The sequence below is a fragment of the Streptomyces sp. NPDC047974 genome (genome assembly GCF_040653375.1).
Taxonomy (GTDB): Bacteria; Actinomycetota; Actinomycetes; order Streptomycetales; family Streptomycetaceae; genus Streptomyces.
In genome coordinates this window covers 1-55820 of the sequence record NZ_JBEZNU010000012.1, presented here as the reverse complement: position 1 = coordinate 55820, position 55820 = coordinate 1, and the positions used below count along the sequence as shown (strand labels likewise).

Annotated in this window: 52 protein-coding genes (1 of these 52 running past the window's edge); 20 read left to right on the top strand and 32 right to left on the bottom strand. The window is 73.9% G+C overall.

What is annotated here, in order from left to right:
* Nucleotides 1-644: the 3' portion of an enoyl-CoA hydratase-related protein gene (locus AB0E19_RS18675; RefSeq protein ID WP_362180855.1), read on the top strand. 145 nt of this gene lie to the left of the window's left edge; only the last 644 of its 789 coding nucleotides appear in the window; its start codon lies beyond the left edge, outside the window; its stop codon occupies nucleotides 642-644.
* 50 nt (nucleotides 645-694) lie between these two features.
* Nucleotides 695-1297, top strand: coding sequence for a flavin reductase family protein (locus AB0E19_RS18670; RefSeq protein WP_362180851.1), 603 nt, complete (start codon nucleotides 695-697; stop codon nucleotides 1295-1297).
* Between the two features lie 88 nt (nucleotides 1298-1385).
* On the opposite strand, the gene AB0E19_RS18665 is transcribed toward AB0E19_RS18670, so the two are convergent.
* Complete coding sequence (locus tag AB0E19_RS18665) at nucleotides 1386-2660, bottom strand: MFS transporter (protein WP_362180848.1); 1275 nt, start codon at nucleotides 2658-2660, stop codon at nucleotides 1386-1388.
* Nucleotides 2661-2751: 91 nt separating this feature from the next.
* A complete protein-coding gene (locus AB0E19_RS18660) occupies nucleotides 2752-4041 on the bottom strand; it encodes an MFS transporter (RefSeq protein ID WP_362180845.1) in 1290 nt (429 codons plus the stop codon).
* A gap of 23 nt (nucleotides 4042-4064) precedes the next feature.
* On the opposite strand from AB0E19_RS18660, the gene AB0E19_RS18655 reads away from it, so the two are divergent.
* Nucleotides 4065-5060 carry a helix-turn-helix domain-containing protein gene (locus AB0E19_RS18655; protein ID WP_362180842.1) on the top strand — a complete coding sequence of 332 codons (996 nt, stop codon included), beginning with the start codon at nucleotides 4065-4067 and terminating at the stop codon, nucleotides 5058-5060.
* On the opposite strand, the gene AB0E19_RS18650 is transcribed toward AB0E19_RS18655, so the two are convergent.
* From AB0E19_RS18650 to AB0E19_RS18635, 4 genes are all read right to left on the bottom strand, one after another.
* Nucleotides 5021-5644 carry a hypothetical protein gene (locus AB0E19_RS18650; RefSeq protein WP_362180839.1) on the bottom strand — a complete coding sequence of 208 codons (624 nt, stop codon included), beginning with the start codon at nucleotides 5642-5644 and terminating at the stop codon, nucleotides 5021-5023. The genes AB0E19_RS18655 and AB0E19_RS18650 overlap by 40 nt on opposite strands.
* 11 nt (nucleotides 5645-5655) lie before the next feature.
* Nucleotides 5656-6876, bottom strand: coding sequence for an MFS transporter (locus AB0E19_RS18645; protein ID WP_362180836.1), 1221 nt, complete (start codon nucleotides 6874-6876; stop codon nucleotides 5656-5658).
* 96 nt (nucleotides 6877-6972) lie between these two features.
* Nucleotides 6973-8022 carry a Zn-dependent alcohol dehydrogenase gene (locus AB0E19_RS18640; protein ID WP_362180833.1) on the bottom strand — a complete coding sequence of 350 codons (1050 nt, stop codon included), beginning with the start codon at nucleotides 8020-8022 and terminating at the stop codon, nucleotides 6973-6975.
* 30 nt (nucleotides 8023-8052) lie between these two features.
* A complete protein-coding gene (locus AB0E19_RS18635; RefSeq protein ID WP_362180830.1) occupies nucleotides 8053-8967 on the bottom strand; it encodes an SDR family oxidoreductase in 915 nt (304 codons plus the stop codon).
* 84 nt (nucleotides 8968-9051) lie between these two features.
* On the opposite strand from AB0E19_RS18635, the gene AB0E19_RS18630 reads away from it, so the two are divergent.
* Complete coding sequence (locus AB0E19_RS18630; RefSeq protein ID WP_362181266.1) at nucleotides 9052-9978, top strand: cyclase family protein; 927 nt, start codon at nucleotides 9052-9054, stop codon at nucleotides 9976-9978.
* 297 nt (nucleotides 9979-10275) lie between these two features.
* On the opposite strand, the gene AB0E19_RS18625 is transcribed toward AB0E19_RS18630, so the two are convergent.
* The 4 genes from AB0E19_RS18625 to AB0E19_RS18610 all read right to left on the bottom strand — a co-directional run bounded on the left by AB0E19_RS18625 (nucleotide 10276) and on the right by AB0E19_RS18610 (nucleotide 14264).
* Nucleotides 10276-10719 (bottom strand): ATP-binding protein, encoded by a 444-nt coding sequence (locus AB0E19_RS18625; protein WP_362180827.1) that lies wholly within the window; start codon nucleotides 10717-10719, stop codon nucleotides 10276-10278.
* 326 nt (nucleotides 10720-11045) lie between these two features.
* A complete protein-coding gene (locus AB0E19_RS18620) occupies nucleotides 11046-11933 on the bottom strand; it encodes an acyl-CoA dehydrogenase (RefSeq protein ID WP_362180824.1) in 888 nt (295 codons plus the stop codon).
* 7 nt (nucleotides 11934-11940) lie between these two features.
* The gene (locus AB0E19_RS18615; protein WP_360600926.1) at nucleotides 11941-13074 is read right to left on the bottom strand and encodes an acyl-CoA dehydrogenase family protein; all 1134 of its coding nucleotides are present in this window, start codon (nucleotides 13072-13074) and stop codon (nucleotides 11941-11943) included.
* Complete coding sequence (locus AB0E19_RS18610; RefSeq protein WP_362180819.1) at nucleotides 13074-14264, bottom strand: amidohydrolase family protein; 1191 nt, start codon at nucleotides 14262-14264, stop codon at nucleotides 13074-13076. Before AB0E19_RS18610 ends, AB0E19_RS18615 begins: the two co-directional genes overlap by 1 nt.
* Before the next feature lie 213 nt (nucleotides 14265-14477).
* Between AB0E19_RS18610 and AB0E19_RS18605 the strand changes: the two genes are divergently transcribed.
* Nucleotides 14478-16034: an AMP-binding protein gene (locus AB0E19_RS18605; protein ID WP_362180816.1), complete on the top strand. Its 1557-nt coding sequence runs from the start codon at nucleotides 14478-14480 to the stop codon at nucleotides 16032-16034.
* Here AB0E19_RS18605 and AB0E19_RS18600 read toward each other — a convergent pair.
* Entirely contained in the window at nucleotides 15988-16419 is a 432-nt protein-coding gene (locus AB0E19_RS18600) for an STAS domain-containing protein (protein ID WP_362180813.1), read from the bottom strand. The two genes, AB0E19_RS18605 and AB0E19_RS18600, sit on opposite strands and share 47 nt — an antisense overlap.
* 239 nt (nucleotides 16420-16658) lie before the next feature.
* On the opposite strand from AB0E19_RS18600, the gene AB0E19_RS18595 reads away from it, so the two are divergent.
* Nucleotides 16659-17237: a sigma-70 family RNA polymerase sigma factor gene (locus AB0E19_RS18595; RefSeq protein ID WP_362180809.1), complete on the top strand. Its 579-nt coding sequence runs from the start codon at nucleotides 16659-16661 to the stop codon at nucleotides 17235-17237.
* Entirely contained in the window at nucleotides 17234-18442 is a 1209-nt protein-coding gene (locus AB0E19_RS18590; RefSeq protein ID WP_362180806.1) for a maleylpyruvate isomerase N-terminal domain-containing protein, read from the top strand. The genes AB0E19_RS18595 and AB0E19_RS18590 overlap by 4 nt, the downstream gene beginning before the upstream one ends.
* Before the next feature lie 37 nt (nucleotides 18443-18479).
* On the opposite strand, the gene purU is transcribed toward AB0E19_RS18590, so the two are convergent.
* Nucleotides 18480-19331 (bottom strand): formyltetrahydrofolate deformylase, encoded by an 852-nt coding sequence (gene purU / locus AB0E19_RS18585; protein WP_362180804.1) that lies wholly within the window; start codon nucleotides 19329-19331, stop codon nucleotides 18480-18482.
* 73 nt (nucleotides 19332-19404) lie between these two features.
* A complete protein-coding gene (locus AB0E19_RS18580; RefSeq protein ID WP_362180801.1) occupies nucleotides 19405-19932 on the bottom strand; it encodes a hypothetical protein in 528 nt (175 codons plus the stop codon).
* Nucleotides 19933-20075: 143 nt separating this feature from the next.
* On the opposite strand from AB0E19_RS18580, the gene AB0E19_RS18575 reads away from it, so the two are divergent.
* On the top strand, nucleotides 20076-21386 hold the full coding sequence (locus AB0E19_RS18575; protein WP_362180798.1) for an ABC transporter substrate-binding protein: 1311 nt from the start codon (nucleotides 20076-20078) through the stop codon (nucleotides 21384-21386).
* 53 nt (nucleotides 21387-21439) lie between these two features.
* Here the strand turns inward: AB0E19_RS18575 and AB0E19_RS18570 are convergent, their stop codons facing one another.
* Entirely contained in the window at nucleotides 21440-22915 is a 1476-nt protein-coding gene (locus AB0E19_RS18570) for a hypothetical protein (protein ID WP_362180795.1), read from the bottom strand.
* A gap of 132 nt (nucleotides 22916-23047) precedes the next feature.
* Nucleotides 23048-24430, bottom strand: coding sequence for a transcriptional regulator (locus AB0E19_RS18565; RefSeq protein ID WP_362180791.1), 1383 nt, complete (start codon nucleotides 24428-24430; stop codon nucleotides 23048-23050).
* 291 nt (nucleotides 24431-24721) lie between these two features.
* On the opposite strand from AB0E19_RS18565, the gene AB0E19_RS18560 reads away from it, so the two are divergent.
* The 3 genes from AB0E19_RS18560 (at nucleotide 24722) to AB0E19_RS18550 (ending at nucleotide 27986) form a co-directional block, all read left to right on the top strand.
* Nucleotides 24722-25402, top strand: a complete 681-nt coding sequence (locus tag AB0E19_RS18560) for a bifunctional DNA primase/polymerase (RefSeq protein WP_362180788.1) — start codon at nucleotides 24722-24724, stop codon at nucleotides 25400-25402.
* Nucleotides 25403-25488: 86 nt separating this feature from the next.
* Complete coding sequence (locus tag AB0E19_RS18555) at nucleotides 25489-26343, top strand: ABC transporter ATP-binding protein (protein ID WP_362180785.1); 855 nt, start codon at nucleotides 25489-25491, stop codon at nucleotides 26341-26343.
* On the top strand, nucleotides 26340-27986 hold the full coding sequence (locus AB0E19_RS18550; RefSeq protein WP_362180782.1) for a transporter: 1647 nt from the start codon (nucleotides 26340-26342) through the stop codon (nucleotides 27984-27986). The genes AB0E19_RS18555 and AB0E19_RS18550 overlap by 4 nt, the downstream gene beginning before the upstream one ends.
* 166 nt (nucleotides 27987-28152) lie before the next feature.
* Here the strand turns inward: AB0E19_RS18550 and AB0E19_RS18545 are convergent, their stop codons facing one another.
* Nucleotides 28153-28527, bottom strand: coding sequence for a hypothetical protein (locus AB0E19_RS18545; protein ID WP_362180779.1), 375 nt, complete (start codon nucleotides 28525-28527; stop codon nucleotides 28153-28155).
* 222 nt (nucleotides 28528-28749) lie between these two features.
* Here AB0E19_RS18545 and AB0E19_RS18540 point away from each other — a divergent pair, with 222 nt between their 5' ends.
* Complete coding sequence (locus AB0E19_RS18540; RefSeq protein ID WP_362180776.1) at nucleotides 28750-30036, top strand: hypothetical protein; 1287 nt, start codon at nucleotides 28750-28752, stop codon at nucleotides 30034-30036.
* A 100-nt stretch (nucleotides 30037-30136) separates the two neighbouring features.
* Nucleotides 30137-30832 carry a hypothetical protein gene (locus AB0E19_RS18535; protein ID WP_362180773.1) on the top strand — a complete coding sequence of 232 codons (696 nt, stop codon included), beginning with the start codon at nucleotides 30137-30139 and terminating at the stop codon, nucleotides 30830-30832.
* A gap of 15 nt (nucleotides 30833-30847) precedes the next feature.
* Here AB0E19_RS18535 and AB0E19_RS18530 read toward each other — a convergent pair whose 3' ends face one another.
* The 4 genes from AB0E19_RS18530 to AB0E19_RS18515 all read right to left on the bottom strand — a co-directional run bounded on the left by AB0E19_RS18530 (nucleotide 30848) and on the right by AB0E19_RS18515 (nucleotide 35146).
* The gene (locus tag AB0E19_RS18530; protein ID WP_362180770.1) at nucleotides 30848-31324 is read right to left on the bottom strand and encodes a flavodoxin family protein; all 477 of its coding nucleotides are present in this window, start codon (nucleotides 31322-31324) and stop codon (nucleotides 30848-30850) included.
* Between the two features lie 154 nt (nucleotides 31325-31478).
* Nucleotides 31479-32699, bottom strand: a complete 1221-nt coding sequence (locus tag AB0E19_RS18525; RefSeq protein ID WP_362180767.1) for an FG-GAP-like repeat-containing protein — start codon at nucleotides 32697-32699, stop codon at nucleotides 31479-31481.
* 92 nt (nucleotides 32700-32791) lie between these two features.
* Nucleotides 32792-34012: an FG-GAP-like repeat-containing protein gene (locus tag AB0E19_RS18520; RefSeq protein ID WP_362180764.1), complete on the bottom strand. Its 1221-nt coding sequence runs from the start codon at nucleotides 34010-34012 to the stop codon at nucleotides 32792-32794.
* 156 nt (nucleotides 34013-34168) lie between these two features.
* Nucleotides 34169-35146: an alpha/beta hydrolase gene (locus tag AB0E19_RS18515; RefSeq protein ID WP_362180761.1), complete on the bottom strand. Its 978-nt coding sequence runs from the start codon at nucleotides 35144-35146 to the stop codon at nucleotides 34169-34171.
* Nucleotides 35147-35744: 598 nt separating this feature from the next.
* Here AB0E19_RS18515 and AB0E19_RS18510 point away from each other — a divergent pair.
* Nucleotides 35745-36518 carry a hypothetical protein gene (locus tag AB0E19_RS18510; protein ID WP_362180758.1) on the top strand — a complete coding sequence of 258 codons (774 nt, stop codon included), beginning with the start codon at nucleotides 35745-35747 and terminating at the stop codon, nucleotides 36516-36518.
* 52 nt (nucleotides 36519-36570) lie between these two features.
* Here the strand turns inward: AB0E19_RS18510 and AB0E19_RS18505 are convergent, their stop codons facing one another.
* On the bottom strand, nucleotides 36571-37260 hold the full coding sequence (locus AB0E19_RS18505; RefSeq protein ID WP_359528189.1) for a metal-dependent transcriptional regulator: 690 nt from the start codon (nucleotides 37258-37260) through the stop codon (nucleotides 36571-36573).
* Between the two features lie 184 nt (nucleotides 37261-37444).
* Between AB0E19_RS18505 and AB0E19_RS18500 the strand changes: the two genes are divergently transcribed.
* On the top strand, nucleotides 37445-38200 hold the full coding sequence (locus AB0E19_RS18500; RefSeq protein WP_189948579.1) for an SIS domain-containing protein: 756 nt from the start codon (nucleotides 37445-37447) through the stop codon (nucleotides 38198-38200).
* Nucleotides 38201-38305: 105 nt separating this feature from the next.
* On the opposite strand, the gene AB0E19_RS18495 is transcribed toward AB0E19_RS18500, so the two are convergent.
* The 3 genes from AB0E19_RS18495 to AB0E19_RS18485 form a co-directional block, all read right to left on the bottom strand.
* Nucleotides 38306-39649: a PAS domain-containing protein gene (locus AB0E19_RS18495; protein WP_362180754.1), complete on the bottom strand. Its 1344-nt coding sequence runs from the start codon at nucleotides 39647-39649 to the stop codon at nucleotides 38306-38308.
* Between the two features lie 140 nt (nucleotides 39650-39789).
* Entirely contained in the window at nucleotides 39790-40452 is a 663-nt protein-coding gene (locus AB0E19_RS18490) for a response regulator transcription factor (RefSeq protein ID WP_362180751.1), read from the bottom strand.
* 87 nt (nucleotides 40453-40539) lie between these two features.
* Nucleotides 40540-41757, bottom strand: a complete 1218-nt coding sequence (locus AB0E19_RS18485; RefSeq protein WP_362180748.1) for a histidine kinase — start codon at nucleotides 41755-41757, stop codon at nucleotides 40540-40542.
* A gap of 106 nt (nucleotides 41758-41863) precedes the next feature.
* On the opposite strand from AB0E19_RS18485, the gene AB0E19_RS18480 reads away from it, so the two are divergent.
* Both AB0E19_RS18480 and AB0E19_RS18475 read left to right on the top strand, forming a co-directional pair.
* Nucleotides 41864-42802, top strand: a complete 939-nt coding sequence (locus AB0E19_RS18480) for an ATP-binding cassette domain-containing protein (RefSeq protein WP_362180745.1) — start codon at nucleotides 41864-41866, stop codon at nucleotides 42800-42802.
* 1 nt (nucleotide 42803) lies between these two features.
* Nucleotides 42804-43550 (top strand): ABC transporter permease, encoded by a 747-nt coding sequence (locus AB0E19_RS18475; protein WP_362180741.1) that lies wholly within the window; start codon nucleotides 42804-42806, stop codon nucleotides 43548-43550.
* A gap of 282 nt (nucleotides 43551-43832) precedes the next feature.
* Here AB0E19_RS18475 and pdxH read toward each other — a convergent pair whose 3' ends face one another.
* Nucleotides 43833-44459, bottom strand: coding sequence for a pyridoxamine 5'-phosphate oxidase (pdxH, locus tag AB0E19_RS18470; RefSeq protein WP_362181263.1), 627 nt, complete (start codon nucleotides 44457-44459; stop codon nucleotides 43833-43835).
* 223 nt (nucleotides 44460-44682) lie between these two features.
* Here pdxH and AB0E19_RS18465 point away from each other — a divergent pair, with 223 nt between their 5' ends.
* The gene (locus AB0E19_RS18465; RefSeq protein ID WP_360600870.1) at nucleotides 44683-45783 is read left to right on the top strand and encodes a citrate synthase 2; all 1101 of its coding nucleotides are present in this window, start codon (nucleotides 44683-44685) and stop codon (nucleotides 45781-45783) included.
* A gap of 58 nt (nucleotides 45784-45841) precedes the next feature.
* Here AB0E19_RS18465 and AB0E19_RS18460 read toward each other — a convergent pair whose 3' ends face one another.
* Nucleotides 45842-46909 carry a 2-oxoglutarate and iron-dependent oxygenase domain-containing protein gene (locus AB0E19_RS18460; protein WP_362180736.1) on the bottom strand — a complete coding sequence of 356 codons (1068 nt, stop codon included), beginning with the start codon at nucleotides 46907-46909 and terminating at the stop codon, nucleotides 45842-45844.
* Between the two features lie 606 nt (nucleotides 46910-47515).
* Between AB0E19_RS18460 and AB0E19_RS18455 the strand changes: the two genes are divergently transcribed.
* The gene (locus AB0E19_RS18455) at nucleotides 47516-48559 is read left to right on the top strand and encodes a M4 family metallopeptidase (protein WP_362180733.1); all 1044 of its coding nucleotides are present in this window, start codon (nucleotides 47516-47518) and stop codon (nucleotides 48557-48559) included.
* Nucleotides 48560-48674: 115 nt separating this feature from the next.
* On the opposite strand, the gene AB0E19_RS18450 is transcribed toward AB0E19_RS18455, so the two are convergent.
* From AB0E19_RS18450 to AB0E19_RS18435, 4 genes are all read right to left on the bottom strand, one after another.
* The gene (locus AB0E19_RS18450) at nucleotides 48675-49262 is read right to left on the bottom strand and encodes a TetR/AcrR family transcriptional regulator (protein ID WP_362180730.1); all 588 of its coding nucleotides are present in this window, start codon (nucleotides 49260-49262) and stop codon (nucleotides 48675-48677) included.
* Nucleotides 49250-49978, bottom strand: coding sequence for an enoyl-CoA hydratase family protein (locus tag AB0E19_RS18445; RefSeq protein WP_362180727.1), 729 nt, complete (start codon nucleotides 49976-49978; stop codon nucleotides 49250-49252). Before AB0E19_RS18445 ends, AB0E19_RS18450 begins: the two co-directional genes overlap by 13 nt.
* A gap of 145 nt (nucleotides 49979-50123) precedes the next feature.
* A complete protein-coding gene (locus tag AB0E19_RS18440; RefSeq protein ID WP_362180724.1) occupies nucleotides 50124-51698 on the bottom strand; it encodes an AMP-binding protein in 1575 nt (524 codons plus the stop codon).
* A gap of 210 nt (nucleotides 51699-51908) precedes the next feature.
* Complete coding sequence (locus AB0E19_RS18435; protein WP_362180721.1) at nucleotides 51909-52964, bottom strand: AraC family transcriptional regulator; 1056 nt, start codon at nucleotides 52962-52964, stop codon at nucleotides 51909-51911.
* 114 nt (nucleotides 52965-53078) lie between these two features.
* On the opposite strand from AB0E19_RS18435, the gene AB0E19_RS18430 reads away from it, so the two are divergent.
* Complete coding sequence (locus tag AB0E19_RS18430; RefSeq protein ID WP_362180718.1) at nucleotides 53079-53930, top strand: NmrA family NAD(P)-binding protein; 852 nt, start codon at nucleotides 53079-53081, stop codon at nucleotides 53928-53930.
* 6 nt (nucleotides 53931-53936) lie between these two features.
* Here the strand turns inward: AB0E19_RS18430 and AB0E19_RS18425 are convergent, their stop codons facing one another.
* Nucleotides 53937-54605, bottom strand: a complete 669-nt coding sequence (locus tag AB0E19_RS18425) for an excalibur calcium-binding domain-containing protein (protein ID WP_362180715.1) — start codon at nucleotides 54603-54605, stop codon at nucleotides 53937-53939.
* 131 nt (nucleotides 54606-54736) lie between these two features.
* On the bottom strand, nucleotides 54737-55820 hold a 1084-nt coding region (locus tag AB0E19_RS18420), incomplete at its 5' end, for an acyl-CoA dehydrogenase (protein ID WP_362180712.1).

Genomic DNA, 55820 nt, shown 5'->3' with positions numbered 1-55820 from the left:
GGGCCGTGGTGATCACGGCGACGGGCCGCGGCTTCTGCGCGGGCGCGGACCTGCGGGGCGCCCCCGCCCTCGGGGACAAGGTCGCCGGAGACGTCTCCCGCATGATCCGCGCCGGTGCGCAGCGCTTCATCGCGGCCGTCATGGACTGCGAGAAGCCGGTGATCGCGGCGGTGAACGGCACGGCCGCGGGCATCGGCGCGCACCTGGCCTTCGCCTGCGACCTGGTGCTGGCCGCCGAGTCCGCCCGCTTCGTGGAGGTCTTCGTCCGCCGCGGCCTCGTCCCCGACGGCGGCGGCGCGTACCTGCTGCCCCGGCTGGTGGGCCCCCACCGCGCGAAGGAGCTGATGTTCTTCGGCGACGCGCTCCCGGCGACGGAGGCCCTCGCCTGGGGCCTGGTGAACCGGGTCGTCCCCGCGGACGAGCTGACGAAGACCGCCCGCGCCTGGGCCGAACGCCTCGCCCAAGGCCCCACCCGGGCCCTGGCCCTGACGAAGCAGCTGGTCGACGCCGCCCAGGACACCGACCGCGCGAGCGCCTTCGCGGCGGAGGCGATCGCCCAGGAGCTGAACATGACGACCCGCGACGCCCAGGAGGGCGTGACCAGCTTCGTGGAGCGGAGGGAGGCGCGGTACGAGGGCCGCTGACACCGCCCGGACCCTTCACATCTGACGCTCCGTCAGCTTCAATGCGGGACATGATGGGACACGCGGGGATGGCGGCCACCGCCGTCCGACACCTGAGAGCGGCCGGGGCGCCCACGGCCGTCGAACCCCTCCCCCGGCCCGCCCTGCGGGCCGTGCGGGAGGACGAGCGGGCGCCGGTGGACCCGGCGGAGTTCCGCCGCGTCCTGGGCCACTTCGCGAGCGGCGTCACCCTCGTGACGACCGTGGACGAGGACGGCCCGACGGGCTTCGCCTGCCAGTCCTTCGCCTCCCTCTCCCTGGACCCGCCCCTGGTCGCCTTCATGGTCGCCAGGACCTCGACGACCTGGCCCCGCATCGCCGCGGCCGGCACCTTCTGCGTCAACGTCCTCGGCGCCGACCAGGGCCCCCTGTGCCGGGCCTTCGCGGTCAGCGGCGCCGACAAGTTCGCGGGCGTGGCCTGGACCCCCACCCCGGTCACCGGCTCCCCCCGCCTCCCCGCCGTCCCCGCCTGGATCGACTGCACGATCACCACCGTCCACACCGGCGGCGACCACCTGATCGTCGTCGGCCGCGTGGAGTCCCTGGGCGCGGAGGCCGACGACGCGGAGCCCCTCCTCTTCCACCGGGGGCGGTTCGGGCGGTTCGCCCCCTGACGCGAACACCAGCCGCGCGGCGGGGTGAACGGGGCACCGTATCGGCGGCGGGTCGACCACCACGCTCGCCCTCTCCCCATGCCCCCCGTCATGCCGCGCGGCGGCGGATGACCAGGGCCATGAGGGCGGCGGCCGCGCACAGCGCGCCGGAGGCGTACCAGACGGGGTCGTAGGAGCCGAAGACGTCGCGGGCCACGCCGCCGGCGAAGGCGATGACGGCGGCGCCGATCTGGTGGGAGGCGAGGACCCAGCCGAAGACGATCGCGGAGTCCTCGCCGTAGTGCTCCCGGCAGAGGGCGATCGTCGGCGGGACCGTCGCCACCCAGTCCAGGCCGTAGAAGACGATGAAGAACAGCATCGGGGGGTGCACGGCGGGTGCCAGGAGCATGGGGAGGAAGAGGAGCGAGACGCCGCGCAGGGCGTAGTAGACGGCCAGCAGGCGGCGGGCCTCGAAGCGGTCGGTGAACCAGCCGGAGGCGATCGTGCCGACGACGTCGAAGACGCCGATGACGGCGAGGAGCCCGGCGGCGGCCGTGACGGGCATGCCGTGATCGTGGGCGGCCGGCACGAAGTGGGTCTTCACCAGGCCGTTCGTGGAGGCCCCGCAGATCGCGAAGGTGCCGGCGAGGAGCCAGAAGGGGCCGGTGCGGGCGGCCTTGAGCAGGACGGTGACCGCGCGGCGGGCCGCGCCCGCGACGGGGGCGGGCTTCTCGGCGTACGCGCCGCCGTACGGGGCCAGGCCGACGTCCGCCGGGTGGTCGCGGAGCAGGAGCCAGACGAAGGGGACCACCGCGAGCGCGGAGAGCGCCACCGTCACCGACGCCGGGCGCCAGCCGTGGTTCTCGACCAGCCAGGAGAGCAGCGGGAGGAAGACCAGCTGGCCGGAGGCGCCCGCGGCCGTCAGGATGCCGGTGACCAGGCCCCGGCGGGCGGTGAACCAGCGGTTCGTGACGGTCGCGGCGAAGGCCAGGGCCATCGAGCCGCTGCCCAGGCCCACGAGGATCCCCCAGTAGAGGACCAGCTGCCACGCCGCCGTCATCCACACCGTCAGGAGCGAGCCGAGCGCGATCACCGACAGGGCCACCGCCACGACCCGGCGGATGCCGAAGCGGTCCATGAGGGCGGCGGCGAAGGGCGCGGTGAGGCCGTAGAGCGCGAGGTTCACCGAGACCGCGAAGCCGATCGTGCCGCGCGACCAGTCGAACTCCTCGTGGAGCGGTTCGATGAGCAGGCCCGGCAGCGAGGCGAAGGCCGCCGCGCCGATGATCGTGACGAAGGTGACCGCGGCGACGGACCAGGCACGGTGGAAGCGGGGGGTACGGGAGGTGGGGAGGGAGGAGCGGTGCTCCGTTGTCTGGGCCATGCCATAGAGGATTCCGGCCGTCACCCGCCCCCACCACTGGCCCGACCGCCAGCTTTCCAACGGATCGGGCCAAGCCGCGGGCGGCCTCCGCCTACGACGCCCTCGGCAGGTTCCTGATCGGCCGCACCACCAGCAGCGCCGCCACCACGAGCACCGCGATCCCCGCCCCCGCGAGCAGCACCGCCTCCGCGCCGACCACCCCCGCGACCGGCCCGGACAGCGCCCGCCCGACGCCCATCATCAGCAGGGATCCGGCCACGTCGTAGGCGTGCATCCGGTTCAGGGCCTCCTGCGGGACGTGCGTCTGGACCGCCGTGGACCACATCACGAGCCAGTACGCGAACGCCGTGCCCGCCACGAACTGCCCGGCCGCCAGCGCCGCGACCGGCGCCCCGAGCCCGAGCAGCGCCAGGTTCACCGGCAGGCCCAGGAGCGCGACCGCCCCGGACGCGAGGGGCCGGCGCGGGCGGATGCGGAGCGCGAGCAGCCCCCCGAGCGCGCTGCCCGCGCCGTTGACCGCCATCAGCGCGCCGTACACCGCTGAGCCGTGCCCGCCGGTGACCAGGCTCGCGGTGAGCGGCACCATCGGGCCGGCGACGGTCAGTCCGTACACCGTCCAGATGGAGATGACCCCCCACAGCCAGCTCCGCGAGCGGAACTCCCGCCACCCGAGGGCGAGTTCGGAGCCGAAGGAGCCGCGGACCCGGCCGCCGGCCGCCATCGGCGGGATCCGCATCAGCAGGAAGCAGACGGCGCTGACGGCGAACGTGGCGGCGTTCGCGGCGAAGGCCGCGCCCGCGTTCCAGACGGCGACGAGGAGCCCCGCGAGCGCCGGGCCCGCCATCGTCATCAGCGCCTCCGCCACCCGCAGGACGGCGTTGGCGCGCTGCACGTCGGGCGCGATCCGCGGGATCGTCGAGGCGACCCCCGGCTGGAAGAGCGCGGCGCCGACGCCCGCGACGACGGAGAGGCCGTACACGGCCCACAGCGGCGGACTGCCGACCGCGAAGGCGACGGCGAGCAGCGCCGCCCCGGGCAGCCGCAGCAGATCCGCGGTGATCATCATGCGGCGGGCGGTGAAGCGGTCGGCGAGGACGCCGCCGAAGAGGACGAAGACGGCGAAGGCGGCCGTCCACAGGCCGAGCGCGTACCCGACGGAGGAGCCGGGCCGGCCGGCGCCGAGCAGTCCGGCGGCGAAGGCGACGGGGACCATCCCCTCGCCGAGGACGGCGGCGGCCCTGGCCGTGAAGAAGAGCCTGAAGTTACGGTTCCAGAGTGCGGGGGGCGCGACCGGCAGCGGAATCAGCGCGTCGGCCCCGGGCTTGTACGTGTTGTCCGTCACGGACAGCCAGTCGTACCACCGACTGGTCTGGACCACCATTGATTTAGCCGAGGGAGAGGCCCATGGGCGAGACCGCGCCGCACCGGCCGCACCGCGTCGCCGTCCTCGCCCTGCCCGGGCTCCTCCCCTTCGAGCTGGGCATCCCGCACCGGATCTTCGGCCGCGCCAGGGACGCCGAGGGGCGGCCGCTGTACGAGATCGTGACCTGCGCCGTGGCCGCCGGACCGGTGCGGACCGACGCCGACTTCGCGATCCACGTGGAGCACGGCCCGGAGGCGCTGGCCACCGCGGACACGGTCGTCGTCCCCGCCTCGTACGAACTGGGCCCGGTCTACGAGGAGGGCAGGCTCACCCCCGAACTGGCCGCCGCCCTCGCCCGCGTCCGGCCCGGCACCCGGCTCGTCGCGATCTGCACGGGCGGATACGTCCTCGCCGCCGCCGGGCACCTCGACGGGCGCCCCGCCACCACCCACTGGGCCTCGGCCGACCACTTCCAGCGGCTCTTCCCGACCGTGCGGGTCGACGCGGACGTCCTCTTCGTCGACGACGGCGACGTCCTGACCTCGGCGGGCGTCGCCGCCGGCCTCGACCTGTGCCTGCACATCGTCCGCCGCGACCACGGCGCGGCCGTCGCCAACGACGTGGCCCGCCGCACGGTCGTCCCCCCGCACCGGGACGGCGGCCAGGCCCAGTACATCGCCCGCCCCGTCCCCGACACCGGCACCCAGAGCACGACCGCCGCCCGCGCCTGGGCGCTCGCGCACCTCCACGAGCCGATCCAGCTCCGCGACCTCGCCGAACGGGAGGCGACGAGCGTCCGCACCTTCACCCGCCGCTTCCGCGACGAGGTCGGCGTCAGCCCCGGCCAGTGGCTCACCCAGCAGCGGATCGAGCGGGCCCGTCACCTCCTGGAGACCAGCGACCTGCCCGTCGACCGGGTGGCCCAGGACGCCGGCTTCGGCACCGCCCAGTCCCTGCGGGTCCACCTGATGACCGCCATCGGCGTCACCCCGACCGCCTACCGCCGCACCTTCCGCCCGGGCTTGCCGACCGGCTGATCGTCGTCGTCCTCGCCGACCGGGTCGGCCGAGTCGGCCGGGGGGACGGACCCGTCCGTGCCGTCCCCGGCGACGGCCGAGTCGATCCGCCAGGCGACCATGCCGGCCGCCCCGGCGGCCCCGGTGATCCCGACCGGCAGTTCCGCCGGGGCGCTGCCGACGCGGTGCCGCACCGGCACCCCGTCGCACGCCACGTCCAGGGGGGCCAGCTCCCCGACGGCGACCTTCACCGCCCCGGTCCCCACGCACGCCACCGAGAACCGGTACGGCTCCCCCCGCTCCAGCACGGCCCGGACGCGAGCGCCGTCCGCGACCCGTTCGAGCCCGGACTCGACGTAGTCCTCGTCGTCGTACAGGCCCAGGGCCTCCTGGGCCCGCTCGCCCTGTTCCGTCTCCTTCGCGTCCGTGTCCGCGTCCGTGTCCGCGTCCGTGTCGGCGACGGTCTCCTCCGGCGCGGGCTCCCCCGTGGGCGCGACCGGCGCCGGCGCGGCGTCCGGCGACCGCGGCGCCTCGGTGCACCCGGCCAGCAGCAGGGGGACGAGGGCCAGGGGCACGGCCACGGCCAAGGGCCTGCGGAGTCTCATCGGCGGGTCCTTCACTTCAGGGCGGGGTCTGCGGTTTCCTCCTTCGGACGTCGCACCCCACGCTCCCGGTTCCGTACGAGCCGCAGCTCGCCGAAGGCCGCGACCGCGACGAGCAGCAGGGTCAGGCCCACCCCGCAGAGGATCGCGGTCGACGGGGCGACCACCCGCAGCAGCCCGCCCGCGAGCGTGCCGCTCGCGGCGTATCCCGCGCCGACGGCCGCGTACATGATCGAGTACCCGGCGGCCAGCGCCGACGGCGGCAGCACCCGCCGCAGGGCCAGGTTCCGGGTGAGCATCGCCGGCGCCTGGAGCAGGCCGGCCGCCGCGAGGGCGACGCCGAGGGCGACGGCGCCCGGCAGCAGCGCCACCGCCGCCACCCCGGCGGTCACCCCGAGGACGAGCAGGAGCGACTGCAGAGGGAGCGGCCCGGGCCAGTCGGAGCGGAGCCCGTACAGGAAGGAACCGGCGACCGACCCGAGGGAGAAGCCGGCGAGCAGGGGGCCCGCCCACCCGATGCCGATGCCGCGCTGTTCGAGGAGGGCGGGCAGGATCAGTTCGGCGAGCGCGAGGAGGGTCAGCGAGGCCGCCCCGAGGACGTACACCGGCCAGGCCGCGAGCAGCGCCCGCCGCCTGCCCGGCCCGTCCTTCCCGGGCGCCTCCGCCGACCAGCCGGCGGGCAGCAGCCACAGCCCCGCGAGCCCGGCCGTCATCAGCGCGGCCTGGAGGAGCAGCGGTACGGCGGGGGCGGCGCCGAGTGCCAGGCCGGTCGTCAGCGCGGGCGCGGCCGACCAGATCCCGAAGGTCAGCATGGACTCCAGGCTCAGCGCCTGGGTGACGGATCGTTCCTGCACCATCCCCGTGAGCAGCGCCCGCAGCCCCGCCGACACGGCGACGGGCCCGGCCCCGGCCAGGAACGCCAGCACCCCCAGGACGACGGGGTGGGCGCCCGGCGCGAGCCCGAGCCCCGCGAAGCCGGCCGCGCCGACGGCGAGCCCGCCCGCCATCTGCGGCCTGGCCCGCTCGGCCCGCATCCGCAGGCCGAGCACCGGCGCGGCGAGGATCTCCCCGATCACGTACACGGCCGCGAGCACCGCCCCGAGGCTGTACCCGCCCGGCCTCTCCCGCACCAGGAACACCAGCGCCAGCGGCGCCATGGCGACGGGCATCCGGGCGGCCGCGGTGACGGCGCACCAGGTGAGGACGGGGCGGGTGAGGAGGGCGCGGTACGACATCCGGCGAACGTACCGCCGCCGGGCGAGGCGCCGCGAACGGGTTCCGCGAAGGCGGCTCCGCGAACGGGCTCCGCGAAGGGGCTCCGCGAACGGGTTCTAGAAGAGGAGCACGCCCCGGGCCACCTTCCCCGCCTCCGCGTCCTCCCGCGCCCGCCCGAACTCCTCCACCGGGTAGGAGGCGGTGACCAGTTCGTCGAGGAGGAGCGCGCCGGTGCGGTACAGCCGGGCGTAGAGCGGGATGTCCTTCTGCGGGCGGGAGGAGCCGTAGCGGCAGCCGAGGATCGACTTGTCGAGGAACATCGCGGCCGGCGGGAAGCTCGCCTCCGCCTTCGGCGCGGTCATCCCGAGCAGCACGGCCTGCCCGTGCCGGTCGAGCAGGTCGATCGCGGTGCGCACGAGACCGGTGTGCCCGACGCACTCGAAGACGTGGTCGGCGCCGGTCGGCAGCACGTCCCGCACGCCGTCGGCGGAGGGCAGGAAGTGCGTCGCCCCGAACCGCCGGGCCACGGCCTCCTTCTCCGGGTTCGTGTCGACGGCGACGATCGTGAGCGCGCCCGCGATCCGCGCGCCCTGGATGACGTTGAGCCCGATCCCGCCGGTGCCGATGACGACGACGGTGTCGCCGCGGGCCACCTTCGCGCGGTTCAGCACGGCTCCGACACCGGTGAGGACGCCGCAGCCGAGGAGGGCGGCGGAGGCGAACGGCACGTCGTCCGGGATCTTCACGGCCTGGACGGCCCGGACGACGGTCCGCTCCGCGAAGGAGGAGTTCGAGGCGAACTGGAAGAGCGGCTTCCCCTGCCGTGAGAACGGCTGCCCGGGCATCCCGATGGCCTTCCGGCACATGGTCGGCCGCCCGGCGTCGCAGTCGGCGCAGGCCCCGCAGTTCGCGAGCGTCGACAGGGCGACGTGGTCCCCCGGCCGGACGTGCGTCACCCCGTCGCCGACGGCCTCGACGACGCCGGCGCCCTCGTGCCCGAGGACGACGGGCGGCGGGAACGGAATGGTCCCGTCGATCACCGACAGATCGCTGTGGCAGAGCCCGGCGGCCCTGATCCCCACCAGCACCTCACCGGGACCGGGATCCCGCACCTCCAGATCCGCGACGACCTCGACGTTCTTCCCGTCGAACACCACACCCCGCACGACGACCCCTCCCTCTCCTCAGCGCCTGGACTACCGGTTCGGGCGGTCGCCCGCCGCGGCCGCGCGGGCCATCTCCTCAAGGCGTGCCAGCATCGGCATCGGGTCCGTCCCCACCGTCCCCGGCAGGAAGTCCGCGATCCGCTCGGGCGTCCACGCGCCGCCCTCCGCGTATCCGGCCCGCAGTTCCCTCGGCTGCGCCCAGACCGCGATCTTGGGCCCGGCGATCGTGTAGACCTGCCCGGTGATCGCCTCGGCGCGGGCGCGGTCGCTGAGCAGGTAGACGACGAGGGCGGCGACGTCCTCGGGCTCGCCGATCTCCTTCAGCTCCATCGGCACGTTCGCCGACATCCGGGTCCGGGCCACCGGCGCGACCGCGTTCGCGGTCACCCCGTACTTGTGGAGCCCCAGTGCCGCGCTGCGCACCAGCGAGATGATCCCGCCCTTCGCCGCCGAGTAGTTGGCCTGCGCCACGGACCCCTGGTGGTTGCCGCTGGTGAAGCCGATCAGCGTCCCGGCCCCCTGCTTCCGCATCACCGCGGAGGCCGCCCGGAAGACGGTGAAGGTGCCCTTGAGGTGGGTGGCGACCACCGGGTCCCACTCCTCCTCCGTCATGTTGAAGAGCATCCGCTCGCGCAGGATGCCCGCCACGCACACGACCCCGTCGATCCGCCCGTACGCGGCGAGGGCCGCGTCCACGACCCGCTGCCCGCCCGCCATCGTCGAGATGTCGTCGGCGACGGCGACGGCCGTGCCGCCGGCCGCCTCGATCTCCTTCACGGCCTCCGCCGCGACCTCGGAGGCCGGTTCGCCGCCCTCGATGGAGACGCCGTAGTCGTTGACGACGACCTTCGCCCCCTCGGCGGCGCACGCGAGGGCGACCGCGCGGCCGATGCCGCGCCCCGCTCCGGTCACGGCGACGACCTTGCCCGCCAAGAAGTTCCCCATCTCCGGCCCCTTCCCGCAGTTTCTGACGGTCCGTTAGATTCTATGGGTCGTCAGATGCCGGAAAACAAGACCCCGGAGGCCCCGATGTCCCTCCCCGCCGCGTTCCACGAGATCGCCAAGCGCGTGAACAACTGGGGCCGCTGGGGCCGGGACGACGAGATCGGCACGCTGAACCTGATCTCCGACGAGGTGGTCCGCGAGGCCGCCGCGACCGTCCGCTCCGGCCGCCGCGTCCCCCTCGCCGTCGACCTCAAGCAGGACGGCGTGCAGACCGGGATGATCCCCGGCCGGGTCAACCCGCTCCACGTCATGGTCCAGGTCAACCAGGAACTCTTCGGCCCCGGCACGGTCGCCACCAGCGACGACGCCGTGACCCTCGGGCTGCAGGCCGGCACCCACTGGGACGCCCTCACGCACGCCTCGCACTCGGGCCGGATCTACAACGGCCGCCCCGCTGGCACCGTCACCCCGCACGGCCGCGCCGCCTTCAGCGGCATCCACACGGCCCGGCACGTGGTCGGCCGCGGGGTGCTGCTCGACGTGGCGGCGGCGAAGGGCGTGGACCGGCTGCCCGGCGACCACGCGGTGACCCCGGAGGACCTGGACGAGGCGGCGGAGTTCGGGCGGGTGACGGTACGGGCCGGCGACGTCGTCCTCGTACGGACCGGGCAGCTGGGGCTGTACCTGGCCGGGGACCGGCACGCGTACGCCTTCCCGTCGCCCGGGCTCTCGATCCGTACGCCGGAGTGGTTCCACGCCCGGGACGTCGCGGCCGTCGCCAACGACACGCTCACCTTCGAGATCTTCCCGCCGGAGATCGAGGACCTGTGGCTGGGCGTGCACGCGCTCGACCTGGTCGAGATGGGCATGCTCCAGGGCCAGAACTGGAACCTGGAGGAGTTGTCCACAGCCTGTGCACAAGAAGGCCGCTATGCCTTCCTGCTCTCCGCGATGCCGGAACCCTTCGTCGGCGGCACGGGCACACCGGTGGCCCCGGTCGCGATCTTCTGAGCGACCCCGGGGCGGTCGACCTCACGGACGGTCGGCCTCACGGACGGCCGGGCTCATGGACGGCCGGGCTCATGGACGGCCGGGCTCATGGACGGCCGGTCTCACGGACAACCGGTCTCACGGGCAGTCGTCCTCACGGACAGTCGGGCTCGCGGGTGGCGGCGCGCTCGCGCGCGCCCCGAGCACGGCACGGACCGCCGCCACCCGACCACGACCCGCACATGCCGAGGGCGCACGGCCCTCGGCTCCCCTCGCCACGAATCGCTCACCCCAGGGTGGGCAAAACGGAACGAACCGTCAACAGCGCACCTGTCCGGGTGAACCGACACCCTCACCGGGAAGCGCCACCGCGGGCGTCCGGTCGACCTCGCACCAGATGCTCTTCCCGCGCCCCTCGGGCTGCCAGCCCCACCGGTCCGCGAGGCCGTCCACCAGCTCCAGGCCGCGCCCGTTGGTGTCCTCGCCCGCGGCGTGCCGGGGCCGGGGCGGCCGGTCGCTGCTGTCGGCGACCTCGACCCGCACCCCGCCCTCCGCCGCGAAGAGCATCCGCAGCACGGCGGGGCAGCCCGTGTGCACCACCGCGTTGGTGACGAGCTCGGAGATGAGCAGCACCAGCGTCTCCGCCAGCGGCTCGTCGTCCCCTATCCCGGAGCCGGCCAGCCGTTTCCTGGCCCACCGGCGCGCACGCCCCACCTCGGCCGGGTCCGGCCCGACCTCCAACTGAACCTGAAGCACCTGCACCGTTCACACCATCCGAACCGGCGAACACACCTTTACGGAACGTGATTCCCTTGCGAGACAGCATGGTTGACGTACAGTCACCGCAACAAGCGCTTCGGGCATATTCCAGCGCGAAGGAGTACGCATGGTCCATACTGTGCGACGCACGCGGCGGGGAGTCGAACGCGGGGCGCGACCCGGGCTCACAAGCACTCGCATCCCACGGAGAGTACCGGAGCGGGACCCCGACTCCGGCCCGTGACGACCCTCCGAAGGACACAACCCGATATCGACATTCCGCCCATGGCGACCGGGATTCGAACACGCTCCGTCACCAGTTCGGGCCCTCAGAGCGCGGCGGCCACCTCCTCCGCGGCCCGCTCCCCCGGCAGCACCAGCGCGGCCCGCACCCACGCCCGTTTCAGGTGCAGATGGACGTCCGCCTCCCAGGTGAACCCCATCCCGCCGTGCACCTGGAGGCAGTCCCGCGCGTTGGCGACCGCCGCCTCGTCGGCGAGCAGCTTCGCCCCGGCGATCTCCACCGGGTCGGCGGTGACGGCGGCGCCGTGCACGGCCGCCCGCGCCAGCTCGGTCCGCACGAGCATCCCCGCGCAGAGGTGCTTCACCGCCTGGAACCCCCCGATGACCTGCCCGAACTGCTCCCGCCGCGTGGCGTACGCGACGGCGGCGTCGGTGCACCAGGCGGCGGTCCCGACCTGCTCGGCGGCGGTGAGGAGGACGGTCTCCGGCGCCCACTCCCCGGTGCCGGGCACCCGGTGGAGCGGCGTCAGCGGATCGACCGACCGCACGGATACAGCACCCTCGGCGGAACCCAGGACCACGTCGGCGGCCTCCAGCCAGGGAACCAGCCCCTCGGGCGAGACCTCCGTGACCACCACCGCCCCCTCGGCGGCGCCCCGCACGGATCCCGCAGCCACGTGCGTGGCGACCAGCGGTCCCGGGACCAGTGCCCGCCCCGCCTCCTCGAAGACGAGCACCGCCTCCGGCAGTCCGAGCCCCACCCCGCCCCGCTCCTCCGGCAGCCGCAGAGCGAAGAACCCGGCCTCGCCCAGCTCCTTCCACAGTCCCCGGTCGAGCCGCCCGTCCCCGCCCCCGTCCCTGCCCCCGCCCCCGTCCACGGCCGCCCGCAGCGCCTCGCGCCCGAAGCGGCCCGCGAGCAGCTCCCGTACCCCGCGTACGAGGTCCCGCTGGTCCTGGTCCAGACGGAAGTCCACGCCCGGCTCACCGTCCCTTCGGCAGGCCGAGGATCCGCTCGGCGACGATGTTGCGCTGGATCTGGCTGGTGCCGGCGGCGATCGTGTACGAGAGGGAGGAGAGCCGGTCGAGGTTCCACTCCCGGCCGAGGTCGAGCGCGTCCGGTCCCAGGACCTCGGCGGCGGTGTCGTACAGCTCCTGGCGGGCGTGCGAGTAGTGCAGCTTGAAGACGGAGCCGCCGACGCCGGGGACGCCGCCGGTGGCCTGCGCCTCGCTGACGTTCCGCTGGGTGAGCCGCCACAGCGCCTGGAACCCGGCCGCGAGCCGCCCGAGCCGCCGCCGCAGGGCGGGGTCGTCCCAGCGGCCGTTCTCCCGCGCGGTGCGGGCGAGTTCGCCGAGGAGGCGGCGGCAGGCGACGACCTCGCCGACGAAGGCGGTGCCGCGCTCGAAGGAGAGGGTGACCATGGTGACCCTCCAGCCGTCGTTCTCCTCGCCGACGCGGTTCGCGACCGGCACCCGCACCTCGTCGAGGAAGAGCTCGGCGAACTCGGTGGACCCGGCGAGGGTCCGCAGCGGGCGGACCGTGACGCCCGGCGCGTCCATGGGCAGCGCGAGCCAGCTGATCCCCCGGTGCCGGGGGCCCTCCGGGTCCGTCCGCACGAGGAGTTCGCACCAGTCGGCGACCTCGGCGTGCGAGGTCCAGATCTTCTGCCCGGTGACGACGTACGCGTCCCCGTCGCGCACGGCCCTGGTCCGCAGGGACGCCAGGTCGGACCCGGCGTCGGGCTCGCTGAAGCCCTGGCACCAGACCTCGTCGCCGCGCAGCACCGGCTCCAGCCACCGCTCGCGCTGTCCGGGCGTGCCCTCGGCGGCGATGGTGGGTCCGGCGTGGAGGAGGCCGACGAAGTTGGCGCCCACGTAGGGCGCGCCGGCCCGCTCGGTCTCCTCCAGGAAGATCAGCCGCTGGGTGGGCGAGGCGTCCCAGTGGACGTGCCCGTACCCGGCGTCGTACAGGCGCCGCTGCCAGCCGCAGTCGTACGCCCTGCGGCCCGGCCAGTCGAGCGGGTCGGGCCGGGGCGGGAGCAGGGGCAGCGCGGAGCGCAGCCACTCCCGCAGCCCGGCCCGGAACTCCTCCTCCGCCTCGCTGTACGCGAGGTCCATCACACGATTCCGAGGTCGAGCATGCGGATCGCGTTGCCCCGCATCAGCTTGTAGACGGTCTCGTCGTCGAGGCCCTGGACGTGGTCGAGGGCGACCTCCCTGGTGTGCGGGAAGGTCGAGTCGACGTGCGGGTAGTCGGTCTCGAAGGTGGCGTTGTCCCGGCCCACCACGTCGAGCGAGGCGATGCCGTGCTTGTCGCGGAAGAAGCAGCAGAAGATCTGCCGGTAGTAGTACGTGGACGGCGGCTCGGGGATCAGGTCGCGGACGCCGCCCCAGGCGCGGTGCTCCTCCCACACGTCGTCGGCGCGTTCGAGGGCGTACGGGATCCATCCCATCTGGCCCTCGCTGTAGGCGAGCTTGAGGCGCGGGTACTTGACGAGGACCCCGCTGAAGAGGAAGTCCATCATCGAGGCCATCGCGTTGTTGAAGCTGAGGCTGGCCTGGACGGCGGGCGGGGCGTCGGGGGACGCCGCCGGCATCTGGCTACTGGATCCAATATGCATGTTCACGACCGTCCCGGTCTCCTGGCAGACGGCGAAGAACGGATCCCAGTAGCCGGTGTGGATCGACGGCAGCCCCAGGTGGGTGGGGATCTCGGAGAAGGTCACGGCCTTCACCCCCCGGGCGGCGTTCCGCCGGATCTCGGCGACGGCGAGGTCGATGTCCCAGAGCGGGATGATGCAGAGCGGGATCAGCCGGCCGCCGCTGTCCCCGCACCACTCCTCGACCATCCAGTCGTTGTACGCGCGCACGCAGGCGAGGGCGACCTCCTTGTCGTGCGCCTCGGCGAAGGTCTGCCCGCAGAAGCGCGGGAAGGTCGGGAAGCACAGGGACGCCTCGACGTGGTTGAGGTCCATGTCCGCGAGCCGCGCCTTCGGGTCCCAGCAGCCGCGCCGCATCTCCTCCCGGGTGATCCCCTCCAGGGTCATGTCGTCCCGGTCGAAGCCGACGGCCGCGATGTTCCGCTTGTACGGGAACTTCAGGTCCTCGTAGATCCACCAGTCGGTGGGCGGCCCGGCCGGGTCCATCGTGATCTGGTACTTCCCCCCGACGTACGCGAGCTCGCCGATCCCGGCGGTCAGCGCCTTGGGCCCCCGGTCCCGGTACTTCGCGGGCAGCCAGGTGTCGAAGAGGTGGGCGGGCTCGATCACGTGGTCGTCGACGCTGATGATGCGGGGCAGTTCGGTCATGACCCCTCCTCAAATCTGATGGATCGTCAGATACTGACTCCCTCAAGCTAACGCCTCCGGGTGGGCATGGGTAGTACCCGCCCGGCGGGCGCGGGGGGCGACACGGGGGCGGACGCGCCGCCCCTTCCGCGCCTCTGGACCGACGGGGATCCACCCCCTACGCTCGGCCCATCACCTGACGGACAGTCAGATAAGGCCGCCTAGGGGGTCGCCGTGACCGAGAGCGAGACCAGGACCGAGACCGAGACCGCGTACGCCCTGGGCGCCTCACCGACGCTCTGGGAGCTCGTCGAGCGCCGCGCCGCGCTCACCCCCGACCGGCCCGTCCTGCTCCAGGAGGACCGCGTCCTCACCTTCGGCGGGCTGCGCGAGCGCGCCGAGCGCTGCGCCGCCGGCCTGCACGCCATGGGCGTCCGGCCCGGAACCGTCGTCGCCTGGCAGCTGCCGACCCGCATCGAGACGGCGGTCCTGTCGTTCGCGCTCGCCCGGCTCGGAGCCGTACAGACCCCCGTCATCCCCTTCTACCGGGACAAGGAGGTCGGCTTCGCGCTGCGCGAGTCCCGGGCCGAGTACTTCGCCGTGCCCGGCGTCTGGCGCGGCTTCGACCACACGGAGATGGCCCGGCGGCTCGGCGCGCGCGGGGTCTTCCGGGCGTACGACCCCGAGGACCTGCCCGACGGCGACCCCGCCGTCCTCCCCCCGCCGCCCGCCTCCGGCACCGACGTCCGCTGGATCTACTGGACGTCCGGCACCACCTCGGACCCCAAGGGCGTGCTGCACACGGACCGTTCGCTGCTCGCGGGCGGCGCCTGCCTCGCCCACGCGCTGCGCCTGACCTCCGCCGACGTCGGCTCGATGGCCTTCCCGTACGCGCACATCGCCGGGCCCGACTACACGGTGATGCTGCTGCTGTACGGCTTCCCCGCCGTGATGCTCGAACAGTTCGCGCTGCCCGGTTCGCTGGCCGAGTACCGCAGGCACGGGGTCACCGTCGCCGGCGGCTCCACCGCCTTCTACTCGATGTTCCTCGCCGAGCAGCGCAAGAACCCCGGCGAGCCCGTCATCCCCACCCTGCGGCTGCTCGCGGGCGGCGGCGCGCCCAAGCCTCCGGAGGTGTACCACGCGGTGCGCAAGGAGCTGGGGTGCCGGCTCACCCACGGCTACGGCATGACCGAGGTCCCCATGATCACCATGGGCGACCCCGAGGACACCGACGAGAACCTCGCCACGACCGAGGGCCGGCCGCCCGCCGCCATGGAGATCCGCGTCACCGACGACGGCGGGATACGGCTCCGGGGCGAGGCCGTCTGCCGCGGCTACCTCGACCCGGCGCAGACCGCCGCCGCCTTCGACGAGGACGGCTTCCTCGTCACCGGCGACGTCGGGCACCTGACCCCGAGCGGGCACCTCGTCCTCACCGGACGGGTGAAGGACATCATCATCCGCAAAGGCGAGAACATCTCGGCCAAGGAGATCGAGGACCTGCTCCACGAGCACCCGGCCGTCGGCGACGCCGCCGTCATCGGCCTCCCGGACCCCGAGCGCGGCGAACGCGTCTGCGCCGTCGTCGAGCAGCCCGAGGGCGCCGCGCCGCTCACCCTGGAGGGCCTGACGGCCTTCCTGCGGACGGCCGGGCTCTCCGTCCACAAGCTGCCGGAACAGCTGGAGGTGGTGGACGCCCTGCCCCGCAACGAGACCCTGCGGAAGGTGCTGAAGTACCGGCTCAGGGAGCGGTTCGGGGCAGCGGGGACACCGGCGGCGGAGGAATAGGGGCGGGGGCCGGGGCGGGCGCGGCGAGGGGCTCGCCCGCGAGGGCCGCCGGCACGTCCTCGTACACCTCGAAGAGCCGGGTGACCCCGAGCGCGGCGAACACCCGGGTCACGTGCCCGTGTCCCTCCCCCGCCTCGGGGAGGACGATCCGCAGCAGCCCGCCGCAGGAACGCAGCAGCCGGCGGGCGGCCACGAGCACGCCGATCCCGCTGGAGTCGCAGAACCTCACCCCGGAGAGGTCGACGACGAGATGGTGCCGGCCGGCGGCCACGGCGTCGTGGACCCGCCGCCGCACCCGGGGCGAGGTCAGCAGGTCCAGCTCACCGCGCAGGCGCAGCACCGTCCATCCGGCGCGCTCGTCCTCGTCGGCCTCGATCGTCGTCACGGACGGGCGCCTGCCCCACGGGACTCCGCCGAAACCCCCCGTGCCGGGTATGACGCTTTCCTTACCATCCGCGCCCTCGTGAAGGCCGCACTTGCGGCAAACGGGGGTGCGTCGTCGGCGCCTCGCACTAGTTTGGGGCGGAGGACCGGACAGGACGGGACAGGAACCGACAGCGGCACGACGGTACGGCACGACGGCAAGGCGCCACGGCACAGGGAAGCGGAAGGCGGAGGGCTCGGATGGCGACGGACACACCACCGCGCTGGGACCGCAGGATGCAGCAGCGGCTCGCACGCGGCGAGGCCGCCGCCCTCGGCGAGCTGTACGACCGCTACGCCTCCCTCGTGCACAGCCTCGCCCACCGCGTCCTCGACGACGACCAGGCGGCCGACCAGGTCACCCGCGAGGTCTTCGGCTACATCTGGGAGAACCCGGAGGCGTACGACCCCCGGCAGGGCAATCTGCGCTCCTGGGTGGCCGGGGTGACCCAGCGGACGGCCGTGCACCGGCTGCGGCAGACCGAGGCGACGGCGTACGCGGAGACCGGCGTCGGCTCGGCGGAGGAGCTGGAGGCCAAGGTGCGCCGGGCCTCCGTCGCCGCCCGCGCCGACTACATCGTCACCTCGATGCCGGCCCCGCTCCGCAAGGCGCTCGAACTGGCGTACTTCCAGCGGCGCGACTACCGCCAGACCGCCGCCGACCTGTCGATCAGCCACGAGGAGGCCAGACGCCGGCTCCGGCTCGGCCTCCAGCTCCTCTCCTCGGCCAACACCCGCCCGCTGGACGGACCGCCGGGCGGCTACGGGCGGGCGCTGTGACGGCGGCGAACGGCGAGGGCGACGACCTCGCACGCGCCCCGTGGATACCGGCTCCGAGGGAGTCGGCCGACGACCACGCCGACCTCGCGGAGCCGCCCCCGGCCCTCTCCCACACCGTGCTCAAGTCCCTCCTCGGGGCGTGGGCGCTGTCGGCGTGCTCGGCGGCGGAGACGCGGGCGGTGGAGGACCACCTCACGGCCTGCGCCCCGTGCGCGGACGAGGCGCTGCGCCTGCGCGACGCGGTGACGCTGCTCCACGAGGACCGGGACCTCGACCTCGACCCGCTCCTGCGCTCCCGGGTCCTGGAGAACTGCCTCGGCCGCCGCCCGGCCCGCATCCCGGTGCCGGCGTGGGCGACGCCGTACGACGCGGAGACCGCCCGGCTCGACGCGCTGCTGCGGGACATCGGCGAGTCGGAGTGGCACGCGCCGGTCCGGCTCAAGTGGCACGAGGACGACCGCCCGGCCCGGCGGAAGTCGACGGTCGCGGGCGTGATCGGCCACCTCCTGGCGGTCGACGGCCTGGTGTCGGGCGCGCTGGGCCTCACGGACCCCCTGGGCCCCGACGTCTCCCCGGACCTCACCGCCACCGAGCGGACGGAGGCCTTCTGGGAGTCCCTCGACCGCCCGCCGAACCGCTCCCTCCGGGCCCCCTGGCGGGACCAGAGCCACACCCTGATCCGCACGGTCTCCTTCGCGGGCCGCGAGGTCGCCGACCTGACCGTCACCTACGGCGACTTCGCCCTCCCCCTGAAGGACGCCCTGCTGGAGCGGGCCTTCGAGTGCTGGCTCCACGCGGACGACATCGCGAACGCGGTGGCCTACCCGTACGACCCGCCGAGCGGGCCGCACCTCCACGGGATGATCGACCTGGCGGCCCGCCTGCTGCCGGCCGCCGTCGCCCAGCGCCGCCGCACGGGCCGGGCGGCCCCGGCCCGCGGCCTCGTCACGGCGGGCGCGCCGGGCCGCTCGCTCCATCTGGAGGTGGAGGGCGCGGGCGGTGGCCACTGGTACATCGCCCTGGACTCCCCGGCGGCACTCGGCTCCCCCGACCACGCGGTCGCCCAGGTCGCCCTGGACGGCGTCGAGTTCTGCCGCCTGGTGGCCGGCCACATCACCCCCGAGGAAGCCGCCGCCGGCCAGACCGGCGACCGTCAGGCCATCCAGGACGTCCTGGCGGCCGCCGCCTCCCTGAGCCACCTGTGACCGGACGCCCACCCGGGCGCGGTCCGGCGCGGTGGGGTCAGGTGAAGACGACGGTGCGGCGGCCGTTGGGGAGGATGCGGCGCTCGGCGTGCCACTTGACGGCTCGCGCCAGCGCCTGGCACTCCACGTCGCGCCCGATCGCGACAAGCTGGTCCGGCGTCACCTCGTGACCGACCCGCTCGACCTCCTGCTCGATGATCGGCCCCTCGTCGAGGTCCGCCGTGACGTAGTGCGCCGTCGCCCCGATCAGCTTCACCCCCCGCGCGTGCGCCTGGTGGTAGGGCTTCGCGCCCTTGAAGCTCGGCAGGAAGGAGTGGTGGATGTTGATGATCCGCCCGGACAGCCGCTTGCACAGGTCGTCCGACAGCACCTGCATGTACCGCGCGAGCACGACCAGCTCGACGCTCTCCGCCTCGACGAGCGCGAGCAGCTCCGCCTCCGCCTCCGCCTTCGTCTCCTTCGTCACGGGAATGTGCCGGAAGGGGATGTCGTACGAGGCGACGAGCTCCGCGAAGTCCGTGTGGTTGGAGACGACCGCGACGATCTCGACGGGCAGCGCCCCGATGGACGACCGGAAGAGCAGGTCGTTCAGGCAGTGGCCGAACTTCGACACCATCAGCACGACCCGCATGCGCTCGTCGGCGCGGTGGATCTGCCAGTCCATCTGGAAGGAGTCGCCCACCGCCGCGAAGCTCGCCCGCAGCTTCTCCACCGTCACCGGCGCCTCCGCCGAGAAGTGGACCCGCATGAAGAAGAGACCGGTGTCACGGTCTCCGAACTGCTGACTGTCCTCGATGTTGCATCCGGTGATGAAGAGGTAGCTCGACACGGCGTGCACGATGCCCTGCTTGTCCGGGCACGAGATGGTGAGGACGTACTGGTCGGTCATCGGGACAGCGTGCCACACCGCACGTCCCCGCCCGTACCCCGTCCGCCCTCCGGAACACCCCGCCCGGCGGGCCTCACGCGCGCGTGAGGATCCTCAGCACGTCGAGCGAGCGCGGCGGCACGTCCGGCTCGTCCCCGTCGGCCGTCGCGAGCCGCACGTGCGCCTCGCGCGCGGCGCGGACCGCCTCGGGCCAGCCCGGGTGCTCCAGGTACGCGGAGACGGGCGCGTCGGGACCGACCTGGTGCAGGATCCGCAGCACCCGCAGGACGGCGACGTCCACGAGCTGCGCCTCCCCCGAGTCGCGGAAGATCGCGCCGACGTACTTCTCGGCGGACCAGTTGTCGAGCCAGGTGTCCTCGACGAGCCGGTAGACGGCGTCGGTCACGTCCCCGTACCCCTCCTGGCCGGCGAGCCAGACGGACCGGTGGAACACGGGATCGGAGAGCATGTGCAGCGCCGATCGCACATTCGTGCGCCAGCGCCACCACGGCATGTCGTTGAGCGGCATGCCGCCCATGGTGGAGGAGCGACGGCCGCGACGGGAAGGGTTCACCGAACCGGGGGCGGCACTGGGGGCGGCACTGGACGCGGTACTGGACATCGTCCGATCGTACGGTCGCCCACCGACAAGCGGAGTCACACCCTCCTCTTAGACCCCTCGACCCCCGTAATTCACCTCCAAGTCACCCTTCGTTGAACAGTGCACACTCCCGCGTTACCCATGAGGCGGAATGGTGCGTGCTCATGACCGGTAGGCGACTGTCCACTCTCCTCGCGTCCGTCACCGCCGCGGCGGCCGGCGCGTCGCTCCTCACCGGGTGTGGCGTGCTCCCTGGTGCCACGGGGGGCTCCAGGGAGCCCGTCACGGTGATGACCTGGGCCCCCGACCAGACCCGCGCGACCAACATGCCCGGCATGCCCGCCATGGCCCAGACGTACGCGCGCTGGGTGAACTCCCAGGGCGGCATCGACGGCCACGAACTACGCGTCCTCACCTGCAACGAACAGAACACCCCGACCGGCGCGGCCGCCTGTGCCCGCCGCGCCGTGCGCGAGAAGGCCGTCGCCGTCGTGGGCTCGTACAGCCAGAACGGCCGCGCCTTCATGGCCCCCCTCGAAGCCGCCGGCATCCCCTACATCGGGGGCTACGGCATCACCGAGGACGAGTTCACCAGCCCCCTCTCGTACCCCGTCAACGGCGGCCTCGCCGCCCTGCTCGCCGGGCACGGCATGCAGCTCGCCGCGGACTGCGGCACGGTCTCCCTGGTCCGCCCCGACACCCTCGCCGGCGACCGGCTGCCCAAGCTGCTCGACGCCGGCCTGAAGAAGGCCAGCAAGCGCGGCGCCGTCGACATCCCGGCCGTCGAGGACGCCACCGAGTACACCACCCAGGCCACCCGCGCCCGGAACAAGGCCGGCACGGCGGACGGCTGCGTCGCCGCCGTCCTCGGTGAGCGGACCCAGACCTTCTTCGACTCCTTCCGGCGGCTCCCGGAGTCCGCCGGCGGCGCCGAGGCCGACGACTCCGGCTCCGACTCCGACTCCGGCTCCGACGCGGGCCGGGAACCGATCCGCATCTCGTCCGTCCTCGGCAGCGTCGGCCAGCCCGTCATCGACCGCACCGGCGGCACCCGCAGCCCCTTCGAGGGCGCCTACGTCACCGGCTGGTACCCGGAGGCGGACGACAAGAGCTGGGAGTCGATGCGCAAGGTCGTCAAGGAGCACGCCTTCGCCGACAACCGGGTCGACCCGACCGACACCGGCGTGCAGACCACCTGGATCGCGTACACCGTCCTCAAGCAGGTCATCGAGTCCCTCGACGCCGACACGGTCACCAGCGCGCGGATCACGCAGGCCCTCGACCACGGCGCCCGCGTGGAGACCGGCGGCCTCACCCCGCCGCTGCGCTGGATGTACGAGGACCTGCTCGGCGCTCCCGACTTCCCCAGGATCGTCAACCACGCGGTGACGTTCCAGGTGGTCAGGAAGGGCCGGCTCGTCGCCCAGAAGCCCGGCTTCGTCGACGTCGGCCCCACCCTCACCAACCGGGGCTGACCGACCGGTCCGCCCCGGTCCTTCCGCCCCGGCCCGCCCCAGGTCCGCCGCCCCTACAGCTGGGTGGCGGACCGCTTCGTCAGTCCGTACTTCCCGGCGGTCGGGTTCCACAGCCCGGCCGCCTCCTGCTTCGCCTCGGTCGCCTCGCCGCTCTTCGCGTTGGCCGCCTTGTGCCGGTTGGTCGACTTGGCCTGGCCGCCCTTGCAGGCGTTCTTGGCCTTCATCTGGTCGGCCCAGCCCGCGTAGTGGTCGTCGGCCTCGGCCGACGCCTGCCACGCGCGCGTGAGGGCCGCCTTCAGCGCCGCGTTGTCCGGGAGCTTGTCGACGCTCAGCGTCTGCAGCTTGGTCACCAGACCCCGCCGCTGCTCGGCCGCGCCCCGCAGGTCGGTGGCCGCCTTGTCGAGGTTCTTGCACTGCCTGATCGACTCGACCGCGCTGATCACCGCGTCCCGGCTGTCGTTGCTGGTCGCGAGGAGCTTGTCCAGCTCCTTCGCCTGCGGCTCCGCCGGGTCGTCCTTCTTCTCCGGCGCCGGAGAGGCGCCGTCGCCCGAGGCCGACGGCGCCGCGCTCGGCGCGACGCTCGTCCCCGCCGTCGGCTCCTTCTCGTCGTCGCCACCGCTGAGCAGGGCGCCCACGCCGAGACCGACGACCGCGCAGCCCACCACGACGGCCGCGATCAGCGCGACCGGCGACTTCCGGCGCGGCGCGGGCTCGTCGTCGTAGTAGTAGTCGTCCTGCTGCCCGCCGGGCGCCTGGTAACCGCCGCCGCCCTGGTAGCCGTACTGCTGCTGCGGCGGCTGGTGGTGCTGGGGCTGCTGCTGGTACGGAGCCGGGGCGGGCTGCTGGTACGCCGGGGGCGCGGGCTGCGCCGGCGCCGAGTCCCGGAACAGGGAGTCGAACTCGGCGGGCGGCTGCGACGGCCCCGGACCACCCGGCACCGGACCGCCCGGCACCGGACCGCCCGGCACCGGACCGCCGCTCCCCGGCAGGGGGGCTATGTACTGCGTCGCGTCCGAGGCACCCGTCGGCGCCCCCGCGGGCGGCTGCGGCAGCGGCCCGGTCCCCAGGAACTGCGTCTGCGCGCCGCCCCCGGCACCGGCCACCGGAGCGATGTGCTGCGTCGCCTGCATGTCCGCGACCGGAGCGGCGGCCGGCGGCGGATAGCCGTACCCGGCGGGCGGGCCCACCGGCGGCACGCCCCCGGGCACGGGCGCGATGTGCTGGGTCGCCTGCATGTCGGCCGCGCCGTGCGCGGCGACCGGCGGCGGATAGCCGTACCCCGCGGGAGGACCCGCCGGAGGACCGGCCGGAGGACCCGCCGGAGGCATCGGCGCGCCCTGCGGCTGCGCCGGGATCGGCGCGAGGTACTGCGTGGCCTGGAGATCACCGGCGGCCGGCGCCTCGGGCGGCAGCGGCTGCGCGGGGGGCAGCGGCTGCCCGCCGGGCTGGGGCGGACCGCCCGCGGGGCCCCAGGCACCACCCCACGCCTGCGCGCCCCCCTGCTCCGGACCCTGTCCGTTCTGCGTCACCGGGACTCCTACTGATGGACCGACCTACGGAATCGTCGGCTCACGCTACCGGGTGGGTCCGGGGCTCCGCACACACGTGTGAGACCGGTAACACCCTTCCCATGGAACGGAACCGCCCCACGAGCCGTCCGCTCACACCGCGTGCACCTCCAGGCGCGCCTCGAACTCCCGGACCACCGCCTCGCCCGCGTACGGCTCCAGGCGCTCCCTCAGCTCCTCCAGGTACTCCGCACCGCGCGACGACCTCAGCGTGCCGAGGAGTTCGAGCGCGCGCGTGCCCGTGCGGCACGCCTCCTCGATCTCCCGCTGCTCCACGCGCGCGTGCGCGAGCAGCGCGAGCCCGATCGCCCGCCGCCGCGCCCGCGTCTCCGGATGCCCGGCCAGCGACTCCTGCGCCGCCCGCACCGCCGCGCCCGCCCGCCCCAGGTCCCGGTAGCAGTGCGCCAGTTCGTCCGCCAGATAGGCCTCGTCGAAGTGGGCGATCCACGCCGGGTCGTCGCCCGACTCCGGATCGGCCGCCTCCAGCGCGCGTACGGCACGTCCCGCCGCCGACTCGAAGGCCCGGTCGTCGCCCATCAGCGCGTGCCCGCGCGCCTCCGCCGCCAGGAACATCGCCTGGGCCCTCGGCGGCACCCCGCCCCGGGTCCCCTCCTGCGCGGCGCGCGCCAACTGGGCGATCTCCCGGGGGTTCCCGAGCTCCGCCGCCAGGTGGCTCATCGATGCGGCCAGCACGTAGCCGCCGTAGGCGCGGTCCCCGGCCGCCTGCGCGAGCCGCAGCGCCTGGATGTAGTACCGCTGCGCCAGGCCCGGCTCGCCCGTGTCCACCGCCATGTACCCGGCCAGCTCGGTCAGTCGGGCGACCGCGCCGAACAACTCCCTCCCCACCTCCTCCCGGTAGGAGCCGGACAGCATCCCGGAGACCACGCTGTCGAGGTAGTGGACCACCACCGGGCGGACGTGCCCGCTGCCGAAGCGCCGGTCGAGGTCGACGAGCGCCGCCGTCGTCTCCCGTACCGCCGCCACGTCCGCGCGCCCCACCCGGGCCCCGGCCGCCCGCGCCACCTGCGCGTCGACGCCGCTGATCAGCCAGTCGCGGCTGGGCTCCACGAGCGCGGAGGCGGCGACCGTGGACCCGGTCAGGAAGTCCCGGCGGCCCACGTCGCTGCGGTACAGCTCGCAGACCTGCTCGATCGCGCCGAGCACGGTCGGGGCGAACTGGAGGCCGACGCCCGCCGCGAGGTTCCGGCCGTTGGCCATCCCCACCTCGTCGATCGTCACCGCCCGCCCGAGCTTGCGGCCGATGGCCTCCGCGATGATGCCGGGCGCCCGGCCGCGCGGCTGCTGCCCGCGCAGCCAGCGCGCCACCGAGGTCTTGTCGTACCGCAGGTCGAGACCGCGCTCCGCGCCGACCATGTTGACCCTGCGGGCGAGACCGGCGTTGGAGCACGCGGCCTCCTGGATGAGCGCCTGGAGCCGTTCGTTGGGCTGTCGCGGCACGAGTGGCCTGGCTGCCATGAGTGGAACCCCCAGACGGGACGGGTACGGACACGAAGGGATCACTGCCCGGCGGATATCCGGTCAATGCCGATGTGAACACGCGAAACCGGACACGTCGGCGGGCCGTCCGCGGCACCCCGCCCCACCCCGTGCCGTGTCCGCCCCGCCCTCTTCCGTACCCCTCCCCCGCTCCCCGGTCCCCCGCGCGCCCCCGCGCGTGCACCCATGCGCCCCGCATGCAGGATCGATGCCTCACTCCCGGCGCCGCCCCGCCCGTAACCCCAGGTGACGGGGGCAGTTGTCTTCGACGTGGATGAGACCATCGGAGTCACGACGGAAGCCGCACAGATCCCCAAGCAGCGAGGCGAGCAGCTGCTCGACAGCGCCGTGCGGTATGCGGAGGAGCGGCACTGGGACGTGTTCCCGGGGACCTGGCTGGAAGCCGTCGACGGCCGGGAGCGCTGCTCCTGCGGCACCGCCGACTGCCCCCTGCCCGGCGGACACGCCGTGAGGCCCGACTGGGCGACGCTGGCGACCGGGAGCGGGGTGGGCGCCCGGCGCATGTGGTCGAAGCAGCCGAAGTCGTCGATCCTCCTCCCCACCGGCCGCACCTTCGACGCGATCGAGGTCCCCGAGGCGGCCGGTTTCCTCGCGCTCGCCCGCATGGAGCGGATGGAGCTGACGCTGGGCCCTGTGACCTGCACGCCGGACCGCCGGATGTTCTTCTTCGTGCTGCCGGGCGCCGCCGCCAAGGTGCCCGACCTGATCCGCAAGCTCGGCTGGGCCCCGTCCGCGCTCGACCTCACCACGCGCGGGGAGGGGCATTACGTCGCGGCGCCGCCCACCCGGATCGGCGGCCGGGGCGCGGTGCAGTGGGCGCGCCGCCCCACGCCCGCCAACCGCTGGCTGCCCGACGCGGAGGAGCTGATCAGCGCGCTGGCGTACGCGTGCGGGCGCGAGGCGGCGGAGGCGCGGTCACGCCGTCAGTGACCTGGGGTTCTCCCCGGACGGCCCCTTAGGGTGGCCGGAACGGCGCGAACAGGCGTCGCAGGGGACAACCGAAGGGTTGACGGACCATGCCCGACCAGGCATTTGACGGGACGTTCGAACCGACGGGCGCCGCACCGGAGAACTCCGGCGCGGCGCCCGCGGTGCAGGTGGAGGGGGTGTGGAAGCGGTTCGGGCAGCAGATCGCGGTGAACGGGATCGATCTGGTGCTGCCCGCGGGGAAGTTCATCGGTCTCGTCGGGCCCAACGGCGCCGGCAAGACCACCACCCTCTCCATGATCACCGGCCTGCTGCGGCCGGACGCCGGCCGGATCCGGGTGGCCGGCCACGACGTGTGGCGGGACCCCGAGTCGGTGGCGCAGGTGAAGGCCAGGATCGGGATCCTGCCGGAGGGGCTGCGGCTCTTCGAGCGGCTCTCGGGCCGTGAACTCCTCGCGTACAGCGGGCGGCTGCGGGGGCTGCCCGGTGCGGAGGTCGACAAGCGGGCCACCCAGCTCCTGGACGTCCTGGACCTGGCGGGTTCGCAGCACAAGCTGGTCGTCGACTACTCGACCGGCATGCGGAAGAAGATCGGGCTCGCGGCGGCGCTGCTGCACAACCCGGACGTGCTCTTCCTCGACGAGCCCTTCGAGGGCGTCGACCCGGTGTCGGCGCAGACCATCCGCGGCGTCCTGGAGCGGTACACCTCCTCCGGCGCGACCGTGGTCTTCTCCAGCCACGTCATGGAGCTGGTGGAGTCGCTGTGCGACTGGGTCGCGGTGATGGCCGGGGGCCGGATCCGGGCGCAGGGTCCGCTGGCGGAGGTGAAGGGCTCGGCCGCGACCCTCCAGGAGGCGTTCCTGGAGCTGGTGGGCGCCCACGACCGGGCGGCGGCGGGGGACTCGCTGGACTGGCTGGGCGGCGCGCGGGGAGACCGCTCGTGAGCGCCCCGGCCACCGCCGGCGCTTCGACCCCCGCGTCCGCCCCCGCCTCCGAGCCGTCGCTCACCCCTCTCTTCGTCCGGCTGAAGCTGTCGCTGCTGCGGAACGGGCTGCGGCAGTCCGGCGGGCGCACGGCCGCGTTCGTCGCCTCCCTGGTGGTGGTGGTGCTGATCGCCGCCTTCATGGTGCTGGGCTTCCTCCTGCTGCGGGGGCACGAGGCCGCCGGGGCGGTCGCGGTGCTGACGGCCGGGGTCTTCGGGCTCGGCTGGGCGGTGATGCCGCTGTTCCTGCCGAGCGGGGACGAGACGCTCGACCCGTCGCGTCTGGTGATGCTGCCGCTGCGGCCGCAGCCCCTGGTGCGGGCGCTCCTCGCGGCCTCGCTGGTGGGCACCGGACCGCTGTTCACGCTCTGTCTGGCGGTCGGGGCGGTGGCGGCCGTGGCGCACGGGACGGCGGCGACGGTGACCGCGGTGCTCGCGGTGCCGCTGGTGCTGCTCGTGTGCGTGGCGCTGTCGCGGGCGATCGCCACGGCGAACGTACGGCTGCTGACCTCCCGCAAGGGCCGGGACATGGCGCTGCTGAGCGGTCTGCTGATCGCGCTCGGCATCCAGGCGGTCAACTTCGGCGCCCAGGCGCTGGGTCGCGCGGAGGACCTGTCGGTGCTCGACACGGCGGCGTCGGTGGTGGGCTGGCTGCCGCCGGCGTCGGCGGTGGCGGCGGTCGACTCCGCGGCCGACGGCGATCCCGCGCTCGCCGCGGCGCGGCTGCTGCTCGCCGTGGCCGCCCTGGCGGCGCTGCTGTGGTGGTGGCGGCGGAGCCTGGTGCGGCTGATGGTCGAGCCGGACGGTTCGACGATCGGCGCGGCCCCGGACTCGGTGAAGGACCCGGCGGCGGGGCGGGGGCTGCTGGCGCGGCTGCTGCCCGAAGGCCGTACGGGCGCGGTGATGGAACGTTGCTTCCGCTACATCTGGCGCGACCCGAAGACCAAGGCGGCCTGGGTGTCGGCGCTGGCGGTCGGCGCGCTCGTCCCGCTGTTCAACGCCTTCCAGGAGAACGGCTCGGTCTACTGGGCGTGCTTCGCGTCGGGGATGCTCGGCGTGCAGATGTTCAACCAGTTCGGGCAGGACTCGTCGGCGTTCTGGATGGTGGCGCAGACGATCTCGTCCCGGGAGGACGCGTACGCGGAGCTGCGCGACCGGGCGTACGTGATGACCGCGATCACCGTTCCGTTCACGGTCGTCGTGGCCATGGCGACGGCCGCGGCCACCGACGGCTGGACCCAGCTCCCCGAGGTCTTCGGGATGTCGTTCGCCCTGCTCGGGGCGATGCTGGCGCTCGGCGTGGTCACCTCGGTGCGGTACCCGTACGGGATCCCCCAGGACTCGCGCCGCAATGTGGCGCCCGGCCAGGGCGGCATGGCCGTCGCGGCGATCTTCGGCGGCATGTTCGGCGGCCCCCTGCTGTGCGCCCCGCTGATCGCCCTCCTCGTCTGGCTGCGCGTCTCCGACCAGCACGGCCTCCTGTGGCTGCTGCTCCCCCTGGGCGTCACCTACGGCGCCCTGCTCCTGTGGGGCGCCCTCCGCCTGATGTCGGGCCGCATGGTGCGCCGCCTGCCGGAGATCCTGGCGGCGGTCGGCAAGGGCTGAGGCGGTTCCGGGCACGGCGAAGGGGCGTCCACGCGCGCGTGGACGCCCCTTTTCCGATCCCCGGGCCTTCGGGTCCGGCGGTCCCCGGCGGTCGGAAGACGGGCCGGAAGCCGTTCACCGGGACGTCCGGGCCCGCGATGTCGCGGCGTACGCCGCTTCGTACGCGTCAGTCGGCGCGGCGGAACGTGTGGGTGACCGTGATCGGGCCGACGATGTGCGCGTTGAAGTCGTCCAGTTCCTCGGCCGGCACCCACAGCTCCAGGATCGTGCTGCCGCCGGCCTGACGGACGGGGTAGCGGGCGAGGAAGGCGGTGTCGACCTCGAACCGGGTGACGTGGCCGGCGCCGCTGTGCTTCACGTTCCAGTCGCGGGCGATGCGGATCGCGTAGTCCTCGTCGAGCACCGGGTAGAAGATCGGCTGCTCGGGCAGGCGCGGCGGCCAGGCCCGCCACCCGAGCTCGCGGACGAGCGCGAGCTCCTCGGGCCCGGTGGGGCGCCAGAGGGTCGTCGTCGGCCGGGCCTGCGGGCGGGAACTGGTCATGGCGGGCAACGTATCCGGCCGTCGCGAACGGCGGCCACGGGTTTTCCACAAGCGGTTGTCCACAGGGGTGTCGGGGGCGGGGGGAGCGGGCCATGATGCTGACGAGGGGCACGGGACGGGCAACGACTGGGGGAGGTTCGCATGGGGTTCTTCGGGCGACGGAAGAAAAGGCCCACGGGGGCGGAGCCGGGGGCGGCGGGTGCGGCGGCACAGGTGACGCACGTGGACCGCGACCGGCTGAAGCAGCTGACGCAGGAGGCGTACGAGGAGGGGGTCGGCCACCAGGTGCTGCCGAGCCGGGCGCGGGCGGCGCTCGACGCCTTCGACCGCTCGGCCGGCCATCTCGACGAGCTGTTCCGGTCGGCTCCGGACGACCCACAGCTCTGGCACATGCGCGGCGCACTGCTCTACTCACGGGCCGGCACCCACCTCGCCCTGGGCCGGCACGAGGCGGCGACGGCGGACCTGACCGCCTGCGTGGACGCCTACGGAAGGAGCGGCCTGCCCGACGCGGCCCTCCTGGCGGCGGACGCCCGGATACGCCGGGCCCGGGCGTACGGCGAAGCGGGACGCCCGATGGCGGCCCTGGCGGACGTGGACCAGGCGATCGGCGCGTACGTGCAGGCGGGCGCGTACGAGTCACCGCACCCGCTGCTCCCGGACTTCGCGCGGGTCCTGGCGCTGGCGGCGACCGTCCAGCTGAAGGTCGGGGACGTGGACCAGGCCCTGGCCTGCGCCCGCCAGTCCCTCGCCCGCTACCAGGACCTGACCCGGCAGCGCGGCGGCCTCGGCCGCGAGGAGGCCGGCTACATGGCGGACGCGGCCGGCGACACCGCCTCCCTCCTGGAGGCGGCCCGCGGCAACTGGGACGCGGCACGGGCGGTGAACCAGGTGGTCAGCGAAGCGGCGGAAGCGGGCGTGGGGAACCTGGGCCAGGCCCTGGCCAGGGAGGGCCTCCACCTGCGCCTCTCGGGCCGCGCCCGCCAGGCGGAACCGCTCCTGGCCCGAGCGGAGCAACTGGCACCGGGGGCGCCCGCCCGGGAGGAGGAACGGGCCGCCCTCCCCCTCCCTCCGTCCCTGGCCCAGTCCCTGACCACCGCCGAGTCGCTCCTCCAGGACCGCGGGGACGCCCCGCTCCCCCCACGTGAAGTGGCCTCCCTCCGGAAGGAATTGACGGACCACGAGTCGTACTCGGCCTCGGTGCGCGTCCGGATGGGCTCCACCTTCGCCCCCAAGGCGGCCGCCCTGGCGAGCCTCGCGAACCTCCTCCTCCAGGAGGGCCACGTGGCGGAGGCCTGGCGCACGGCCCTGGAGACCCACCTCATATGCGACTCCATCGTCCGCCGCGCCACCGACGCCGGCGAGGACCTGCTCCCCGCCCTGGCCGCCCCCTGGCGCGACGCCCTGGCAGTGGCCGCCGAGGCGGCCCGGGCAGCGGACCGCCCGACCTTCACGGAGGACGTGAGGACCATGGCTGCAGCCCTCGCCACCGCCCTGGACGGCGGGTGAGCACGAGGCGGTCCCGCCGCTGAGTACCCGTACTCACGCCGTCGCGCGGCCCCCGGTCCACAGTGGTGATCACCAACGGACCGACCCGAGGAAGCGACCGATGCCGACTGCGCCCCACCCCCGCCGCGAACCGCTCCCCCGTCGGCTCCTCACGCTGGCCGCGGGCAACCGGCTCGCCCGGGCGTACCTGGCGGTGTTCGCCGTCTCCCTGATCGTCACGTTCCTCGCCCCGGAGAGCCCCTTCGCCGGAAGCTCCCTGCTGCTGACGGCGCCCCTGTCCTTCCTCCCGGTGTTCGTCCCCGTCGGCCCCGGCGCCGGGATCGACGGGGTGGCCGACGTCGCGGGAGTCGCGGCCTTCGCCCTCTGGCACCTCCTGTGCGCCCTGGTGAACGCCGCCGCGCTCGGCGCCCTCGCCACCAGGTCCGCGGCCCTCCGGCCGGCCGGCCCGCGCGAGGCCCGCCGGCCGGGGGTTCGGGCCTTGCTGGCGCCCGCCGTGGACAACTGGCCGGCGCGTGTCTACCTCGCCGTCGTCGCGGTGGCGCTCGGGTTCTTCCTGTGCGCGGCGTACGTGCTGCCGGATCCCGGGTTCGCCGGGATCTACCCCCTGATGGCCACGGCGCCGCTCGGCTTCGTCGCGCTGGCGGTGTCGTCGCCCGTCGAGTTCCTCTCCTCGGCCGCCTGGCTGAGCCCGTTGGTCTTCTCCCTCGGGGTGGCCCTGGCCGGGCTGGTCAACGCCGTGCTGCTCGGCCTGCTCACACGCAGGCTGCGGCCGCGGGAACCGCGACCGGCCACCTGAGGTCCACCCGCGGCCTCACCCCGTGGAAGGCTTCCGGGAGCCTTCCCGGAGTCGCTCGGCGAAGGCCCGGGCCGCCGCCAGGTCCTCGGCGTTCGGGCGCTGCTTGTTGATGCCGCCGACGAGCTTGAAGGGCATGACCGTGTCGAGTGCCCGACACGTGAAGCTCGCTGCCACCTCGAAGCCCTTGGTTTCGAGGAGACGGGTCAGGGGGCGGGTGAACGGGGCGGGGGGCAGCTCGGGGAAGCCACTGGTGGCGAAGACGAACGCCCTGCCCCGCCCGCCGGGAAGAGCCTTGACGAAGCCGGTCAGGCGGGGGTGCATCCGTCCGTGGAAGACCCCGGAACCGAAGCCCACGAGATCGGCCCCGGCAAGCTCCTCCGGGTCGGCCTCCTCCGGGGAGACGACCTTCGCGTCGAGCACCTGGGCCATGACGTCCGCGACACGACGGGTGTTGCCGTGCGACACGGAGGCGCACACGATGACGGTCCTCATCCTCACGATCCCCTCTCTCACTTCTCCCGGTTCTGCAGTGAGGACCGCCCGGCGGCGTCGGATGTGACAGCGACGCCCGACGCGCAGGGCCTCCGTCCCGGTGGGGGACGGAGGCCCTGTGCCGTGGGGCGCCGCTCGTCGTGGGGCGTGGCCGCTAGAAGACGGCGTTCATGTCGTCCCAGTTGTAGTCGCTGTCGTGGTGGGAGCCCGCGTTCAGGCCGCCGGTGCCCCTGCCCGTGTACACGATCATGCAGCCGGCTCCGGCGCAGTTGCCGCCCGTGAGGGACGCCGAGGCACCGCTGCCGGTGATGGCCAGCAGGTCGTTGGGGTCGCCGTACTCGATGTTGCCGATCCCGACGAAGGTCTTCATCACGTTCCAGCCGCTGCCGACGAGGACGCGGGAGCCGAGGGCCCCGGGCTTGGTCGGGTAGCGCCAGAGCTTGCCGGTCGACGCCTCGCGGGCGAGGAGGTCGGCCCGGCCGTCGCCGTTCATGTCACCGGGGGCGACGAGCGCGTTCATCGCGTTCCAGCCGCCGGAGCCGATCAGCTTGCGGGCGCCCAGACCGGTGCCCGTACCGGGGTACATCCACAGCTTGCCCGTGGACTTCTCCACCGCCAGCACGTCGGAACGACCGTCGCCGGACAGGTCACCGAACGCGGTGACGTGGTTCATCGCGTTCCAGCCGCCCGAACCGATCAGCACACGCGAGCCGACGTAACCCGTGCCGGAGCCCTTGTACAGCCACAGCTTGCCGGTGGACGCCTCGCGGGCGATCACGTCCTCCTTGCCGTCACCGGAGAAGTCACCGTGCCGGGTCAGGGCGTTCATCGCGTTCCAGCCCGGGCCCACCAGCTTGCCGCTGTCGTCACCCGGGAGGAACCACAGGCGGCCGGCCTTGTCGCGGACCAGGAGGTCCGACCGGAGGTCGCCGTCGAGGTTGGCGAAGGAGGACCGGGTCGAGGACTCGGAGAAGACGTACCAGCTCGGGTAGGCGGGACCCGTGCACTCGCGGTACGTGGGGACGAGCTTCAGCGAGCTCATCGAGTTCAGGCCCATGTACCCCCACTCCGTGCCGCCCGGGTCGGGCTCACGGGTGCCGACGCTCCAGTAGGAGGTCGTGTAGTGGGGCTCGTCGTAGCCGCACGCGTACATGTTCGTGCGGTTGGAGACCGCGTTGATCTTGTTGTCCCACGTGCCGAGCGTCGGCATGCTCGTGGTGGTCTTGAGCATCGTGCCCGTGGCGTGCGCCGTCGTCCAGGCGCAGAAGTAGCCCTTCGGACAGTCGCTCGGCTCCGCCTGGGCGGGTGCGGCCGTCGCCACGCCGAGCGCTCCCAGGGTCGCCAGGCCCAGCAGGGTCGCCAGGCCCCGTCTCATCGTCTTGCGCAACTTCCTCTTCCCCTCCCCAAGCCCGTGCGCGGGAGGCGGCTGCCGCCTCCCGCGCACGGGTACGTCGTTCGTGCGGTGTGTCAGAACTGGCCGTTCAGGCCGTGCCAGGACTCGCTCTCCAGGGCGCCCGGCTGGAAGCCGTTCGTGGAGCGTCCGGCGTAGACGACCAGGTTGCCCACGCCCCGGCCCATGTTCGACCAGTAGGTGCTGTTCGTGACGGCGGCCAGGTCGGTGTGGCCGTCGCCGGTGTGGTCGCCGACCGCGAGGAAGCCGGCCATGACGTTCCAGCCGCCGCCGATGAGCACGCGGGTGGCGAGGCCGCCGGTCTTGCCCGGGTACAGCCACAGCTTGCCGGTGGACGGTTCGCGGGTGAGGAGGTCGGCCTTGCCGTCCTTGGTCATGTCGCCGAAGCCGACGAGGGCGTTCATCGCGTTCCAGCCGCCGGAGCCGACCAGCTTGCGGGCGCCCAGACCGGTGCCCGTACCGGGGTACATCCACAGCTTGCCCGTGGACTTCTCCACGGCCAGGAGGTCGGAGCGGCCGTCGCCGGACAGGTCACCGAACGCGGTGACGTGGTTCATCGCGTTCCAGCCGCCCGAACCGATCAGCACGCGCGAGCCGACCGAGCCGGTGCCGGAGCCCTTGTACAGCCACAGTTTGCCGGTGGACGCCTCGCGGGCGATCACGTCCTCCTTGCCGTCACCGGAGAAGTCACCGTGCCGGATCAGGGCGTTCATCGCGTTCCAGCCGCCCGAGCCGACCAGCGTGCCGCTGCCGTCACCCGGGAGGAACCACAGGCGGCCGATCTTGTCGCGGACCAGGACGTCGGCCGTCTTGTCGCCGTTCAGGTCGCCGAACGCGGGCGCGGTGGCCTGCGGGTTGGCGTACCAGTAGGGGTACGGCTCGTAGCCGCCGCACTCGCGCTCGGTGGCGACCAGGCGGACGGAGCTGACGCTGGTGCTGCCGGGGCCGCCCCACTCGGTGCCCGAGGGGTTCGGGGCGATGGACCAGACGGATCCGTCGTAGCCGTGGTTCGCGTCGTCGTGCAGGCAGGCGAACTTTCCGGTGCGGTTGGAGACCGAGCGGAACTGGTTGTCCCAGGTGCCGAGCGTGGGGGCGTCCACGTTCGTCTTGTACATGGTGCCGGTGGCGTTGTCCGTCTTCCAGGCACAGAAGTAGCCCGCGGGGCAGTCCGCGGGGGCCGCCTGGGCGGGGGCCGCACCAGCGCCGAGGGCGCCGAGCGTGGTGAGGCCGAGCGCCATGGCCGCGGTGGCCACGCGCCGGCGCAGAGATATGCGCATGCGTTCCCTTGTGTCCCTGTATCGCCTCGTGATGGGCGGCGCGGAGACGTACCGCTCGACGCGCCGTGGGAGGACGCTACCGCGTCCGTCGGCGGGGACGCGAGGGGGTTCCCCGAGCGGCGGACCGGACCGCTCCGCGGCCGTCGGCGGCGGGGGTCAGGTGGTGAGGACGCCGGTCAGGAAGGGGGTCACGGCCTCGGCCCAGGCCTCCGGGTGGGTGTAGTGGAGGAGGTGGCCCGCGTCGGGGATCTCCGCGTACGCGCCGTGGGGGAGGACGCGGACCATCTCCTGGGCCTCGGCGCGGCCGAGCTCGCCGTCGAGGCCGCGGACGACGAGGGTGGGGCAGCGGACCTGGGCGAGGGAGTCCCAGTGGGCGTCGTGGACCCAGGTCTCGCGGGAGGTGAGCATCTGGGCGGGGTCGAAGACCGGGCGCCAGCCGTCGGGGTGCTCGGCCATCACCTCGGCGAAGAAGGCGCCCCGCGCCGGGTTCGGCGTCTCCACCCACGGGTCGTCCGCGCCGAACCAGTGGTGGACGGCCTCCAGGGACGGGAAGGGCGCCGGCCAGCGGTCGAACCAGTCCCGCCAGGCGCGCTGCGAGGCCGCGCCGAGCGCGGAGGCCCGCATGTCGCAGATGACGAGGGCGCGGACCAGGTCGGGCCGCTCGGCGGCCAGTTGCCAGGCGGTGAGCGCGCCCATGGAGTGGCCGACGAGGGTGACGGGGGCGAGCCCGAGCCGCTCGATGACGGCCGCGGCGTCCGCCACGTACGCCTCGCGCGTGAAGGGTCCGGCGGGCGGCTTCTCGCTCGCGCCGTGGCCGCGCTGGTCGAGCGCGATCGTGCGGTGCCCCTCGCCGAGGAGGGCCGCGGCGGGGGCCCAGTGGCCCGCGTGGCCCATCAGGCCGTGGAGCAGTAAGACCGGGGCGCCGGACCGGCGGGGAGGGACGTGGCGGTCCTCGGGGCCGGTGGGCTGGCGGGTGATGCTCACGGCGGTTGCACGCGTGGGCGTATGGGTGTGTGTACGCGTGGACGTACGGGCCTCGGGCGCGGTCCCGTCCCGGGCCGCACCCTCCGCCGTAAAGTCCCAGGCCGCCAGCCGGATGCCGTCGGCTCCGGTGACGTCGAGTCGTCGCGCCATGTCTGGCACCCCCTCTTTCCTGTCGAACCCCGCCAGACTATCGAACCCACATTCGAAAATGCGCTTCTGCCACCCAACACCCCTCGTTCGAGTGACAGGCCTCAAGGATTGGCGCGCGCGGCCGAGGGGAGATCTTCAACGGGAGGCGGACCGCTCGGGGAAAACGGTCCGAAGGGACCGACCTTGAGAGCTCGGGGCTCCAGGTCGGAACAGGGGAGGGCAGGCCCCGGCGCCGCGAGGCGCCGGGGCCCTCTGCCGTTCCGGACACCCTCGCTCCGGACACCATCACTCCGGACACCTTCACTCCGGACAACCTCGTTCCGGACAACCTCGCGCCCGACGCGGGCGCGCCGGACGGGGCGTCAGAAATGCTTCCCCGGGCGCGCGTCAGTCGGCGTACGGCCCCTGTCGAACCCATGGCCCCACCCTTCCGCGCATCACGCAGCGCACGCAGCTCGTTCCAGCCTGGCACGCCGAGGGCACGCGCGGGGCCATTCCGGCGTAAAACGGGGCGCACGGCGAACCCGTCGCCGGACCGTGGCCCATTCGTGACCGCCGACCGCACAACCGGTCCCCCGCCCCGCTGGTCGACAGGGGCATGCGCAGCCCCCAAGTCCTCGCAAAGAACCACCACATCGCGATCCTGAGAGACGGTCACCTCACGATCGAACAGGATCGGGTCGTCACCACCGTGCCGCTCGCCGCCGTCGAAGAGGTGCGCCCCACCGGTGCGACCTCGCTCGTCCTCGTCCTCACCGACGGCGCCACCCGCACGCTCCCCGAAGGCAACGCCTATTCCGCGCCCGCCTTCCAGGCCGCCGTGACCGAGGCCCTTCCCGAGCGGCGCGACCCCGCGGGCAGCGCCCTCGTCACCACCGAGGAGGCCGCCGACTGGATCCCCGTGTGGGCGGTCTGGCTGGGCGCCGTCGGCTTTCTCGGCGCCTACGTGGCGTACGTCTGGTGGACCGGGGCCGCCCACGGATCGGGCATGGGCATGGCGGCGTTCGGCGCGGTGCCCGGTCTGCTCATCGGAGGCCTCGGCACCTTCGCCGCCGTGCTCAGCGCCCGGGACCGGGTGCTGCTCGCCCGCCGGGGCATCACCGTGGTCGCCGCCCGGGTGTACCACCCCAACGGCAAGAGGGCGAGCCACTACAGGTTCACCGACGTGAGCGGCAACGAGACGGACACCACCTACGGCTCGAACCGGCCCACCGACGAGATCCACGTCGTGTACGACCCCGAGGCCCCCACGACGCGGCACGCCGCCTCCGAACCGGCCTACGTGACCGTCGTCAAGCACGCCCTCGGCCTGCTGACCGGCGGAGGCGTCCTCGCGCTCGGCCTGTGGGGCGCGCTCGCCCCCTACGTGTGACGGGGCCGGGACGCTTCCGCGTGCCCGGCCCCACGTCCACCGCGGTGGAGGCTCAGCGCTTCGCGACGAAGACGTGCGCCGCGACCTCCGCGTCCAGCTCCGCGGCCTCGCCGCTGCTGCCGACGAGGACGCCGCCCGCCGACTCCGACACGGAGACGACCGAGCCGGGCTGCACGCCGGCGCGGCGGAGCGTGTACATGAGCTGGGCGTCCGTCTGGATCGGCTCGCCGATGCGGCGGACGATCACCGTCTTGCCCTCGCTCGCGTCCAGGTCCGCGAGCGAGACCATCGAGTCGTCGAGGAAGGACTCGGCCTCGGCCTTCTCGCCCAGCTCCTCCAGGCCCGGGATCGGGTTGCCGTACGGCGACTCCGTCGGGTGGCGCAGCAGCTCCAGGACGCGGCGCTCCACGGCCTCGCTCATCACGTGCTCCCAGCGGCACGCCTCCGCGTGGACCTGCTCCCACTCCAGGCCGATCACGTCGACGAGCAGACACTCGGCGAGGCGGTGCTTGCGCATCACGCGCGTCGCGAGCTTGCGGCCCTCCTCGGTCAGCTCCAGGTGGCGGTCGCTCGCCACGGCGACCAGGCCGTCCCGCTCCATGCGGGCGACCGTCTGGCTCACCGTGGGGCCGCTCTGGTCGAGCCGCTCGGCGATCCGGGCACGCATCGGGACCACACCTTCCTCTTCCAGCTCCAGGATGGTGCGGAGATACATCTCCGTGGTGTCGATCAGTCCGGACATTCGTGCCCCTCGATGAGTCGTGCGCTGGCCCTGCACCAATTCTTACGCATCGGGGCGACAAGCGGGTGGCCCCCGCCACGGAGCGGGACGACTGAGGGCACCGGGACGGCGGAGGCAGTATTGACAGAGCAATGGTCCAGACCGCACCGTGATCGGCGACCTCGACGAGAAGGAGCTTCCTCACATGGGCGAGAGCAAGCTGGCCGGACAGTTCTTCGACGCCGCGATCGGGCTGCTGCAGGAGGTGCGCGACGGGGACTCCGCCGAGATCGCCGCCGCCGGTGCGGCGGTCGCCGAGGCCGTCGCGAACGGCAACCGCCTCTTCGCGTTCGGCGCCGGGCACTCCTCGCTGCCCGCCCAGGACGTCGTCTACCGGGCCGGCGGGCTCGCGCTGATGAACCTGCTCGTCGTCCCCGGCGTCGTCGGCGTCGACGTCATGCCGGCGACGCTCGGCTCCGCCCTGGAGCGCGTCGACGGACTCGCCGGGGCCGTCCTCGACTCCTCCCCCGCCTCCGCCGGCGACGTGCTCTTCATCATCTCCCTCTCCGGCCGCAACGCCCTGCCCGTCGAGATGGCCATGAACGCCCGCGCGCTGGGCCTCACCGTCATCGGCGTCACCTCGGTGGCGTACGCGACGGAGACGAAGTCGCGGCACGTCTCGGGGACGTACCTCAAGGACCACTGCGACATCGTCCTCGACTCCCGGATCGCGGTCGGCGACGCGGAACTCGCCCACGAGGGCATCGAGGCGCCGTTCGCCCCCGCCTCCACCGTCGTCACCAGCGCCCTCATGCAGGCGACGATGGCCGCCGCCGCCGAGGAGCTCGTCCGGCGCGGCGTCGAGCCGCCGCTGCTGCGCTCCGGGAACGTGGACGGCGGGCACGAGTGGAACGGCCGCGTGATGACCGAGTACGCGGACCGGATCTTCTACCGGCACTGACGCCCCCACCGGCGCCCGCGCCTCTCCCGGCACCGACTCCCGCCGCCGCCCACCCGCGCGTACGGGGGGCGGGGCCGGGGTTCGGCCGAACGGCAGGCCTGGCGTTCAGCCGAGCGGCGGTACGTCCAGTGCCGCCGCCACCCGGGCCGCGACCGTCTCCGCGTAGAGCGCGTCCTGGCGGTCGAAGGCCCCCCGGGCGGCCGTCCGCAGGAAGGTGAGGACGCCGACGGTACGGCCCCGGGAACGCAGGGCCGTGCACAGCGCGTGCGCGGTGTCCGCGGGCCAGTGCCGGGCCGCCGCCCACTCCGCCGCGTCCCGGCCCGCGTCCACCCGCACCGAACCCGCCCGGTCCCACGCCTGGAGCGCCGGGTGATCGGTGCCGTAGCGCTGCGGGAAACCGCCCTCGAAGCCGCCGCCGAGGCCGTCCGCGTCCGGGGCGCCCGCCGGGGACGCCACCGCGCGCGTCAGCCGCCGGTCGCCCGCCACCCGGTCCACGAGACCGTGGTCGGCGAAGCCGGCCAGCGCGAAGTCGAGGAGGACGGCGACCGCCTCCGCGGGATCCGCGTACTCGGCCGCCGCCACGCCCGCGCGGTGCAGCTGGCTCCAGCGGAAGCGGGTCCGGTCCGCCTCCCGGGCCGCGAGCCGCTCCGCCGTCACGTCCTGGAACAGCCACGCCACGCCCAGCGGGGCCGGCTCCTCCGTCATCGGCGACGACAGCCGGACGAAGCCGCTGCGCCAGCAGCGGCGCCGTTCCCCCGCCCCCGCGCCGGAGGTCGACGCGAGCGTCACCCACAGGTCCGCCGGGGCGGGCGGGGCGCCCTCCGCCAACACGTGCTGGAGCGCGCCCTCCAGCTCCTCCACGCCCCGGGCGACGACGTCGCCGAGGGGGCGGCCGAGCAGGGTCGTCCGGCCCGTGCCGATGGCGTTCGCCGCGTAGCCGTTGACGACCGCCGGGCGCAGGTCCGCGTCGATCAGGACGACGCCCCAGGGCGCGTCGTCGAAGAGGGCCTCGCTGAGCGCGATCGACCGCTCCAGGTCTATCTGGGCGTGCACCTCGCTGAAGGCGCAGTACACGCCGGCGGGCCGCCCGTCGGCCCCCCGCACCCCGGCGGACTGGCTGCGGACCAGGACCCGGCCGCCGTCCTTGCGGAGCAGCGCCAGCTCGTGCACCTGCCGTCCGGGGGTCCGCATCGCCCCCATGAGGCGGGCGAGCGTCTCCTCCGCGTCGGCGCTGCGCGCCGCCCAGCCGTCGAACCCGCGCCGCCCCACGGCCTCCGCCGCCGGCCAGCCGAGGATCCGCTCGGCCTCGCGGTTCCAGTGCGTCACCGTCCCGTCCGCGTCCAGCGCGCACAGCGCCGCGTCCATCCCGTCGAGCAGCGCGGCGAGCAGGTCGCCGTCCTCGCTCGGCACGGAAGCGGTGTCCCGCGTGGACCCCGTGAAGGCACTCACCTGGCACTCCCCCCGGTAACCCCCCTGATGGGGGCCATTCAACTGGAACGTGACCCAGAACACACCCGGTTCGACGAAACGGATTCGGGGAGACGGGTCGGTTCCAGCCAGGTCGGCAGGCCGGGCCGGGTCGGCGCAGGTCAGGTCGGGGAGACGAAGCCCGACTCGTAGGCGGCGATCACCGCCTGGGTACGGTCCCTGGCACCGAGTTTCGCCAGAATGGCGCTCACGTGGGACTTGACGGTCTCCGTGCCGACGATCAGACGGTTCGCGATCTCCGCGTTGGAGAGCCCCCGGGCCATGAGGCGCAGGACGTCCTCCTCCCGGTCCGTCAGATTGGCCCGGACCAGGGCCTCGTGCGCTTCGTTGGCGGGACGTTCCTGGCCGTAGGCGGCGGCCAGCTCGCGGACGGCCGCCGGGAAGAGGAGCGAGTCGCCCTCCGCGACGAGGCGGACCGCGTGGACGATCTCCACCGGGCGCGCCCGCTTGAGGAGGAAGCCGTCGGCGCCGGCGCGCAGCGCCCCGTACACGTACTCGTCGTTCTCGAAGGTCGTCACCACGAGGATCTTGGGCGGGGAGTCGACCGTGCGCAGCACGGCCTGGGTGGCCTCGATGCCGTCCATCAGCGGCATGCGGACGTCCATCGCGACGACGTCGGGGCGCAGACTGCGGACGAGGGGCACGACGGCGGCGCCGTCCGCGGCCTCGCCGACCACCTCGATGTCCGGCTGCGCCTCCAGGACGGCCCGCAGGCCGGCCCGCACGAGGGGTTCGTCGTCTACGAGCAGGACCTTGATCGTCATCCGGTCAGCCTAGGGGGTCGCGGGACCCGGGTCCCGGGTCCCGGGTCCCGGGTCCCGGGTCCCGGGTCCCGGGTCCCGGGTCCCGGGTCAGCGGAGCGGGAGGACCACGGAGACCCGCCACTCACCGTCCTTCACGCCGGACTTGGCCTCGCCGCCGAGGAGCGCGGCGCGCTCGCGGATGCCGCGCAGGCCGCTGCCGGAGCCGGGGACGGCGGGGGGTCTGCCCTCGGGCAGGGGGTTGGTGACCCGGAGGCGGAGACGGCTGCGCTCCGCCGCCACGCGGACGTCGACGGGGACCTCGCCCGCGTGCCGCAGCGCGTTCGTCAGGGCCTCCTGGAGCATCCGGTACGCCTCCCGGGAGACGGGCCCCGGCAGTTCCTCGACGGGCCCGGTGATCTCGGCCTCCACCCGGGCGCCGGAGGAGCGGGCCGAGTCGAGGAGGCGGGCGGCCTCGTCGAGCCCGGGGCTCGCGCCGGCCGGGCGGCGGCCGGTCTCGCGGAGCAGCATCAGGACCCGCTCCAGGTCCTCCAGGGCGGCGCGGCCGGTCTCCTCGATCGTCGCGAGGGCCCGGTCGGTGAACTCGGGGTCCTTCGCCGCGCGGGCGGCGCCCGCCTGGACCACGGCCAGGGTGAGGGCGTGGCCCAGCGAGTCGTGGAGCTCGCGGGCGATCCTGTTCCGCTCCAGGAGGCGCTCCGTCCGCTCCTCCAGGGCCGTCATCCGCTCCTTCACCGACGGGCCGAGGAGGCGGAGGGCGACCCGGGTGTCGAATCGGCCGCCCGCGACGATCACGGCGAGGAGGACGAGCAGCGGCAGCGGCGCCAGGGCCACCGAGCCGACGCCCGGCGGCGGGGTCAGGGAACCGATCACCGGCTCCTCCACCGACGTGTCGAGCAGCGTCAGCGTGCACTGGAGCAGCCAGATCGTCAGCAGCCACGCCAGCAGGCCCGCCTCCATGCGGAAGACCAGCCACAGGGCCGTCCTGCCCTTGTCCGCCCAGGAGACGGACGGGGTCGCCGAGATGCCGGTGGCCGCGCCCTCGGCGTGGGCCGCGCTCCGCTCCCTGGCGTGTTTGCCGGGGAAGAGCATGAGGCGCGCCTGCAGCCCCTCGGCGCGGCGGGCCGACGGTATGAGGGCGACGGCCGCGACGAGCGGAATCGGCAGCGCGGCCGCGATCAGCCAGTCGCCGAGGGTCGGGGAGGACAGTCCGGGATAGACGAGTCCGGCGGCGAGCGGCACGATCGCGCCGATCGCCAGATGCAGCCACCGCGTGTACGTGACCGCCCGGATCAGGGGTCGCAGGAACATCCCGCCATCCTCGCAGCGGCGGACCGGCCGCGGCTCCCCCGCACGGGGGAGACGGTCCCCTCGGGCAGGGGATGGCACGGAGGCGCCGCGCCGCGAGTCTTGAGCCATGACCAGCATCGACATCACGAACCTCACGAAGGAATACGGCGGCCGGCGCACGGCGCGGGCCGTGGACGGGCTGACGTTCCGTGTCGAGCCGGGGCGCGTCACCGGCTTCCTCGGGCCCAACGGGGCGGGGAAGTCCACCACGATGCGGCTCGTCCTCGGCCTCGACCGGCCGACGTCGGGCACCGCCACCATCGGCGGCCGGCCGTACGCGACGCTCGACGAGCCGCTGCGGACGGTCGGCGCGCTCCTCGACGCGCAGGCCGCGCACCCGGCCAGGACCGGCCGCGACCACCTCCGCTTCCTCGCCGCGAGCAACGGCCTGCCGGCCCGCCGGGTCGACGAGGTCCTGGAGGAGACGGGCCTGACGTCGGCGGCCCGCCGTCGGATACGCGGCTACTCGCTGGGCATGCGGCAGCGGCTCGGCATCGCCGCCGCGCTCCTCGGCGACCCGCGGGTGCTGATGCTGGACGAGCCGGCGAACGGACTGGACCCGGAGGGCATCGTCTGGATCCGCGAGCTGCTGCGCCGGCTGGCCGACGAGGGCCGAGCGATCCTGGTCTCCAGCCATCTGATGAACGAGACGGCGACCTTCGCCGACCACCTGGTGGTTCTGGGCCGGGGACGGCTCCTCGCGGACGTGCCCATGCGGGAGTTCATCGACGCCCACAGCCACCCACGGGTGCGGGTGCGCACGGGCGATCCGATACGGCTCCGGGCCACGCTGCTCGCACGGGGGTGGACGGTCGGGGAGGCCGCCGACCGGGACGGCCGGTGGACGGTGGAGGGCGCCTCCGCCGAGGAGATCGGCGCGGTCACCGCCCGCGAGGGCATCCCGGTCTTCGAACTCGCCGACGAGCGCGCCTCGCTGGAGGAGGCGTATCTGGCCCTCACCTCGGACGCCGCCGAGTTCACCGCCCTTACCCCGCAGGAGGTCTGACGTGTCCGCGCTCTCCCCCACCGCCGTGCTCTACTCCGAGTGGATCAAGGTGCGGTCGATCCGGTCGAGCTTCGGCTCGCTGCTGGCCGTCCTCGTCGCCGCGCTGGGCATCGCCCTGGCGGTCTTCCCCGCCATCGGGCAGCCGGAGGCGGAGACCGGAGAGATCGATCCGCTGTTCTGGATCTACTACCCGGTGAACTTCGTGCAGATCGCCGCGATCTCCTTCGGTGCCACCGCCGCCTCCTCCGAGTTCCTCAACGGCGCCCTGCGGAACTCACTGACGGCCGTACCGCGGCGGAACCTCTTCTACGGGGCGAAGGTGGCGGTCGTGGGGTCGGCCGCGCTGGTCGTCGGTGTGGTGGCCGGGTTCGTCATGTTCTTCACGGCCAACGCGTTCCTCGGGAAGTACGCGATAGCCGTCGGCGACCCGGGCGCGCTGCGGTCCTGCTTCGGCGCCGGGCTCTACCTCGCGCTGATCACGCTGTTCTCGATGGGGCTGACGTTCCTGCTGCGCAGCGCGGTGGCGGTGCTGAGCATCCTGATCCCGTTCATCCTCATCGTGTCCTTCGTCATCGGCGGGGTCTCCGAGGGCGCCGCGACGTGGCTCCCGGACCGGGCCGGGCAGCAGATCCTCTTCCAGGAGCCCCTGGGGACGCTCGGCGCCTGGACGGGTCTTGGGGTGACCGCGCTGTGGACGGCGGCCGCGCTCCTCGCCGGCTGGTGGTCGCTGCGGCGGCGGGACGCCTGAGACGCAGACGACCCGTGGGCCTTGGTCCCGTCCGCCTAGGTTCGGACGGGAGCCGGCCGGACTGACCGGCGGCCCACGGGTCGGGTGACTGCTTGGGTTTCGGCAGCTGGCCTGCCGAGGTGCACATCGTGCGACGGCAGGCCTTAGCCCGCAGTCACCTCACGAGTCCGAAAAGAAACCATTTTTTCGGATCACCTCCTTTCGCGTGTTCCCACACCCTACGAACCCCCCGGGAGGGCCACAAGCGATTTATTCGGCTCGTTTCCCGGGCGGTCGCGGCGGTCAGGGCGCCAGGCGCTCCACGCGCCAGGAGCCGTCCTCGCGTACGTACCGCAGGCGGTCGTGGAGGCGGTTCTCGTGGCCCTGCCAGAACTCGACGGTCTCCGGGACGACCCGGAAGCCGCCCCACTGCGGCGGGACGGGGACCTGCTCGGAGTCGGGGTAGCGGGCGGCCAGCTCCTCGTACCGGGCGAGGAGCTCCTCGCGGGAGGCGATGACGGAGGACTGCTCGCTCGCCCAGGCGCCCAGCTGGGAGCCGTGCGGGCGGGTGCGGAAGTAGGCGGCGGTCTCGTCGCGGCCCGTGCGGGCGGCGCGGCCGGTGACGATGACCTGGCGGGCCAGCGGGTGCCAGGGGAAGAGCAGCGAGACATAGGGGTTGGCGGCCAGCTCGGTGCCCTTGCGGGAGCCGTAGTTGGTGAAGAAGACGAAGCCGGCGTCGTCGTAGTGCTTGAGGAGGACCGTGCGGGACGAGGGGCGTCCGTCGGGGGTGGCGGTCGAGACGACCATGGCGTTCGGCTCGTGGATCGCCGGGCTGGCGGCGGTCTCCTTGAACCAGGACGCGAACTGCCGGATCGGATCGGGGGCGAGATCGGCCGCGGTCAGTTCCTTGGTGCGGTACTGCTCGCGCATGTCGGCGGGGTCCAGGGCGTCGGTCACGGGGCCATCCTGCCGCAGCGACCCAGTGTGCCCGCCACGACGGGGCGTCAATCCTTCGTCGCGGGTTCGGCGCAGTGTGCCGGATGTCACGCTTCCCCGCATCATCGGAACCGTACAGACTCTTCGGCTGGACGACTGTTGAGTCTCTCCAGCCGCCACCGTCGATTGATCGATCATCGATAGAAGGAGCCGCCTGATGTCCGAGTTCGTACCGGGCCTCGAAGGAGTCGTCGCGTTCGAGACCGAGATCGCCGAACCCGACAAGGAAGGCGGCGCGCTCCGCTACCGCGGGGTCGACATCGAGGACCTCGTCGGCCACGTCTCCTTCGGCAACGTGTGGGGCCTCCTCGTCGACGGCGCCTTCAACCCGGGCCTGCCGGCCGCCGAGCCCTTCCCGATCCCGGTCCACTCCGGCGACATCCGGGTCGACGTGCAGTCCGCGCTCGCCATGCTCGCGCCCGTCTGGGGCCTCAAGCCGCTCCTCGACATCTCCGCCGAGCAGGCCCGCGACGACCTCGCCCGCGCCGCCGTCATGGCCCTCTCCTACGTCGCCCAGTCCGCGCGCGGCCAGGGCCTCCCGATGGTCCCGCAGAGCGAGATCGACAAGGCCGAGTCCGTCGTCGAGCGGTTCATGATCCGCTGGCGCGGCGAGCCGGACCCGAAGCACGTCAAGGCCGTCGACGCGTACTGGACCTCGGCCGCCGAGCACGGCATGAACGCCTCCACCTTCACCGCCCGCGTCATCGCCTCCACCGGCGCCGACGTGGCCGCCGCCCTCTCCGGCGCCGTCGGCGCCATGTCCGGCCCGCTGCACGGCGGCGCGCCCTCCCGCGTCCTCGGCATGATCGAGGAGATCGAGCGGACCGGGGACGCGACGGCGTACGTCAAGCAGGCCCTCGACAAGGGCGAGCGCCTGATGGGCTTCGGCCACCGCGTCTACCGCGCCGAGGACCCGCGCGCCCGGGTCCTGCGCCGTACCGCGAAGGAGCTGGACGCCCCGCGCTACGAGGTGGCCGCCGCGCTGGAGAAGGCCGCCCTGGAGGAGCTGCACAACCGCCGTCCGGACCGGATCCTCGCGACGAACGTCGAGTTCTGGGCGGCGATCGTGCTGGACTTCGCCGAGGTCCCGGCGCACATGTTCACCTCGATGTTCAGCTGCGCCCGTACGGCCGGCTGGTCGGCGCACATCCTGGAGCAGAAGCGCACCGGCCGCCTGGTCCGGCCCTCGGCCCGCTACACGGGCCCGGGCCTGCGGGACCCGCGCGAGATCGAGGGCTACGCGGACATCGTTGGCTGAACCCCGCCAGGCCGCTTCTTCCGGATCAGGCCGCCCGGCACGATCCGGAAGAGACGGCCTAGACGACCGGCCGGTCCTGGCGGAGGAGGAGGTCCGCGTGGTGGCGCGCCGCGACCAGCGGATGCGCGCGGACCTTCCCCTTCAGCTCGTTCCGGCCGTACTCGGCGAACATCGGGTTCGCCGGGTCGGCCGTCACGCCCGGCGCGCGGTCCTCGTACGCGAAGTCGAGCGGGGCGATCCGGGCGTCGAGCCGCGGGTTGTAGAAGAAGGGGACGGAGTAGCGCTCCGTCGCGCCGGGCGGGGAGACGACCCGGTGGTTGGTGGCGATCAGATAGCCGTTCGTCGCGACTTCGAGGAGTTCGCCGAGGTTGACGACGAAGGCACCGGGCAGCGGCGGCACGTCGTGGAAGCGCCCGTCCTCCCGCTGCACCTGGAGCCCGCCGACCTGGTCCTGGAGCAGCAGGGTCAGGAAACCGTAGTCCTTGTGGGCGCCGACGCCCTGGTCGTCGCCGTCACCGCTGCTGCCCGGGTAGCGCACCAGCTTGAGGTGCGGGTGGGCGCGGGGCCCGAAGATGTCGGCGTAGAAGTCCTCGCGCGCGCCGATCGAGGCGAGCAGCTCGCGCAGCAGCTTCTCGGCGACGCCGCTGAGCCGGTCGATCCAGTGCAGGGCGGCCGTACGCAGCTCGGGCAGGGCCTCGGGCCACTGGTTGGGACCCTCCAGCCACCAGTACGGCGGCTCCCACGGCGCGGGCGCGCGGGCGGGGCGCTCGGCGCCGATGTCGAGCTGGTCCCGCCAGTCGCGGGCGCCCTGGGTGCGCTCGTCGCCGACGCGGGTGTAGCCGCGGAAGTGCGGCGAGTTCAGGTTGTCGATCGCGCGCCGGTCCGCCTCGGGGAGGGCGAAGAAGGCGTGCATGGCGTCGGTGAGCGCCCGGGTCTCCGCCTCGGTCACGCCGTGCCCGACCAGCTGGAAGAAGCCCACGTCGTGGGCGGCGGAGTGCAGCTGGGCGTGGAGCAGCCGGCGGGCGTCGGGGCCGCGGTCGGCGGCGGAGAGGTCGACGATCGGGAGCTGCGAGGGGTACGAGGTGGCGGGGGAGGGGGAGGTGGGTACGGGGGCGGTGAGGGTCATGGATGCGTCCGCGGGTGTACGGGTCCCGGGGCGGCCGCCGGGGTGGGGCGGGGGCCACGGGTGCCGGTCGACAGGGGTCGGATGGGGGACCCCGCGGGGCGGGAGGGTTGCTGCCCCTGGGGTCAGGCGGCGCGGCGACAGGCCATGCTCGTGACGCGGACGAAGTCCACGTGGCGACGGCGAACGAGCAGAGGCATGCGACCAGCGTACTGCGACACCTCCACTTGGCCTGTGGCCCGCGCCACAACCGCCCCCCTCGTCACGGCCCACCGCGCGGGGCCCGCGGTCCCGACGCGGCGGCGCCCGCCCGCCGCTCCCCCGCGCGCCCACCCGCCGCTCCCCCCGTGTGGCTCACCCGTCCCCTCCCGCGAGGACTCCGTCCAAGGTGGGACCCCCAGCGGGGCGTATGCCCACACGGGGTACGACGGGGGTACGGCGGGGGTGCGGCGGGGGCGTCGCCCTCGACCGGCCGGGGCGGTGGGTGTGGTCCGGGTCACAGGGCGGGGGGTGTTCAGGGGGGTGGCGGGTGCGTAAAGATCGGCGCCTTGCGTGTCACGCGCATGCCAATCGTCTCGTTGTCGCGCCCGCGCGCAGGAGGATGTCCCGATGTCCACGACCGTTCGTCGTACCCCCCGCCGCCTCCTCGCCGTCGCCGTCGGCGCGCTGGCCGTCGCCGGGGCGCTCGTCCCCTCGCCCGGGGCCACCGCCGCGTCCGCGCCGCAGGGGCGGATCTTCATGGTCAACCCCGTGCAGGCCACCGGCGACCAGGGCCTCGCCGACCACAAGGACGCGGTCGGCGACGTCCCCGCCTCCGCCTACGCGCTCGCGACCCTCCGGAACCTCGACGCGAGCGGCGGGCTGTCCGGGAAGTGGGTCAGCGTCCGGTCCGAGACCGGCAAGCCCGCGGCGGTCGCGGACGCCGCCTCGTACGACCGCTCCGACGACGAGTTCGAGCAGGTCATGGCGTACTTCTGGGTCAACGAGGGCCAGGAGTACCTGCAGGGCCTCGGCTTCGGGACCGAGCTGCCCGGCGCCAACGACCGCGTCCAGCCCGTCCGGCTCAACCAGTGGGGCGCCGACAACTCCTACTTCACCGACAAGAAGGCCGAGATCCGCTTCGGCAAGGGCGGCGTCGACGACGCCGAGGACGCGGAGGTCGTCCTCCACGAGTACGGCCACGCCGTGCACCACGCCCAGGTCCCCGGCTTCGGCACCTCCGCCGAGGCCGGCGCGATCGGCGAGGCCTTCGGCGACTACCTCGCCGTCGCCGTCGGCAACCACGCCATCCAGAAGTACGGCTGGCCCATGAAGGCCGAGGAGGCCTGCGTCGCCGACTGGGACGCCACCGGCTACAGCGCCGCCCCGCACTGCCTGCGCCGCCTCGACGGCACCAAGACCTACGCCGACCGCGAGGGCGAGGTCCACGCCGACGGCGAGATCTGGTCCCGCGCCCTCTTCGACATCCGCAAGGCCCTCGGCGCCCGCACCGCCGACCGGATCGTCGTGAACGCGCAGTTCGGCTTCGCTCCCGACACCTCCTTCGAGGCCGCGGCGCGGACGACCGTCGAGACCGCCCGCCGGATGTACGGCGCCGACGCGGAGGCCGCGGTCCGCGACGCCTTCCGGGCCCGGGAGATCCCCGGCGTCTGACCCCCGGCGGGTCGGCAGGGGGCCCGGTAGGTCCAGGTCCGGTAGGGCCGGGGCCGGGGCGGGCTAGGGCCGGGGCCGGGAGGGCCGGGGCGGGCTAGGGCCGGGGCCGGGAGGGCTAGGGCCGGTCCGCCAGTGCCTCGTCGATCAGGTGGGACCACTGGGCCACCACCCGGTCGCGGCGGGCCGTGTCGTCCGTGAGGAGGGTCGCGAGGCCCAGGCCCCGGGCCATGTCCAGGAGTCCCTGGACGGTCTCGCGGACGCCGGGGCGCGACTCGTCGGCGCCGAGCAGCTCCACGGCGATCCGGTGGGACTCGCGGCCCACCCGCGCCTCCAGTTCGGTGACGCGGGCGCGGAGCTGCTCCTCGTTCGAGGCCGCCACCCACAGGTGGAGGGCGGCCCGGAACAGGGGGCCGGTGTAGAGGCCGACGAGCGCGGCGACCGTCTGCGCCCGGTCGTCCGTCGGCAGCGCCCGCAGCGCCTGCGAACGCTCCTCCGCGACGTACTCGACCGCCGCCGTGAACAGGTCCTCGCGGGTCGGGAAGTGGTGCTGGGCCGCGCCCCGCGACACCCCGGCCCGCTCGGCGACCACCGCCACGGTGGAGCCCGCCCAGCCGTGTTCGGCCAGGCAGGCCACGGCCGCCTCCAGGAGGCGCTGCCGGGTGGCTCGGCTCCGGTCCTGCTTGGGCGCGGTCACAGCCGCCATTCGGGGTCCCGTCGTTCGAGGAAGGCCGTCATGCCCTCGCGCGCCTCGGCGGAGGCGAAGAGCGTCGCCGATCGCTGCACCAGCTCCTCCGCGTCGCGCTCGAAGGCCTCCAGGACTCTAGCGGTGACCAGCCGTTTCGACTCGCGCAACCCCTGCGGCGAGCCCGCCCGCAGCCCGTCCAGGATCGCCCCGAGCTCCTCCTCCCCCGCCGTGACCAGGCCCATCGCCCGCGCCTCCGGGACGCCGAACCGCTCGCCGGTCAGATAGTGACGGGCCGCCGCGCGGGGCTCGAGGCGTGGCAGCAGGGCCAGCGAGATCACCGCCGGCGCCACCCCGATCCGTACCTCCGTGAGCGCGAAGTCCGCCCCCTCCCCCGCCACCACGATGTCGCAGGCGCCGAGCAGCCCGAGGCCGCCCGCGCGGGCCCGTCCGCCGGCCGTGACGTGCCCGACGACCGGCTTCGGCAGCTCCACCACCTGCCGGAGCAGGTCCACGAAGGCGTACGGGCTCGGCGGCGCCTTCAGGTCCGCGCCCGCGCTGAACGTGGAGCCCGTGTGCGTGAGCACCACCGCCCGCACGGCCGGGTCCTTCCCGGCCGCGGCGAGCGCCTCGGCGAGTTCGGTGACGAGCGCGGCCGAGAGGGCGTTGCGGGTGCCCGGGGAGTCGAGGGCGAGGGTGGTGACGCCCCGCTCCTCGGTGACGGCGATCAGGCTCATGGGTCCCTCGGCTCTCTCGACTCTCTCGGCTGGCTCGTACACGGACTCGGTCACGGACACGGACACGGGCTCGGACTCGGGCCCGCCGCCGGGTCCGAGTCCGGGGTCCGGGGTCCGGCCCCGTACCCCGGACCCGGCGGCGGGCTCAGCGCGTCCGCAGCTCGCGCCGCAGGATCTTCCCGGAGGCCGCCCGGGGCACCGCGTCGACGAACTCGACCGCCCTGACCCGCTTGTACGGGGCGACCCGCGCGGCCACGTGCGTCATCACGTCCTCCGCGGTCAGCCCGGCCGCCTCCGGCTGCCGCACCACGAACGCCTTCGGGATCTCCGTCCCCTCCGCGTCCGTCACCCCGATGACCGCCGCGTCGGCGACCCCCTCGTGGGTGAGGAGGAGCGCCTCCAGCTCGGCGGGGGCGACCTGGAAGCCCTTGTACTTGATCAGTTCCTTCACGCGGTCGACGACGTACAGCCAGCCGTCCGCGTCGACCCGCCCGATGTCGCCGGTGTGCACCCAGCCGTCGGCGTCGATCATCTCCGCGGTGGCCTCCGGCCGCCCCAGGTACCCCTTCATCACCTGCGGCCCGCGGATGGCGATCTCGCCCTCCTCCCCCACCGCCGCGTCCTTCGACGGGTCGTCGAGGGAGAGGATCCGCATCTCGGTCGAGGGCAGGAGCTTGCCGACGGTGCCGGGCGGGGGGTTCTCGGCGCTCAGCGGCGTGACGTGCGTGCCCGGCGACAGCTCGGTCATGCCGTACGCCTGCCGCACCGGCGGCAGGCCGAGCCGCGCCGAACACGCCGCCGCGAGCGCCGCGTCGAGCGGGGCGGCCGCGCTGACGATGTACTCCAGCGAGGACAGGTCGTACGCGGCGACCGCCGGGTGCTTGGCGAGCGCGAGGACGATCGGCGGAGCCACGTACAGGCCGTTGATGCGGTGCTTCTGGATCGCGCCGAGGAAGGTGTCGAGCTCGAAGCGCGGCAGCACGACGACGGTGGCGCCCTGCCGCAGCGGCGCGTTCATCAGAGCCGTAAGACCGTAGATGTGGAAGAAGGGGAGGACCGCGAGGATCCGGTCGCCCGGTCCCATCGGGACGAACGGTTCCAGCTGCGCCAGGTTCGTCGCGACGGAGGCGTGGGTGAGCATCACGCCCTTCGGGACGCCGGTGGTGCCGGAGGAGTACGGGAGGGCGGCGACGTCCTCGTCGGGGTCGACGGCGATCTCCGGCTCGGGCGCGGTGGAGGCCAGGAAGGACTGGAGCGAGCGCACCCCGTCCCCCTCCGGCGCCGCGTCGCAGACGAAGATCTCCTCGACGCCGCCCGCGAGTTCGGCGGCGGCACGGGCGGCCGGCAGGAGCGGCGAGACGGTGACGATCCAGCGCGCCGCCGAGTCCCGCAGCTGCTTGGCGAACTCCTCGGGGGTGGCGAGCGGGTGGACCGTGGTGACGGAGGCGCCGGCGCGGGTGGCGGCGTAGAACGCGATCGGGAACAGCACGGTGTTGGGGCTGTGCAGGGCGAGGACGTCGCCCTTCCGCACCCCGGCCTCGGCGAGCCCGGCGGCGACCCGCCGGTGGAAGGCGTCCACCTGCGCGTACGACAGGGTCAGTCCACCGGCCCCGTCGACCAGCGCGGGCGCGTCTCCGTAGGCGGCGGCCCGGCCCAGGACGGCGTCGTGGATGGGGAGGGACAGGGTGCGAACGGGCTCGTACTCGCTGTGGAACACCATGCGTGGCCCCCTGGAGAGGTGGGTGGAAGGTGGTCGCCAGGATCGCTGCCGCGGGCACCGCTTGGGGAGACCCCGTACGGAATCGGAAGACCCCGTACGGAACCGGGAGACCCCGTACGGCATCGGGAGACCCCGTCAGCGCTTGGGGAGACCTTGTCAGGCCCCCGTAAAACAATCAAGCACGCGTGCTTGGTTTATCCGCTGCCCGGTTCATCCGCGCTCGGCCGCGACGGCCGCCCTCAACTCCGCCGGGCGGGTGTCGTGGACCCGCTTCAGCGCGGCGCTCAGGGCGAAGGGCGTGCGGTAGCCGACCTGGCGGGCGATCGACGCGACCGTCGCGTCGGTACGGGCGAGGAGGTCGGCGGCCAGGGTCAGCCGCCACTCCGTGAGGTACGCCATCGGCGGCCGGCCCACGAGCGCCGTGAAGCGGCGGGCGAGCGTCGCACGCGAGACCCCGGCCTCCGCCGCCAGCGCGTCCACCGTCCACGCGCGCTCCGGCCGGGCGTGGATCAGCCGGAGCGCGCGGCCCGCCACCGGGTCGCCCATGGCCCGGTACCAGCCCGGCGGGCAGGCCTCCGGGCGGGCGAACCATTCGCGGAGCGTGGAGAGCAGGAGCAGGTCCAACAGCCGGTCCAGGACGGCCTGCTGGCCCGGTGCGTCCCGGCCGGTCTCGACGGCGGCCAGCTCCAGGACGGGGTCGGGCGCGTCGTGCGGGACGAGGAGCGTGCGCGGCAGGCCGCCGAGCAGCCGCTCCGAGACCCGCCCCGTCGCCTGGTAGGAGGCGGTGAGCAGGACGGTGGGCCCGTCCTCGCTGTTGCCGCAGGTGCGCAGGCCCAGGATGACGTCCTCGCCGATGTCGCAGCCGTCGGCCGTCGTGCAACGGTCCGGGTGGACGACGAAGAGCGGCCGGGTCGCGGCGGCCGGATCGTCCGTGATCGAGAACGGCTCGGGCCCCGTCACGACCGCCACGTCCCCCGCCCCGAGCCGCACCGGCACCGGATCCGGCACCGGCACCGGCACCATCTGCCCCACCCGCCCCTCCGGCCCCGCCCGCCCCACCTGCCCGGCCCGCCCCTCCGGCCCGGGCGCGCCCTCCCGCCCGGTCGGGCCCTCCGGCACGATCCAGCCTTCCCCCCGCAGCAGCGTCACCAGGGTCAGCGCCCCCTGGTCGGCGAAGCGCACGGCCCACGGCGGCTCCAGCAGGTTCCGCCCGAACACGGCGCCGCAGGAGCGCACTTCCTGGAGGAGGCTGGTCAGCGGATCCATGCCGTCGAGTCTAGGGAGCCCGCCGCCGCGACCACCGCCGCGTGAGACGGACGCGTATCCCCCTGCGCTTCTGGACCATTCCGACGCTCATCCGCCCCCGGTTTGACTGGGCGCATGACGATCGACAACAGCACCCCGTCCGAGCCCTTCCTCGTCCTCGGCGGCACCGGAAAGACCGGCCGCCGTGTCGTCTCCCGCCTCCGCGGTCGCGGCCACTCCGTCCGTGTCGCCTCCCGCAGGGGCCCCGCCCGCTTCGACTGGAACGACCGGAACACCTGGGAGCCCGTCCTCGACGGCGTCCGCGCCGCCTATCTCGTCGACTCGATGACGGCCGACGCCGGCGCGCTGATGCGGGAGTTCGCTGAGCTGGCGGCGAACCGGGGCGTCGAGCGGCTCGTGCTGCTCTCGCACCGCGAGTGGGTCGTGCCCGACGGGGAGGAGAAGCTGCCCTGCGAGCGGGCCGTCCGCGAGTCGGGGGCGGCCTGGACGCTGCTCAAGCCGGCCTGGTTCGCGCAGAACTTCAGCGAGGACGCCTTCTTCCGCGGCCAGATCCTCGACGGCGAGGTGGCGTGGGCGGCCGGGCAGGGCGTCGAGCCGTACGTCGACGCGGACGACATCGCCGACGTGGCGGTGGCCGCCCTCACCGAGGACGGCCACGCCGGCGCGGAGTACGCGCTCACCGGCCCGCGGCTGCTGACCCTGGACCAGGTGGCGGAGGAGCTGGCCCGCGCGACCGGCCGGCCGGTCGGCTACCGGGCCGTCTCCCCCGACGAGTTCGCGGCCCGCGCCGGCCGGGCGGGGCTTCCGGAGGACTTCACCGCGCTCCTGAACCTGCTCTTCGAGTGGATCGCCGACAGCCGCTTCGGGGAGCTCGCGGACGGCGTCCAGCGGGCGCTCGGGCGCGAGCCCCGGGACTTCGCGGACTACGTCAGGTCCGCGGCGGGGACGGGGGTCTGGACCCCCTGACCCCGGTCACTCGCAGGCGATCCCGTCGCCGTCGCGGTCGAGGTGGCTGCCGTAGCCGGGGTCGCCCCGGCGGATCGGGTCGGCGCCCGCGGCACGTACGGCGGTGCAGTTCGCGTAGTACACCTCGGGCTCCGGCTCGGGTTCCGGTTCGGCCGTCTCCGGGGGCTGGGTCACCTGCGTGGGCTTCGGCTTCGGGGCCTGGGTGGTCGGCTTCGGGGCCTGCGTGGCGGGCTTCGGGGGCTGGGTCGTCGGCGCCTCGGTCGTCGGCTGCGGGGTGGTCGGCTCCGGGGTCGGCGCCTCGGTCGTCGGCTCCGGCGTGGGCGCTTCCGTCGTCGGCTCCACCGACGGCGTGGGCGTCGGCGTGGGCGTGGGCGTCGGCGTCGGCGTCGGCGTCGGCGTCACCGTGACGGTCACCGTCACCGTGACCGCCGGCTTCGGGTCGTCCGCGCCCTCCTCCTTCGGGGGGTCCATGGCCAGCGCCACGACGAACCACAGGGCGGACACGATCGTCGACACGATCTTCGCCCTGCTCGTCCACGGCGAGAGCCAGACCAGGGCGATGCCCGCCGGCGGGAAGACGACGAGCAGGGTGATGATCAGCGCCGGGTGCTGCCACCAGCGTCGGGGCGGCTGCCACGCCGGGGCGGGCTGGTACGGGTTCTGCTGCGGGTACACGTGCGGCTCCAAGGGCCTGACGGGGACGACGGCACCGAGCGGAGTGCCGCCGCGCCCGGATCGTACACAGGACCTTCACAACCGGGAGGCGCTATCCGGAGATCGGCCTCCCGGCAACCCGGACCGCCGGCTCAGTACGACTTGGGCAGCCCCAGGGTGTGGGCGGAGACGTAGTTCAGGATCATCTCCCGGCTGACCGGGGCGATCCGCGCCACCCGGGAGGCCGTGACGAGCCGGGCGAGGCCGAACTCCTTGGTGAGGCCGTTGCCGCCGAGCGTGTGGACGGCGGTGTCGACGGCCTTCACGCACGCCTCGGCCGCCGCGTACTTCGCCATGTTGGCGGCCTCGCCCGCACCGAAGTCGTCGCCCGCGTCGTACAGCCGGGCCGCCTTCTGCATCATCAGGCGGGCGAGTTCCAGCTCGATGTGGGCCTGCGCGAGAGGATGGGCGACGGCCTGGTGGGCGCCGATCGGCGTCTTCCAGACCTGCCGCTCCTTCGCGTAGCCGACGGCCCGTTCGAGGGCGTACCGCCCCATGCCGATCGCGAACGCGGCCGTCATGATCCGCTCGGGGTTGAGCCCCGCGAAGAGCTGGAGCAGGCCGGCGTCCTCGTCGCCGACGAGCGCGTCGGCCGGCAGGTGCACGTCGTCGAGGACGAGCTCGAACTGCTTCTCGTCCGCGTCGAGTTCCATCTCGATGTGGCGCCGCCCGAAGCCCGGCGTGTCGCGCGGGACGATGAAGAGGCACGCCTTCAGGTTGCCGGTGCGGGCGTCCGACGTGCGGCCGACGATCAGGGTCGCGTCGGCGATGTCCACCCCGGAGACGAAGACCTTGCGGCCGTTGAGGACCCAGCCGTCCTCGGTGCGGGTCGCGGTGGTGGTGATGCGGTGGGAGTTGGAGCCGGCGTCGGGCTCGGTGATGCCGAAGGCCATCGTCTTCGAGCCGTCGGCGAGCCCGGGCAGCCAGGCCTCCTTCTGCCCGTCGGTGCCGAAGCGGGAGATGACCGTGCCGCAGATCGCGGGCGAGACGACCATCATCAGGAGCGGCGCCCCGGCGGCCCCGGCCTCCTCCAGGACGATGGACAGCTCGGCCATGCCGCCGCCCCCGCCGCCGTACTCCTCCGGCAGGTTCACGCCCAGGTAGCCGAGCTTCCCGGCCTCCGCCCACAGGGCGGCCCGGTCGAAGCCGGGACCGTGGCGGCGGCCGAGCGCGGAG

Bases quoted from the DNA above. Each gene is read 5' to 3' on its own strand.
- AB0E19_RS18665 (WP_362180848.1), bottom strand. From the start codon at position 2,660: ATGGCCCAGACAACGGAGCACCGCTCCTCCCTCCCCACCTCCCGTACC.
- AB0E19_RS18610 (WP_362180819.1), bottom strand. From the start codon at position 14,264: ATGACCGAACTGCCCCGCATCATCAGCGTCGACGACCACGTGATCGAG.
- AB0E19_RS18545 (WP_362180779.1), bottom strand. From the start codon at position 28,527: ATGACCAGTTCCCGCCCGCAGGCCCGGCCGACGACGACCCTCTGGCGC.
- AB0E19_RS18525 (WP_362180767.1), bottom strand. From the start codon at position 32,699: ATGAGACGGGGCCTGGCGACCCTGCTGGGCCTGGCGACCCTGGGAGCG.
- pdxH (WP_362181263.1), bottom strand. From the start codon at position 44,459: ATGCGCGAGCAGTACCGCACCAAGGAACTGACCGCGGCCGATCTCGCC.
- AB0E19_RS18450 (WP_362180730.1), bottom strand. From the start codon at position 49,262: ATGGCGGCTGTGACCGCGCCCAAGCAGGACCGGAGCCGAGCCACCCGG.
- AB0E19_RS18535 (WP_362180773.1), top strand. From the start codon at position 30,137: ATGCCGACTGCGCCCCACCCCCGCCGCGAACCGCTCCCCCGTCGGCTC.
- AB0E19_RS18460 (WP_362180736.1), bottom strand. From the start codon at position 46,909: ATGACCCTCACCGCCCCCGTACCCACCTCCCCCTCCCCCGCCACCTCG.
- AB0E19_RS18455 (WP_362180733.1), top strand. From the start codon at position 47,516: ATGTCCACGACCGTTCGTCGTACCCCCCGCCGCCTCCTCGCCGTCGCC.
- AB0E19_RS18650 (WP_362180839.1), bottom strand. From the start codon at position 5,644: ATGAGACTCCGCAGGCCCTTGGCCGTGGCCGTGCCCCTGGCCCTCGTC.
- AB0E19_RS18500 (WP_189948579.1), top strand. From the start codon at position 37,445: ATGGGCGAGAGCAAGCTGGCCGGACAGTTCTTCGACGCCGCGATCGGG.
- AB0E19_RS18575 (WP_362180798.1), top strand. From the start codon at position 20,076: ATGACCGGTAGGCGACTGTCCACTCTCCTCGCGTCCGTCACCGCCGCG.
- AB0E19_RS18485 (WP_362180748.1), bottom strand. From the start codon at position 41,757: ATGTTCCTGCGACCCCTGATCCGGGCGGTCACGTACACGCGGTGGCTG.
- AB0E19_RS18530 (WP_362180770.1), bottom strand. From the start codon at position 31,324: ATGAGGACCGTCATCGTGTGCGCCTCCGTGTCGCACGGCAACACCCGT.
- AB0E19_RS18660 (WP_362180845.1), bottom strand. From the start codon at position 4,041: ATGGTGGTCCAGACCAGTCGGTGGTACGACTGGCTGTCCGTGACGGAC.
- AB0E19_RS18670 (WP_362180851.1), top strand. From the start codon at position 695: ATGATGGGACACGCGGGGATGGCGGCCACCGCCGTCCGACACCTGAGA.
- AB0E19_RS18445 (WP_362180727.1), bottom strand. From the start codon at position 49,978: ATGAGCCTGATCGCCGTCACCGAGGAGCGGGGCGTCACCACCCTCGCC.
- AB0E19_RS18430 (WP_362180718.1), top strand. From the start codon at position 53,079: ATGACGATCGACAACAGCACCCCGTCCGAGCCCTTCCTCGTCCTCGGC.
- AB0E19_RS18440 (WP_362180724.1), bottom strand. From the start codon at position 51,698: ATGGTGTTCCACAGCGAGTACGAGCCCGTTCGCACCCTGTCCCTCCCC.
- AB0E19_RS18595 (WP_362180809.1), top strand. From the start codon at position 16,659: ATGGCGACGGACACACCACCGCGCTGGGACCGCAGGATGCAGCAGCGG.
- AB0E19_RS18490 (WP_362180751.1), bottom strand. From the start codon at position 40,452: ATGACGATCAAGGTCCTGCTCGTAGACGACGAACCCCTCGTGCGGGCC.
- AB0E19_RS18505 (WP_359528189.1), bottom strand. From the start codon at position 37,260: ATGTCCGGACTGATCGACACCACGGAGATGTATCTCCGCACCATCCTG.
- AB0E19_RS18645 (WP_362180836.1), bottom strand. From the start codon at position 6,876: ATGTCGTACCGCGCCCTCCTCACCCGCCCCGTCCTCACCTGGTGCGCC.
- AB0E19_RS18465 (WP_360600870.1), top strand. From the start codon at position 44,683: ATGTCCGAGTTCGTACCGGGCCTCGAAGGAGTCGTCGCGTTCGAGACC.
- AB0E19_RS18630 (WP_362181266.1), top strand. From the start codon at position 9,052: ATGTCCCTCCCCGCCGCGTTCCACGAGATCGCCAAGCGCGTGAACAAC.
- purU (WP_362180804.1), bottom strand. From the start codon at position 19,331: ATGACCGACCAGTACGTCCTCACCATCTCGTGCCCGGACAAGCAGGGC.
- AB0E19_RS18655 (WP_362180842.1), top strand. From the start codon at position 4,065: ATGGGCGAGACCGCGCCGCACCGGCCGCACCGCGTCGCCGTCCTCGCC.
- AB0E19_RS18480 (WP_362180745.1), top strand. From the start codon at position 41,864: ATGACCAGCATCGACATCACGAACCTCACGAAGGAATACGGCGGCCGG.
- AB0E19_RS18510 (WP_362180758.1), top strand. From the start codon at position 35,745: ATGCGCAGCCCCCAAGTCCTCGCAAAGAACCACCACATCGCGATCCTG.
- AB0E19_RS18580 (WP_362180801.1), bottom strand. From the start codon at position 19,932: ATGTCCAGTACCGCGTCCAGTGCCGCCCCCAGTGCCGCCCCCGGTTCG.
- AB0E19_RS18565 (WP_362180791.1), bottom strand. From the start codon at position 24,430: ATGGCAGCCAGGCCACTCGTGCCGCGACAGCCCAACGAACGGCTCCAG.
- AB0E19_RS18635 (WP_362180830.1), bottom strand. From the start codon at position 8,967: ATGGGGAACTTCTTGGCGGGCAAGGTCGTCGCCGTGACCGGAGCGGGG.
- AB0E19_RS18520 (WP_362180764.1), bottom strand. From the start codon at position 34,012: ATGCGCATATCTCTGCGCCGGCGCGTGGCCACCGCGGCCATGGCGCTC.
- AB0E19_RS18435 (WP_362180721.1), bottom strand. From the start codon at position 52,964: ATGGATCCGCTGACCAGCCTCCTCCAGGAAGTGCGCTCCTGCGGCGCC.
- AB0E19_RS18555 (WP_362180785.1), top strand. From the start codon at position 25,489: ATGCCCGACCAGGCATTTGACGGGACGTTCGAACCGACGGGCGCCGCA.
- AB0E19_RS18515 (WP_362180761.1), bottom strand. From the start codon at position 35,146: ATGGCGCGACGACTCGACGTCACCGGAGCCGACGGCATCCGGCTGGCG.
- AB0E19_RS18615 (WP_360600926.1), bottom strand. From the start codon at position 13,074: ATGGACCTCGCGTACAGCGAGGCGGAGGAGGAGTTCCGGGCCGGGCTG.